This window comes from Mesoplasma entomophilum, from assembly GCF_002804125.1.
Lineage (GTDB): Bacteria > Bacillota_I > Bacilli_A > Mycoplasmatales > Mycoplasmataceae > Mesoplasma > Mesoplasma entomophilum.
This window is the reverse complement of sequence record NZ_CP024966.1, coordinates 807,401-847,966: the sequence shown is the minus strand read 5'-3', so window position 1 is coordinate 847,966 and position 40,566 is coordinate 807,401. Positions and strand designations below refer to the sequence as shown.

The window sequence follows — 40,566 nt, the reverse complement described above, 5'->3', positions numbered from 1 at the left end:
ACTAGTTCCCCTTCATAAAATAAATTAAAACACAGATTAGTTATAGTTTTCCACAATGTGTGGGTAAAAATTTAAATTAAAAAGAAATGAACATGCGTAATTAAGAAAAAAAACAATAGTATAGTGTTTATCTAACTTTTTTCCACTTTTCCACATAAGGTTAAAAAATACGTTGAAAAAATAGATTAAAAAATCAGATGGAAAAAATTTATTAAAAATAACAATAAATAACTATACTTTTTATGGCACTTATATTATAATTAACAAGAATTATCAACTTTAAAAGGGGGTTTGAATACAATGAAAAGAACTTGACAACCATCAAAAATTAAACACGCTCGTGTTCACGGTTTTAGAGCAAGAATGGCTACTAAAAATGGAAGAAAAGTTATTAAAGCTCGTAGAGCAAAAGGTAGAGCTAAATTAACTGCTTAATTTTTTTGTGAGATGAAAAATAAAAAAATTATAAAAAAGAATTTTGAATTTCAAGAAATAATAAGTAAACAAGAATTTTATAGAAATTCTTCGTTTGTTATTTATTACTCTAAAAATGATAAAGGATATTTTAGATATGGAATAAGTGTTGGCAAAAAATTAGGAAATGCTGTTACCAGAAATAAAATAAAGAGACAAATTAGAATGATGATTCAAGATCAAATTAAAACATCACCTGAATTTTCATACGATATTATTGTTATCGCAAGAAATAGATTGATGCAAAATTCTTTTGATCAAAATCAAAGAGAATTAAGAAAGTTAATCGTTAGATTTTTTAAATAGCAAGGAGGTGCTAGTTTTGTATAATGAAAATCAATTATTTATGTCAAACCCTAAGAAAAATGGGGTTATGTCATATATGAACTCAAATAGCACCACAAAAACAAAAAAAACTTTTTGGCAAAAAATGTCAGATAGTAATGATAGAAAAAGAATATTAAAACTTATTTGAAAATGAGTTAAAATTTTAGGATTTTTATTTATCATAATTTCAATGATATGAGGTTGTGTGCAAATGTATCAAGATCCATATTTAATTCAAGAAGTTACTGATATGACAGGTAGAAGAGTTTACATGCCAGGTGTTTCATTTGAAATTGTTATTTCTGCCTTAGGAGAGAAGCCTTCTCAAAACTGAGCAGTTATAGTAACTGGCTTAAATGGTCAACAATATGCCTATAACGTTATTAGTTCATGATCAGAAGCCTTTTCAAAGACTGGCTCACCTTTCTATGGGTTCTTCGTTTATCCAACAGCCCTGTTACTTAATTCATTAATTAAGGGTATGTCGGGAACATTAAATCCTGAATTAGGAAACACAAGTTATGGAGTATCAGTTATATTTGCAATTTTATTTACAGTTATTATTATTAAATCTATATCATTAGCATTTACTTGAAAATCCCAAGTAAATCAACATAAACAACAAGCATTTCAATTAAAGCAAGCAGACATTCAAGCTAAGTACAAAGGTGATAAATCACCACAAGCAAGACAAAAAATGTCGGCTGAAATGCAAGCATTGCAGAAAAAAGAAGGATTCTCACCATTTTCATCAATGGCTGGAGCTTTTGCATCAATGCCATTTCTATTTGCGATTTATGCAATTGTTAGATCAACAAAATCATTAAAAATTGCTAATGTAGGATTAATTGCATTAATTGAAAAACCGTGGTCACAAATGTTAAATGGAGAAGTGATTTATCTTTCATTACTTGCTGTTTATCTACCATTGCAAATCATATCAATGTTATTGCCATTAGTTTTACAATCAATTAAACAAAAATCAATAACATTAACTGAAGCACAAAGAAAAGCACGTAAAAAACAATATATTATGCAGGGTGTATTTGCATTTGTATTTATCTTCGTTGTTGCATCAGTAGCTTCAGGGGTTGCAATTTACTGAATATTCTCATCAACTTTCCAAATCATACAAACTTTAGGTTTCTTCTTCTGAAACCAACACAAAGCTAACCGTTCTGTGCAAGAAGTTCAACGTAGAAAACGTCAAGAAGAAAGAAGATTAACAAAATTAAATAAGTAATTTAATAACAGGAAACTGTTATTTTTTTATAAACAAAAACATTTTTAAACAATTACATTGAATGTATAATTTTTATAAGAAAACGATCGGAGAATAATATATGAAATGACTTTTTACAGATTTTGATGGAACTTTAAGAAACAGTAGAGATGAAAAAAACTTAATTACTAAAATTGATATGGACTTTATGATGAAATGACAAAAAAATGGAAATAAAATAATCATTGCTACAGGTAGACCTTTTGAACATATATCTGATCACTTAAAAGAAAATTACCCTAATTTTATACCTGATTATTATTTAACAAATGCAGGGGCAGCAATATATGATAATAATAGCAATGAATTATTTGCAAAATATTTGCCAACTAATTTAACAAATGAAATAATTAGTTTTGTTGAAAACAATAGAAGCGAAATATTTAGTTTAGTTTATTCATTTAAAGGAGAAGAGAATTTCTTTTATCATGATCATTGAGAAGAAGAAATGTCAAAAACTTTTATGGGTATGAGACCTCAAAATAAACCTTTTAATTACATTAAGGACAAAGAAATGATTTGCTTTAAAATGAGTTGCAAAACGTCAACATGAAATATGCTTATGAAAAATCTTAAAAATAAGAGAATAAGTTTTAGTTATGTTTCAAATAATTTAAAAGAAATTACTTTTAATGAAATTCACAATGCTGAAGTTTCAAAAGGAAATGCTATAAAAGAGATGGCAAAAATATTTAACATTGATAAAAAAGATATAATAGTTGCAGGTGATGATAATAATGATCTTTCAATGTTTAAAGAATTCTTTGAAAATTCTTATATGGTAATTCAAGAACATAATGTGAATATAAGAGATAAAGCTAAATATGTTATCAATAAATTAAGTGATATTAAAATGGATTAGTTTTAAAAAAGATATTTTAAATGTATAATAATATTGCCGTGATAAAGATTACGCCCGAATGAGTCAGGACCGGAAGGTAGCAGCTATAAGGGAATGTGTCTTGTATCACGGTTTTTTGTTTATAATTAAACTATGATGAATTTTGAAAAATATGTAAACAAGATTAAAGTAAAAAGTAACACAAAGGACGTACCCGTTTTTTCTTGTCTAATAAAGGACGAAAAAATAGCTTTTTTTTCATATAACAATAGTTACAAAAGAAAAAAAATAACAGGGCACGCAGAAATAAATGCAATTAATAAGGCAATAAGAAAAGTAAATAATGCAAATTTGTCTGATTTCACTCTTTTTACTACTTTAGAGCCTTGTTTAATGTGCTATGGAGCCATTAAACAAGCAAAGATCAATAATGTAGTTTATTTAACAGAAAACATTAAAATGAGTTTTAGAAATGATGTTAATATAGATGAAATTAAAATGAATATAACAAAACTTGAAGATTTAAAATTGGAATTAAAATATCAAAACATAATATCAGATTTTTTCAAACATAAAAGAAAATAAGACCGCAATTATTTGTGGTCTTATTTTATTGAAATAAAATTTTCTATTTCAAAAACATTTGAAATAATATGTTTAGCAGCCATATGAGCTTTCATTGTTCCATTTTTCATTGCAAAAGAATTTGTACATCCGCTTAGCATTTCAAAATCATTATCTCCATCTCCGCTAACAATAATATTATCGTCAGAAATATTATATTTTTCTTTTAAAAATTTTATGCCAGAGTATTTAGAAACATCTTTATGCATTACCTCTAAATTGCATGGAGAAGTTTGAATAATTTTTAAATTTTTGAATCCCTCAAATAAACTTAGAATGTATTCAAAATCTTGAGGGTGTGCAAAAAATGTTATGTTGTTTAGATCTTTATTATTTAAAATCTCATTTGCATACTCCTTAAAGTTATCTTCCATTTTAAATCACTTTTCATGTACAATAGTTTCTTTGTATCTTGGAATTTCTTCTTCAATACCAGAAAGAATTATGCAATTATTATGATCTGCTATTTTTATCCCGCAAAATTTGTATAGCATATTAACAGTTTCAAAAAGTTTTTTACGCCCTTCCATTTCTATAGATTGATTAAAAATTAATTCGTTACCTTTATATAAGGAAGCACCATTGTTTGCCATCTTATATTCAGACTTTAAATTATAGTGTTCAATTAAATAATTTATATAACTAACATCTCTGCCAGTGGCAATAATGAAATTATTTTCTTCAGTCCATCTTTCAATAAAGTTCATATCTTTTTCATCTATAGCTTCTGTTTTTGGGTTAAGTGTAAGCGTTCCGTCAAAGTCAGAAATTCATCATTTCATTTTTCTAATCTCCTTTATAAACAATCATATTCCTTTTTCATTTAAAAAAAGAATATTGTTACTTTTAATAAAGTACTTTTAAAATTAAAAATTTCTTTATTTTAAATCTTTGTAACAGGTTTATAAAAACAACCAAAAATGTTAAAATTAATAATAAATATATTTTTATTTACTGGAGGGTTTATGGAACAAAATAAAGCAATATATAGAAAATACAGGCCAAGTAATTTTGGAGACATAGCAGGACATCAAAATGTTGTTGAAATACTAAAAAATGAATTAAAAAATAATAAAATAAGTCATTCATTTTTATTTGCTGGACAAAGAGGAACTGGTAAAACATCTATAGCCAGAATATTAGCAAAAAGTGTTAACTGTTCAAACCTTTTAGATGGAGTTGCATGTGAAGTTTGTGAAAGTTGTGTTGCTTCTAATGAACAAAGAAATCCAGATATTATTGAAATGGATGCTGCGTCTAATAATGGTGTTGATGAAATCAGAGAAATAAAAAATAATATTAATTCTTTACCATTTATTGGTAAATATAAAATCTATATTATAGATGAAGTTCATATGCTAACAAAGGCTGCATTTAATGCACTTCTAAAAACTCTTGAAGAACCACCATTACATGCCATATTTATTTTGGCAACAACTGAATATGCAAAAATTCCAGCTACAATACTTTCAAGATGTCAAATATTTAATTTTAAAAAGATAGATAGAACATCACTTATGAATAGATTAAATTACATTTGTGAAAATGAAGGATATAAAATAGACAAAGATGTGCTAGAAGAAATAGCAATTATTTCTGAAGGATCATTGAGAGATGCTTCAAATGTTATTGAACAACTAATGACGGTTACTTCTGAACACATAACTATTGAAGATCTAAAAGCTGTTTTCTATGTAGCTACAAAAACTGAAAAAATTCAGATATTAGTGAATATATTAAATAACGAACCTGCAACAATAATAAATTATTTTGAAAAGGCAAATAAACAAGGGATGGATTTTGATGTATTTACATTAAGTTTAATTGAAATTGTAAAAGAAATAATTGAATACAAATTTACAAAAGATTCTAATGTTTTAAATATTTTAGAAGAATCAGATTTATCTAATTTTTCAAATACAGAAGTTAAATCACTTTTTGAAGTAGCTGATAACTTAAGCGAGGCCTATGCTAAAACTAAAGGAACAAACATTAACTTTAATTATTTATTAATTAGTGTATTAAAAACAATTGAAAACTCAGTTGAACACAAAATTAAAGTAAGTGAAACAATAAAACCAATTATTGAAGCAAAAGATGAAATAATTGCTGAAAAAATATCTGAAGAGCCTAATATAATTTCTGAACCATTTATAACAAATAATTTTGAAGAATCAAATAGTAATCAATTAGAAACATCCGCACAAGAAAGTGTTTTAGAAAGTAAATTAATTGTTGAAGAAAAAAATGAAGATGAAATAACTGAAGTAGTTGTTGAACCAAAGGTTAATGAAGAAAATTTTGAAATTAAAACATTGACAAATCTTAAAATACAATTAAACAAAAACCTAGTTGCTAACGAAGAAAAGAAAACATATAAAATTGAAATTTCTGAAGTAATAAATTTATTAGTTGGTGCAAGCAAAAATAAACGTGAAGAAATTGAAGCAAAACTTAATAGTTTTTTTGCTGCAGATGAAAGTGATAATTTAATAAACCCAGAGTTAGCAAAAAAATACATAAATTTCTTTAACTTTAAAGTTATAGCTGCATCACAAAATGAAATACTTTTAAGATCAGAGGATTTAGAAAATGTTAACAATTTATTAGTAACATTGCAGAATGAGGAACAAAGGGCGCTAATACAAAAAGAGTTTGATAAATTATTATTTTTACCAATTGATGAAGCCTTTTGAAATGAAATAAAAATAACATTTAAAAAATTAAAAGAAAATGGGCAATTGCCAACATATGAGCAAATAAGTTATGATCATTATTTTGATAGCAAAAAACAATCAGTGGTTTTAAGTCATTTTGATGATAAAACAATTGAAGCGGCATCAAGATTATTTAACATAGATGAATTAGAAATAGAGGATTAATTATGAATAAAGAATTGTTTGAAGAAATTATAAGTAACATTAATAAAAACAATGGTCTTACTAAGAAAACTAGTGAGAGATTAGTTAACAATTTAATAATTGATAAATTTGCTTTAGACAATTTTGTTAAACAACTTAATCTAATAAAAGAAAATATTTCTATTTGCTCAATCTGTAACTATTATGAAATTGAAAGCAAGTGCATAATTTGTTCTGATGAAAGTAGAAATCAAAATGTTATTTGTGTTGTTGCAAGTCAATTAGACGTTAATAACATTGAAAAAATTAATAAATATAAAGGTCTTTATCATGTTTTGGGATCTGAAATAAACTTAAATAAGAAAAAATCTCCATCGGAAATTAACTTTGAAAGTCTTTTGTCAAGAATCGACAAAAATAGCGAATTGATTTTAGCTTTAAACGCAACTTTTGAAGGTGAACTAACAACGAATTATATTTATCAATTAACAAAGAATTTAAATATAAATATAACAAGAATTGCAAAAGGTATTCCAATGGGTGGAAGCCTTGACTACATGGATGAAACAACTTTGGAAAGTGCATTCAAAAATAGAAAGAAATATGAGGTGTAGTATGTTCATAACAATTGAGGGAATGGACGGTAGCGGTAAAACAACTGCGTTATTGAGAGTTAAAAAACATTTAGAAGATTTAAACTACAAGGTTGTTATGACAAGAGAACCGGGTGGTTTACCAATTTCTGAAAAAATCAGAGATCTTATATTGAATAAAGATAGTCAAGGCATGGAGCCATGAACAGAAGCTTTACTTTTTATTGCAGCCAGAAAAGAACATCTTGAAAAAGTAATCAAACCTTATCTTAAACAAGGTTATATAGTTATTTCTGATAGATTTATGGATTCAACAACAGCATATCAAGGTGGAGCAAGAGGACTTGGCGTAGATTATTTAAATGAATTACAAAAAACTATTTTGGAAGGATTTTTGCCAGATTTAACTTTGTATTTTGAATTAAGTTTTGAAGATGCTGAAAAAAGACTTTCTGGGAGACATGATGAAAAAAATAGATTAGATGAAGAAGGAAGAAAATTTAAAGAATCTGTAAAACAAGCATTTGAGGACTTGTCAAAAAAAGAAACACAAAGAATAACTGTTATTGATGCGTCAAAAACACCTGATGAAGTTTTTGAACAAACTAAAAATGTTATTTTAGAAAAGATAGAATTATGAAAAAAAGAGAAGCACTAGAAAAATTTGTTGAGCAATTAAAAAATCAAAAAATGTTTAGCTCCATTTTAGTATCAAATGATAGTCAAGAAAGCCTAAACAATTTTGCAAATGAATTGTCGAAAATAATTTTTTGTGAAAATTTAAGTATTGAAAATGACCAATGTAATAATTGTAAAAGATTTGAAAGTAAAAGTTTGCCAAATTTTGTGTTTCTTGGTGATGGAAGCTTAGCTATAAACAAGGCAGATGTTATTGAACTTATGCAAAAATTTTCTTTAACAACAAATGAAGTTAATAAATTTAAAGTTTATGTTTTAGCTAATGCAGAAAATTTAAAAAATGAATCAGGTAACTCTTTGTTGAAATTCATAGAAGAACCACCAGAAAATACTATTGCTATTTTGCTAACTAAAAATAAAAGTCAGGTTCTGCCTACAATTAAATCAAGATGTAAATTAGTTGTCTTAGAAAATGAAAAAAAATCAGAAACTCCTAAAAACTTAATTGAGCAGATTTTAGAAAAAGATAAAAATTCTATTTTGCTTTCAAACTCTGAATTAAAGAAAATAGAAAAATCACAATTAATAGCTATGCTTGAAGAAGCTTATGGTAGAACAATAATTAAAAATCACTTAAATATAGCAGAAGCAACGCTGCAATTAATTAATGATTTAAAATTCACATTTCAAACCAATTTAGCGATAGACGTATTTTTAATACATGTAAGTGAGGTAATCTAATGAAAATTTTGAATGATTTACTAGGGTATGAAAATAGAAAAATTTATCAAGATTCTGAAATGTTTAACTTTACATTAGACAGCATTCTTATAGCAAGATTTGTAAATTTGAAGAGTGGAATAAATAAAATTGTTGATTTTGGCACTAATAATGCAGTTATACCTTTAATAGTTTCAAAATATACAAATGCAAAAATTGTTGGAGTTGAAATTCAAGAAAAGGCAGCAGCTTTAGCAGTTGAAAACATAAAATTAAATAATCTTGAGAATCAAGTTGAAATTGTTAATTCTGATATTAAAAACTATGCGAAAGAAATGGCCAACAAATTTGATGCAGTAATATGTAATCCGCCATTTTTTAAAAAACACGAGGAATCAAAAGTAAAAAAGATTAGCGAAGAAGTTGTTAACGCAAGACATGAGACTTTGATTACTCTTGAAGAGATAATAAAAAATGCAGGATTGATTTTAAAAAATGGCGGCTCTTTTACATTAGTTCATAGACCTGAAAGAACAGGCGAAATAATTAATTTACTTTATAAATATAAATTTGCACCTAAAAGAATGCAATTTGTACATTCAAAAGCTGGAGAAGAAGCTAAAACAATTTTATTGGATGCAATTTTAGAAGGAAATGAAGGAATGCAAATAATCAAGCCTTTAATTTCACATAAAGAAGATGAATCATATACTAACGAATTATTGAAATATTTTAAGGATTAAAAATTATGCAAAGATTTAAAATAAATACGTCTCTTTCATATTTAGTTGGAGTTTCTGGTGGGCCTGATAGCATGTTTATGTTGAACGAACTAATTAAAATGAATGTAAAAGATTTAGTTGTTTGTCATGTTAATTATAAATTTAGAAATGATTCAGATAATGATCAAAAAATAGTTGAAAAATTTTGTGAAAAAAATAATTTGAAATTAGAAAAACTTGTAATTGAGCAGGACTACTCTTTACTTAAAGAAAATTTTGAAAGTTGAGCTAGAAAAATTAGATATGATTTTTTTGTTGAAGTTTCCAAAAAACACAATATTAAAAATGTATTAATAGCCCACAATAGAAATGATTTAGTTGAAACTTTTTTATTACAGCAAGAAAGAAAAAGCTATGTTAAACATTATGGTTTAAATAAAACTTCTATGTATAAAGATTTAATTATTGTTAGACCAATGTTAAACATTTTAAAATCAGAAATTTTAGTTGCTTTAAAAGAAGAAAAAGTAGCGTATGCAGTTGATTCAACAAATGAAGATATCAAATATAAAAGAAATAAAATAAGAGCAGAGTTATCTGAAAACTCTTTCAATAAAATTGAAAAAGAAATAAATTTGCTAAACTCTGAACTCGAAAAAATAAGTTTGCAAGTTGATTGATATGTTAACAATAACATGTCAGCTGATGAACTTAAAATTAATAAAAATCTGCAAGAAAAAAATCTTGAGTTTATTCAGAGAACTATTTACAAATGATTAGAAATATTAAAAAAAGATTTTATTATTCAAAATAGAAGAAACAAAACAATTTTTGAAATAGCTAAAAATATAAAAGTATCTGAAAAAGTTTTTTGAGAAATAAACATAGGTGATTTTTCAATAATAAAAGATTATGAAAACTTGTTTTTAATTAAGACTGAAATAATACAACCAAAAACCTTTGTAATTAATTCAAAACAAGATTTATACCTTGCAGAAGAATTCATAAATTGATTAGACTTAGTTAATGCAATTAAACGTAATAAAGAAAATTATCCGTATGTTATTACAAACGATTTTCTAAAATATAAAATAGACACTTATACTTTTGGCAAAAAAACAAATAGATATTTAATTGATAAAAAAATTAGATACAAAAATAGGATGCTAAAAGCAGTTGTTTATAGTAAGAGAGCAATGAAAATCTTGAATACTATTAAGTAGAGTAATAATTTAAATAATGGTATCATTAAAATAGAATAAAAATCTTGAGACGGAGGAATAAAATGAAGACTAAAAAAAGTAAGTCAACTTTATGGTTTTGGTTAATAATCTTATTAGCTGTTATAGTTACAATAATAATTATTGCCGTTACTGTTAAAGGAACAACTCAGGTATGAAGTGATGCAACATTCACTAATTGGATCGGAAAGCATCAGCCAAATATTAACCCCAAAGCTGACCAATATTGAAAAAATGTAATGGTTTATTATGGAACAAATAATACAGCCGTTGTTAAAGGAACATTTTTCTTAGAAGAGACGGGTAAAAATGTTAATTTTGTTGTCTATTTAACACAAACTAGATTTAATGATATAATGGCCGGTAATCCTTATCCTTGACCAACACTTGTTTACCAAGGTTCAGTTGGAATGGCACTATTAGTTTCATTAGCACCATTATTAATTTATGTATTATTATTTGGTGGAATAATTTGATTCATGATGAAAGGTTCTGCTGGAGCAGGAGCTGGAGCAGGAAATATTTTTGGTATGGGTAAAAATAGAGCTCGTGCTGAAAAATCAGATGTTAAATTTGCTAACGTTGCAGGTATTGAAGAAGAAAAATCAGAATTAGTTGAATTAGTTGATTATCTAAAATTCCCTGCAAAATATGCAGAAGCTGGAGCTAGAGCACCAAAAGGTGTTTTAATGGAGGGTCCACCAGGAACTGGTAAGACTTTACTTGCAAAAGCTGTAGCTGGAGAAGCTGGAGTTTCATTCTTCTCAATAGCTGGTTCTGAATTTGAAGAAATGTTTGTTGGTGTTGGAGCAAGTCGTGTTCGTGAAATGTTCAATGATGCTAAAAAAGCAGCACCTGCAATTATATTCATTGATGAAATTGATGCAGTAGGTAGAAAAAGAAATAATGGAATGGGTTCAGGAGGAAATGAACAAACATTAAACCAATTATTGGTTGAAATGGATGGATTTGGAACTAACTCAGGAATCATTGTTATGGCTGCAACAAACCGTGCAGATGTATTAGACCCAGCTTTATTAAGACCAGGACGTTTTGATAGAGTTATTCAAGTTTCATTACCTGATATTAAAGAACGTAAAGCTATTTTAGAATTACATGCTAAAGGTAAAAAAATTGATAGTTCAGTTGATTGATATAGAGTTGCTGAAAGAACTCCAGGTTTCTCTGGTGCTCAATTAGAAAACGTTTTAAACGAAGCTGCAATTTTAATGGTTAGAGAAAAACGTGACATTATTACAATTACTGAAATTGATGAAGCGATTGATCGTGTAGTTGGTGGACCAGCTAAAAAATCACGTGCAATGACTAAACAAGATAAAGACATTGTTTCATATCATGAATCAGGACATGCATTAATTGGATTAAAACTTGATAGTGCATCAAAAGTTCAAAAAGTTACAATTATTCCGCGTGGTAATGCAGGTGGTTATACAATTATGACGCCAAAAGATGAAACTGTATTTTCTTCTAAAAAAGATTTATTTGCAACAATTGCTGGATATTTAGGTGGTAGAGCCGCTGAAGAAATTATGTTTGGAAAAGAAAACGTAACAACAGGTGCTCATGACGATTTAGATAAAGCAACAAACATTGCTAGAAGAATGGTTGTTCAATTTGGTATGTCAAGTTTAGGTATGACAAAATACTTAACAATGGCTGAAGAATCATACGGTAAAATGGAAGGTACATATTCTGATGAAACTGCAGCTAGAATTGATGCTGAAATTTCAAAAATTCTTGAAGAGTCTTATAAAATTGCTTTAAAAATAATTAAAGAAAATATGGAAACTTTAGAATTATTAGCAGAATCATTAAGAGTGCTTGAAACAATCACCGCAGAACAAATCGAATACATTAATAAAAATAAAAAATTACCAGAAGAAGTTTTAGAGCAAAAAAACAGAATGGCTAAAGAGGATGAAAAAATCAAAAAGGGTGAAATCATCGACATTAAAGTAGAAGATTTAGATATTGAGGAATAATTAAAATGGAGTTAGTCTCCATTTTTGTTTTAAAGTTTGTGCTTGTTTATGAAACAAAAAAGGCTAAAATTATATAGAAATAAAACAACTAGACAAGGAGAGTTAAGATGAAAAAACATTTTGATGTTATTGTAATTGGTGGTGGTCACGCTGGTGTTGAAGCTGCATTAGCTTCAGCAAGATTAAATAAAAAGACTGCACTTATTAATTTATACAAAGACAGAATAGCTGCTATGCCTTGTAATCCAAGTATTGGAGGACCTGCTAAAGGGATTGTAGTAAGAGAGATTGATGCTTTGGGTGGAGAAATGGCTAAAGCCGCTGATAAAACTGCTTTGCAAACCAAACTTCTTAATTCTTCTAGAGGTCCTGGAGTATGAGCTCTTAGAGTTCAATCAGATAAAGAAGAGTATTCAAAATATATGCAAAATATTGTTGAAGGAGAATCTAATTTAGAATTAATTGAAGCAATTGCGTCTGATCTTATTATTGAGGACAATTCAGTAAAAGGTGTAGTTTTAAATAATGGTGAAATTATTAATGCTTCTTGTGTTATTTTAACTACTGGAACATATCTTAAATCTGAAATATTAACGGGTCATGAAAAATATTCTTCAGGCCCAAATGAAGAACCAACATCAAATGGAATAAGTCTATCATTAAAAAAAGCGGGCGTTGAACTATTTAGATTCAAAACTGGAACACCTCCAAGAATTTTTAAAAACTCTGTAGATCTTTCTAAAGCTATTGAAGAGCCAGGAACCAATGCAAAATTAGCTTTCAGTTTTTCTACAGATCAATATACTCCAATTGAAAACCAGGAACTTTGTTATTTAATTCACTCAACACCAAAAACAAAAAAAATCATTGAAGATAACTTAACAAAGTCTGCTATGTACTCTGGAAAAGTTGAATCGATAGGGCCAAGATATTGTCCAAGTTTTGAAGATAAAATTGTAAGGTTTTCGTCAAAAGAAACTCATCAAATTTTTATTGAACCAGAATCACTAAAAGGAGATGCATGATATATTCAAGGTTTTTCAACATCAATGCCAACTGATGTTCAATTACTTATGATTAGATCTTTACCAGGATTCGAAAAGGCAGAAGTTAAAACTTGAGCTTATGCAATTGAGTATGATTGCATAAATCCAATTCAATTAAAACCGTCATTAGAATTGAAGAATATTAGTAACTTATTTACAGCTGGGCAAATAAATGGGACAAGTGGATATGAGGAAGCTGCAGGACAAGGTCTAATAGCAGGAATAAATGCATCAAGAAAAGTTGATAATTTAGAACCATTAATTTTAAGAAGAGATGAAGCATATATTGGTGTAATGATTGATGACTTAATTAATAAGGGGGTTTGAGAACCTTACAGACTTTTAACAAGTAGAGCAGAACATAGATTGCTTTTAAGAAATGATAATGCTGAACTTAGATTAAAAGAAAAAGGTTTTGAAATTGGATTAATTAAGGATCATGAATACAATAAATATTTAAAATACACGCAAGAAATAAATGAAGCAATTAAAGAGTTAGAAGAAATTAGATTTACGCCCAAATCAAAACTTGCTATTGAGTTAAAAGAACTAGGACAAGCTGATTTAAATCATGGATATAGTGGTATTGAGATCTTAAAAATACCAACTGTTGATATCAATGTTATGATTCCACACATTAAGTCTTTACAGAGTTTAAAAAATAATCAATTGCAATCAATTGTTATTGAAACTAGATTTGCAGGATATGTTAAAACTGAAAGAAAAACAGTTGAAAGATTAATTAAACTGGAAAAGAAAAAAATACCATCAAATATTGACTACGATAAGATTGAAAACTTGGCTACTGAAGCTAGACAAAAGTTAAAAAAAGTAATGCCTTTAAATATAGGGCAGGCATCTAGAATTACTGGGGTGAATCCTGCAGACATACAAATGCTGTTGTTTTACCTTAAAAATAACTATGCCAACGAACAAATGTAACACTAAAAGTTCACTTAGTCAAATATTTGTTTATAATTAATATAAAAAAGAAGGAGGCATAAATATGTCAATTGAAATGAAAAATAAAAAACATACAAGATCAATTGGTTTAATATTTGTTTTAGTTTTATTTATAGCTTTAGTAATTGCTTTTAAACTTATAAACCAAGTTACAAATGGAACATCAGATTGATTTAAAACAATCACTGAATCTGGTCTTGTTGAAAAAAAATACATTGATGCAGCATGATTTACAGGAAATGGAGGATTAAGTCATTTTTTCTCAGGACCTATGGGATTTAAATCATTAGCTCAGTTTAAATTGGCAGCAAAGTTGGGAACTGAAGGATATATCACATTCTTATTGCCAATTTTCTGAGACTTATTAATTAATTGAATTGCAATTGTAGGAATAATTTTCTTAGTTGTTTCAATAATTATGAGTTTTGTTAGAGAAAACAAAATTAACAAAATTCTTTCTGAAAAAGGATCTACAACAGCTATTGAAGAAGTTAAAGAAATTTCAAGAGAAGAAATCAAACAAGAAGCAATTAAATTAGAAGAAAAATTGGAAGAAGAAGTTATTGTTAAAAAACCGGTTAAAAAGAAAGTTAAAAAACCTACTGTTAAAAAAGCAACTGAAGTTAAAGTTGCTGAAGCAAAACCAGTAGCTAAAAAAGAAGCAACTAAAAAACCTGCTGGTAAAGATGAAGAAATTGAAGTTGTTGAAACAAAATTACCAGTTAAAAAAGAAACAACTAAAAAATCAGTAGCTGCAAAAAAAGTAGCTGAACCTAAAGCTGAAAAAGTTAAGGTTGGTAAAGAAAAAGTAGCTCCAGTAGTTATTTCTTCAAAAACTGAATCAATGTATGTAATTAAAAAACGTTATAACCAAGTTTCTAAAAAGGATATTTTAATTAAATTAGAAAAAGCTCATCCTGAATTTAGTAAAAAATCAGTTAAGGAAGTTGTTAATAGCGCTTTCGAAGTTATGACTACTGCAATTTTAAAAAATGAAGAAATTATTATCTCAAATTTTGGAAAACTTACAAAAGTTCATAAAGAAGCTAAAAAAGGTAAAAATCCATCAACAGGTGCTATCATTGACATTCCAGCTTCAAATACAGTTAAATTTAAAGCTAATAAACATTTAAAAGAGAATATGTCAAAAGGTAAATGAACAGGATTAACAAAAGTTAAAAAAGAAATAAAAAAATAATAATTTAAACACCAAAGGTGTTTTTTTTGTTTTTGCTTTTTTTCGATCAAAAAAAAGTTATAATAATTTAAACAATTAAATAGAAAAACTTATACATGACAACATAATGGGTTGTCGACCTGCCTTTGGACCTATCCTCAGACTATAAGCGCGGGGGTTTTTTAGTACTAAAAAACCTCTTTTTCTTTGTTTAGAAGGAGAAAAGATGAAAAAACTATTGTTATCACTGTTAAGCACAACAATAATAAGCACGAGTTTAACAACCGTTGTTTCTTGCGGAACTGAGAAGCATTTTGGTGAAATATATTTAGTGACTGATGCAGGTAAGATTGATGATAAATCATTTAATCAATCAGCATATGAAGCTGGAACAGAATTTGTTAAAGAAATTTTGGGTAAAGATCAAAAAATTGGTTATATCCAACCTGAGTCAACTGCACCAAAAACTATGAAAAGAGCTTACAAAACAGCTAAGAGTAATAAAGCAAAAACTTTATTACTTCCAGGGTTTCACCATGCTATGCCAGGAGAAGGTGACCATCAGGCTGCAAAAGTAATGGAAAATTCAGGTTCAACAATAATTTTAGATTCAAACAGCGCTGCTAATAATGAAATTGGTGTTGTTTTTAGAGGAGATGTTTCAGGATTTTATGCAGGGATGGCATCAATTATTTATTCTCTAAATAATGATAATTATACTAATAATACATTATCATTAGGAGCATTTGGAGGAATATCTAACCCTGCATCAGTTGATAACTTTATAGTGGGTTATTTGGCTTCAATAGATGTTTACAATCAATTAAAAACAAATGATCAATTTTTAGAAAATTTCAATATTGACAAAGATATAGCAACAAAAGTAACTGTTAGAAAAGCTCAAAATGGATGACCAAAATCAAAAGATGAAACAACGTGATTTTCAAATAGTTTTTTAATTGGACAATCAAAATTAGTACTAGATAACTTGAAAGATACATCTAAATCTGTAAAACCAAATGTTTTAATGCCAGTTGCTGGTTCTCAAACCTCAGATGCGATCAGTTATGACAATTCTTGAAAAGTTATAGGTGTTGATACTGACCAAGCAGAATCATATGGTAAAGATGCTGAAAATAGATTTATAACATCAGCAGAAAAGGATTTAAAAAATTCAACAATTGTTTCATTAGCTCATACACCAGAATGAATGAATAATAAAGAATACCCGGAAATTTTAGAAAAAGTAGCATTAAACTATTCAGATAAAATTCAATTGACAAAAGAAGTTAAAAAAGAAGATGGTACATCAACTTTTGAGGACATTGACATTAGAGCAAAAGAATCTTGAACAGGAATGGATGTTTGAGTAAATGGAACTATGTCATCAGGTGGTGCCAATTTATTAGACGATGCATTAGCAATCAAAATTAAAGAATACTTTACTCCACAAGCGCTAACGGAAGCATCAAAAATATTATTTTCTAAATATATAAATGGAGTAATACCTTCTTCAGGAACAATTATTGCTGTTGAACCAGTTGCTGATTATGCCAATACAATTATTGATAATTTAAAGACTCAGCCAGAATCAGGTAAAGAATAAAGGAGAATCATGAACAATATCAACGCTGTAGAAATGAAAAATATTTCAATGATTTTCAATAAAAAAATCGTTGCTAACAAGAACATTAATCTAGAAGTTAAAAAAGGTGAAGTTCACGCCTTAATGGGCGAGAATGGTGCAGGTAAATCAACATTAATGTCAATTCTTTTTGGTATATATGAACCAACGGAAGGAAATATATTTGTAAATGGGAAAGAAGAAATCATTTCATCACCAGTTAAAGCAACAAAACTTGGGATTGGTATGGTACACCAACATTTTAAATTAGTAGATATTTTTCCAGTTTGAAAAAATATAATATTAGGTTCAGAAGAAACTAAATATAAACAAATTATTAATAAGAAAAAGATAATTGAAGATTTAACTAAAATAATGACTGAGTACAATCTTGAAGTAGATTTAAATGCTAAGGTTAAAGATATTTCAGTTGGTATGAAGCAAAGAGTTGAGATATTAAAAACCCTTTATAGAAAAGCTGAAATTATGGTATTTGATGAGCCAACAGCAGTTTTAACACCCATTGAAATTGAGGGCCTTTTAAAAGTTATTAAAGAGTTAAAAGCAATGGGTAAAACTATAATTCTAATTACACATAAAATGGCGGAAATTAAAGAAGTTGCTGATAGAGCTACAATCATTAGAAAAGGTACATACGTAGGTACATACGATGTTAAAAAAACTTCAGCAAGTAAATTAGCAGAAGCAATGGTTGGAAGAAAAATAGTTGAAATAAAAAATAATCATAAACCAAATAATAACGAAAACTTAATTGTTATTGAAGATTTAAATGTAAAAAAACATAGTAATAATAAAGTCCTAGGTTTAAAAAATTTTTCAACATCAATTAAAGCAGGAGAAATTCTTGGTATAGCTGGTGTTGAAGGTAATGGTCAAATTGAATTAGCTGAGGCAATCAGCGGAATGGTAAAGGTTGAAAGTGGAAAAGTTTATGTTAAAGATAAGAACATAACTAATGAATCAATTAGCAAAAGATATAATGAACATAAAATGGGATTTATACCAGAAGATAGACATAAATTTGGATTAGTATTAGATGCTAATTTAATAACAAACGTGGCTCTTCAAGATATTTCAACAAAAAAATATAGTAAACGTGGTTTTATTAATAAAACAGCAATGCAAACAAAAACGCAACAAATAATAAGTAAATTTGATGTTAGAAATGCTGATGCAGGATTTGCGATAGCAAGGCAACTATCAGGTGGTAATCAACAAAAAATGATTATAGGTAGAGAACTATCAAGAGAAAATAATTTCATAATTATTTTCCAACCAACAAGAGGTTTAGATGTAGGATCAATTGAATTTATACATGCTGAGATTTTAAGAGCAAAAGAAGAAGGAAAAGCAATTTTGTTAATTTCGTATGAATTATCGGAGATATTACAGCTATCAGATCGTATTTTAGTTTTAAACTCAGGTCAAATAGTTGGTGAAGTTTCAGGTAAGGAAGCAACAAGAGAAATAGTGGGGAAAATGATGGTTTCATCAGTAATGGAGTAATTTATGAAAAAAATTAATCAATGAAAATTTAAAACAAAATCAATTGCTTACATAAAATCAACAACTTTTAAAACAAAAACAGCGTATGTTAAAGTCTCATTTATATCAATAATTCTTGGTTTATTATGTGGAATCATTTTCCTATATTGTTTTGGTATGAATGGTTTTGGATTTATTTTTAGCAGTATAATTAAACCATTCGCTTCACCAGTAGAGCCAGAAGGCACAATTATTTTACTAGCAGTGTTTATATTGTTAGGTCTAGGTTTGGCATTAGGTTTCAGAATTAAATTATTTAACATGGGAGGAAGCGGTCAAGCAATTGGTGGTTTACTGATTACTTATTTATTCCTTAATGCAATAACAGGAGGAGCAGATTTCTCTAAATTACCCGGTGGATATGGTATTTTACTGTTCTTAATATTTATAGTTTCAGGAGCTATAGTTTCTTCACTAACAGGTATATTAAAAGTTTTATTCAACATTCATGAGGTAGCAACTTCAATTGTCATCAACTGAATTTTATGATACTTACTTAAATATGTATTGTTCATTAAATTTGATACTCAATTGAATTCCCCTAACTTACCTGAAGTTTTTGGTTCTCAATTATGAGTATTTGCAATTGTATTTGCAATTGCTTCAATAATAATTGTTTTTGTAGTTTGTGAAACTACAACAGTTGGGTATAAATATAAAGTTGTTGGAATGCAATCAACAGCAGCTAAGTATGCAGGAATTAAAACAAATACATTTATCATAGGTGTTACTGCGTTACAAGGGGTGTTTATATCTGCTGCAGGGTTCTTCTACTACTTTGGTTTAAAAAGTAATATATCAGTAGCAAATGACATTATGCCATTATTAGGATTTGATGGTATACCAATAGCATTAGTTGCGTTTAATAATTTCTTAGGAATAATTCCAATTGCTATATTATGAGCAGTATTAAAAGATGGTATTCAATTAACAATGAACTCTCCACAATATATGGGTCTTCCGTCAGAAACTTCAGATTTATTGTTTGGAATTATAATTTTATTTTCAACAATGTATTTATTACTAATGAAAATAAATGTAACAAATTATATTTGCACAATAATTCACAAATTTAAAAATCCAAAATTTAAATCAGAGATTCAAATTTTAAATTCAGAAATAAGAGAACTTAAAAAAGAAAAATGGTCGATATTGTTGAATAAAGAATTTGCTTCAGAAAAAGCAAAAATAAAAGAATTAAAATCAAATTTAAAATCAACAACAGATGTTGAAAAATTGAAAGAAGAATTAAGTAATCTAAGCTACGAATATAATGAAGCAAAAACATTCAAAATTTCAAAAATTAAAAATAAAATAAAAGATTTAAAAATAGAAAAAAAATCATTGATTGACAAAACATTAGAAGAGTATAATAAAAACTCAATTAATGGATTAAAAAAAGTTTATGAAGGCAAATACAACTCTGCAACGTTTCCTATTTTAGATCAGGTAGTTTTAATAGAATCAGAAATTCAAAGCATAAATGAAGAATTGAAAAATACTAATACTGAAAATTTTGAAAAATTGTTAAAGGAAAAAAACAAATTAGAAAAAAAAGCCAATTCTTTAATTCAAAAACAAGAATTACAAATTAAAGAATTTAAAAATAATTTTGTTTTAACAAAACAAGAAGCAAAAAAATACTTACAAAATATTAAACAAAATTACAAAATCGAAATCAAAAAACTAGAAACGAAATCAGCTTCTAGAACTTTTAGAAAATTAAAAATAAGAAAATTAAAAATAGACTTATTAGAAAAACAAATGGAGGTAGTAAAACTTTATGGAAGCAATATTTAGTTTAGCAATAGGTTTCTTTGTTGTTTTTACATTGGGAGCTATCTCAGGAATGTTTTCAGAAAGATCAGGAGTTGTAAATTTAGGTATTGAAGGATTTATGACAATCGGTGCCTTAGCATACGTATCATTTTGCTTTATGATTAGAAAAACAACAAATAACTATGAAGATTTACATATCCTTTATTTATTAATTGGGGCTATATTTTCAATGGTTATTGCTGGGATATTTTCATTATTACAAACATTAATGGTATTAAAACTAAAAACGGATCAAATTATTTCAGGAACAGTAATTAATTTACTTGCTCAAGGAATTGCATTATTTATAGTTCATATTCAAGGATTTGGCACTGGTGGAACTGTTTTAGGTTCAATTAGCCCTAAGCTGATATCATTTAACTATTTTATATTTTATGCCGTATTTACATTATTTGTGACAGTTGGCATAGGTTTATATTTCACTTTTACAAAAGTTGGAACAAGACATATAGCTGCTGGTGAAAATCCACAAGCTTTAGATGCAGCTGGAGTTAAAGTTAATAAATATAGATTTATATGCATTTCTATTTCAGGCGCAATTTCAGGTTTAGCTGGAACAATGTTTGTTATTACACAATCATTACAAAACTTTAATGGAAGCGTTCAAGGATTAGGGTTCATTGCATTAGCAATTATGATAATTGGTCAATGAAGAGTGAGTTTAATTGTCATGTTTTCAATAATATTTTCAATTATGTTTAGTATTGGACAAAAAATAACAGGTCTAAACTCATTGCCAAGAGCACTACCGTTTATCATGTCAATTGTTGTTATGGTAGTAGCTTCAAAATGATCTTCACCGCCTCAGGCAAGTGGCATACCATTTGATAAAACTTTAAGATAAAATAATATTAGAAAAAAGAGGAATTAATATGACACCACACATTAGTGCAAAAAAAGAAGAAATTGCAAAAACAGTTTTAATGCCAGGGGATCCATTAAGAGCTAAAAAAATTGCTGAAACGTATTTAGAAAATGTTAAATTAGTTAATGAAGTTAGAAATATGTTCATGTACACCGGAACTTATAAAGGTATAGAAGTAACAATAGCCGGAAGTGGGATGGGTTGTCCAAGTATTGGAATCTATTCATATGAATTATTTAATTTTTATGATGTTGAAAACATTATTAGAATTGGATCAGCAGGAAGTTATAAAAAAGAAATAAAAGTTTACGATGTTTATAACGTAAAAGAAGCTTACGGTGATAGTAACTATGCTAAACTAGCAGCTAACATTGATGATAAAGTTATTAAAGCAGGAACTAAACTTTATTCATTAATTGAAAAAATAGCAGAAGAAAAAAATATTAAAACCTTAACAGGTAGAGCTCACTCAGCTGATGTATTTTATCGTCATGATGATATTACTGAATTTGTAAAAGAAAACAATTTAGATGTTGTTGAAATGGAATCTGTAGCTCTATTTGCAAATGCAATTAGGGCTAAAAAACAAGCTGCATGCTTGTTAACAATTTCTGATAACTTGGTAACAAAAGAAGTTACAACAGCCGAAGAAAGACAAAACAATTTTATGCAAATGGTTGAAATTGCACTTGAAGTTGCTGTTAAATCTAACTAAAAAATAATACTTTTAAAGGCACATTTATATGTGTCTTTTTACTTGGACTTGTTTTGCCTCTATTTTTTTGATATATTTTTTTATAACTAACTTTAAAAAAGAAAGAGAAAAAATCAATGTTTAAAAAAAGAGATAAAAGTTCTAAGGTTTATGAATTTTGATACTTATTTTTACTTATTGTAGGAATTTGTATTGGTTCAGGAATTTATGTTAAAAACCAAGAACTAATAAGCCAAACAAAGAGTCCTTGAATAGCTACTGTGTTATGACTAACAATTGGACTAGTATGTGTTATTTCAATTGTAGTTTTTATGGAAATAGCAAAATCAACCGAAAAAGAAGGTAATGGAACAGTAAGCAACTGATGTAAATTATTTATAAATAGAAAATTTGCGTCATTTGTTTCTGTATTATATACAACTATTTATATGCCAGCTTATCAATCAATATTTGTAAGCTTAACTATTGCCTACTTTTTTGCTTTCACAGGAATAACTCCAGATCCGAAAACCTTATTGAGTGTTTACATACTTGTGGGAGTTTCACTATTTGTACTATTTGCTTTTGTGAATGTGTATTCAGCAAATATTTCAAGAAAGATGCAATTTTTTGCAATGTTTATTAAATTTATACCTTTAATAATAGCTTTTTTTGCAGGATTTTTAATCGCAATATTAGGTTCAAATCACAAAGGTAATGGAATGGGAATGGAGAGTGGAACAGATTTACTTTTCATGAACTTTTTAGGGGGAATGGGAGCTATACTTTTTTCATTTGATGGCTATATTTTTACAGCCAATACTCAAAAGAGTGCTAAAAACAAACAAGTTGTACCAATCGCGATTATTTCAGGATTAACATTCATAACAATGTTTTATGTTTTAATGGCTATATCCTTATTTTTAGGTGGTGATGGAAGTGTTGAAACTGTTTTAATACAAGTATTTTCAGGTTTCAGTAAACATCCATCAAACACATCAATAAAAGCTGCAAGTACAGTTGTTTACTTAATAATGTTTTTAATATGCTTACTAAATATAAATATGTTTACACATTTTGGAACGTCTAATTTACTATCAGATTATAATATGAAATTAACATATTTAAGAAAAGGCGGTAACGGATTTAAAAAATCAGCTTTTACACAAATGGCTATATCAGCAACTTTTTATGTTGCGTTAATTTTAGTAGGTAGTCTTTCATCTCATGGAAAATGAACTGGTATGTCAACAAATGTAAACATAAATTTCCTTGATCCTGAAACTCAAAAAGTAATTTACATTGCTTATTTAACATCTCCTACGTTCTATGTAGGAATAATGTCATCAGTTTGTGTAGTTCTAATATTTATTGTTATATCAATGTTAATGATTGCAGCAATGTGAAATAGAAAAACTCAAAAAGTAAAAGTAAGTAAAGTTAAATTCTTTTGACCTTCAGCAATCATTTCAACAACATTATTCTTATTCTTTACAATATGTGGATTAATTGTTTTCTTAGCACCTCAATTAATTGATTCATCTGACATGAATTGAAAAACAAATGGTGGAATGATGTTTACAATTATTTTCATCGTTACTTTATTAGCGACAATTGTTATATGATTATTACAAGAAAGAATGTTCAAAATAAATCCATTTGAAAATGGATTTGAAGGCGAAATTGATAAAAACATGAAAGTTAATAACTGAATGGCAGCCAAAGAAGCCCAAGAACTTAGAGAATTAAACAATGAAACAAAAACAAAAATTAAATCTACCTAATTGATTAACTTTAATAAGATTACTTTTAGTTCCTATTGTTGTTATGCTTGTTATATCAAACATTTGTGATTGAGATAAAAGTTTTATAATTGGAACTGGCACTTCAACATTCCATATAACATTAACAATGCTATTAGCTGGTATTGTATTTATCGTAGCCAGTTTCACAGATTTTTTAGATGGATACTTAGCTAGAAAGAATAATCAAGTTACAGAATTTGGGAAATTCTTTGATCCAATAGCAGACAAATTACTTGTTAATGCAACTTTAATTTTATTTGCTTCAAGTATTTCTATAATACCTGTTTGAGTAACTTTAGTCTTAATTCTAAGAGATATATTTGTAGATTTTATTAGAATGATATTGAGTTCAAAAAACATAACTTTATCAGCAGGAATTTTTGGAAAATTAAAAACAGTTTTTCAAATGATTGGATTATCAATCTTATTCTTTTTTAGCTCATTTACTCTTAATATAGAAGTTTGACAAGAACAATTGATTTTAATTCCAATGTATATAGCTGTAGCATTCAGTTTATATAGTGGTTTGGATTATTTCTTAAAAGCAAGAAAAAATTTATTTTAGTAAACAAAGGAACTTATGTTCCTTTTTATTTAGCAATCAAAAAAGAAGGTATGTGCTATAATAATTTAAGTTAAAAGAAGAAAAGGAGATGTGAACAATGTTTAATAATTGAAAAATTTTTGAAGACAATTTAGGCTTTGTTCCATCAGAAGAAATAAAAGATAAATTAAATGAGTATTATAAAATACTTGTTGAAGAAAACTTAAAATATAATTTAACAAGAATAACAAATGAAGAAGATGTTTATGAAAAACATTTTTTAGATTCCTTATTATTTACAAAGGAAACAAAAATTGATAATCAAAAAATTATAGATATTGGAACAGGGCCTGGTTTCCCAGGAATAGTTTTAAAAATATTTTTTCCTGAAACAGACATTACTCTAATTGACTCAAATAATAAGAAGATAAATTTTCTTAACATTGTAATCAAAAAACTAAACCTAAAACAGATTGAAGCAAAACACGCAAGAGCAGAAGAATTGGCTAGAATTGAAAACGAAAAATATGATATAGCAATTTCTAGAGCTGTTGCATATTTGGATGTGATTTTAGAATTAGCCGTTAGATTCTTAAAGATTCAAGGAAAAATAATTTTGTTAAAAGGGCCAAGAGCTGATGAAGAAATAAAAAACTCAAAAAATATTGATCAAAAACTTAAAATAAAATTAACTAATAAACAGTCCCTTGCTGATACAGGTTTCGGAGAAAGAATAAATTTATTTTATGAAAAAGAAAAATCAACCCCAGAACTTTATCCAAGAGAATATGCGAAAATAGTTAAAGAGAGCGGTAAAAAATAATGCATACAGAATTACAAATTGGTAATTTAGTTGTCTTTAAAAAATCGCACCCAAGTGGAACTATAAAATGAGAACTGATTCGCATTGGTGCGCTATACAAATTTAAAAGTACTGACAAGTTTGATTTATTTATAGAATTAAGAAGAAGTGTTTTAGATAAACAAATAAAACAAATAATAAAAAAAGAAGGAGAATAATCATGAGTTTAAAAGTAGGAATAGTAGGATTACCAAATGTAGGTAAATCAACTTTATTTAATGCAATAACAAATTCAAATGTAGAAGCAGCGAATTATCCATTTGCAACAATAGAACCAAACGTAGGTGTTGTTGAAGTTCCAGACGAAAGATTAGATAAAATTAATGAAATATTTAATTCAAAGAAAAAAATAGCTACGACAATAGAATTTGTTGATATTGCAGGTTTAATTGCTGGAGCTTCAAAAGGTGAAGGTTTGGGTAATGCTTTTTTAGCTAACATTAGAGAGACTGATGCAATTTGTGAAGTTGTTAGATGTTTTGAAAATAAAGATATAACACACGTTGAGGGAAGTGTTGACCCTATTAGAGATATCGAAATCATTAATTTAGAGTTAATGTTATCTGATGAAGCAACCATTAAAAAACGTATTGAAAGAATAACTCCAAAAGTTCGTGGTGGAGATAAAACTTTTGCAGCTGAAATGGAAGTATTAAAAAAAGCCGAAGCTTGCTTAGAACAAAATAGGCTTTTAAACACTTTAGAATTAAACGAAGAAGAAAACAAAATTCTTAAAGGATTTCAATTTTTAACTGCTAAAACTTTTATTTACGTCGCTAATGTTAATGATGATGAATTAATGGATGACAATGATTATGTTAAACAGGTTAAAGAGTTTGCTTCTAAAAACAATGCTTCAGTAGTCAAAATATGTGCAAAAATTGAGGAAGATTTAAGTGAAGCAACTCCCGAAGAAAAAACAGAATTTTTAAATGATTTGGGTGTTAAATACTCAGGATTAGAACAAGTTATTAAGGCTGCTTATGAGGCTTTAGACTTAGAAACATATTTTACAGCTGGACCACAAGAAGCAAGAAGTTGACAGTACAAAAAAGGTTGAACTGCTCCTCAATGTGCAGGAGTTATCCATACAGATTTTGAAAGAGGATTCATCAAGGCTGACATTTATAATGTTAAAGATTTAATTGAATTAGGTGATGAAAAGAAAGTTAAAGAGTCTGGCAAAATGCGTCTTGAAGGTAAAGGCTACATTATGCAAGATGGTGATGTTTGCTTCTTTAAATTCAATGTCTAGTATAAAAATGAAAAAGACCTTGTCATATCAAGGCAATAATTTAAACTATACTATTACATATAAAGAACAAAAACACATCATTTTAAGGGTTGTGCAAGGTGAAGTGAGAATTAGTGCGCCACTTAACACAGCTGACTGAGAAGTTGAAAAAATTATTTATAAAAATATTTCAAAAATAGTTTCTGTTCAAAATCAACATATTATAGCCTCAGTATATGACCTAAATACATTGAAACCATGAGTTAAAATATTTGATGAGGAAATAGAAATTATAATAGATGAAACTTTAACTAGATCAAAAATTGAAAATAATAAAATTTATATGAAAAATTATTTTAATCACGAAGAACAAATTAAAAAACTTTACAGTATATTAGCTAAGCATTACAAAAACTGATTTATATCAAGAACAATAGATTGAAGTTTAAAAATGAATGTTCAATTTAGAAATGTTAATGTTAAATTAATGAAAGCTAAATGAGGATATTGTTTACCAAAAGAACTGAAGATTGCCTATAATACTAAATTACTACATTTTAATGATGAAATTATCAGTTATGTTATCATTCATGAATTAACTCATATCTTGCATCCAAATCATTCAAAAGAGTTTTGACACTTTGTTGAAAGATACTGTCCAAACTATAAGGAATTACAAACTCAATTAAATTCAACAGGAATATAGATTTTTTTATTTAAATAACCTATAATAAATTTTAGGATTTATTGGAGGTTATTATGAAGAAGTCAAATATAACAATTCACGATAAGCCGTCAATAATCATAAATAAGTTTTTAACAACCAAATAATCGTCTTTTATAGACGATTATTTTTTTTGTAAAAACAGAAAGAGGGGAAAAATGCAAGAAGTAAAACAAGAAGAAATTGGCTTGGCTTTAGAGCCTAGAGAAAAACCTAAAAGCTATTGTCAGTGATTTATATTTTCAATTCAACATGTATTTGCAATGTTTGGTTCAACAGTACTTGTGCCAATTATTATTAATGGTTTAGCGAATGAAGTTGTTATGACATCATCAATGGCCTTATTTTGCTCAGGAGTAGGTACATTAATTTATATTGCTCTGACTAAGGCAAAAGTTCCAATGTATTTAGGAAGCTCATTTGCTTATATGACTGCGATCGGAATGAATTATCAAGCTTATGGAAATTCAGTGTTTGTTGCTATTATGGTTGCAGGGCTAATTTATATTTTATTTGGAATATTAGTTTACTATTTGGGTACTGGTTTTATTGAAAAAATATTCCCAGTTATTGTTATAGGACCTTTAATCATGGTTATTGGACTAAGCGCTGCTCCATCAGCACTTGCTAACGCAGGAATTACAAGCGCAAAAAGTTGAGCTGAAGCAGCAAAGGGCTATAAACAATGAATTGCAGCTTTAATTGCGATATTCACTTTTATGGTAACAGTGATAGTTACATTAAAAGCTAAAGGTATAGCAAAAGTTATACCAGTAATGATTGGTATTTTGTCAGGTTTTGTCTTAAGTTTAATAATTCATTTTTCAATGAAGAATTCAACATTAATAGATACCACAAAAATAACCGATGTTTCGCAGTGAGAGTGATATCCTTCATTTAAACCGTTATGAAAACAAGAAGCAAAAAATATTTTGCCAGCTATATTAGCAATCTCACCATTAGCAATAATTGCAATGGCTGAACATATTGGTGATCATATAGCGATGGGTTATATAACTAAAAAGGATTTTGTAAAAGACCCAGGTATTCATAGGACATTAATTGCAGATGGTGTTTCAATTGTATTTGATGGATTAGTTGGTGGACCACCAAATACAACATATGGTGAAAATACAGCGGTTATTGGTATGACAAAAGTTGCATCTGTGTGGGTTACAGGTGGAGCTGCAGTTATAGCAATTATATTATCGTTTGTTGCACCAGTTAACCAAATAATATCAATGCTACCAGAACCAGTAATGGGTGGTGTTGGAATAATCATGTTTGGATTTATAAGTATAAATGGTGTAAGAATTATGGTTACAAGCAAAACTGACTTTATGAATATGCGAAATGTATTTATATCAGCAACTGTTTTAGTAATAGGAGTTGTTCTTAGTGTTCTTGGAGAAGAAATAAACATAAGCTCATTCAATCTTCCAGGATTAGGATTAGCAGCGTTTACAGGAATTATTTTAAATTTAGTATTACCAACTAATCTTAATGACGGCTTCTGAATAATAAACTGAATAAAATCAAAATTCAAAAAATAAAACGCAAAGCGTTTTATTTTAATCTTTTGCTATTATTGATTAGTAAATTAGTTAAATTTCTTATCACTCAAGTGTTAAATAAAACTTACTCTTTTTTTGTATAATAAGTTTTTAAGGTGGTATTCATGAAAAAAGTTGAAAAAATTTTAAAAAATAATGTATTTATTGATGAAAGAACGCATAAATATTATTTAAATGGAATAGAAGTAGAAAAACCAAGTGTCACTAAACTAATGGACTTATTGCCCCATCATGTTTTTGATACATCATTTGCGAAAACATCTGAAGGAAAGCAAATACTTGAATTTGGAATAATTAGAGGACTTCATTTGCATAAAATTGCCGAAAATTTCATAAATAACGGAGTTGAAAAAAGCTGTTGTCAAACCTATTCACATGCTGAAATGAAAGACTGATTGATATCAGTTTTAAATAAAATAACAATTGACTTTCCTGAGTCAGAAGGATGAGAAATAATAAGTGAATTATCGATGATAGGTAAAGAATATGTTGGTACATTGGATATATTAATAATTAATTCAAAACTGAAAAAATATGTGATTGGTGACATTAAAACAACAAAGCTACTTGCCAAAAATAAAGAAGCACTACAAGTTGTTTTATACAACGAATTATTAAAAGAAAGATTCAAAGAAGTTAAATTTTCAAATTTTGAATTACAAAGTTATTTTGTTATAAATTGTAATAATATTAATAAGCAAATTTATTTAATAGATGATGAAACATTAGAAAATGCATTAAAGGAAAAAGATGAAATTTTTTCAATTTTAAAATCCTTAAAATCGTAATAAAAAAGGACAAAGGATTAATTCTTTGTCTTTTCTTTTTCTTCTTTTGGTTTTGCTACATATTCTAATCACGAACCATCTTTTTGTTCATATTCACGATATCCACATTTTGTAGTAGTAAAGTTTGAGCAACCTCTTCCCCTACCAAATTTTGATTTAATAAAAACTAAGCTACCTTCATGACATCTTGGACATTTAATGTCACTAGTTTTTGCTTCCTGAATTTGTGCTTTAACAGATTCACTAAGTTCTTCATATATAGATTTAATTCAATCTTTATGATCAAAGCTACCTTCGGCAATTTCATCAAGGGTTTCTTCCATTTTAGCAGTGTAATTAAAATTAAAAAAATCCTCATATTTTTGGTATAAAAATTCTTCTGCTTGATAACCTTTTTCTGTTACTTCAAAAGGTTTACCTCTATGAGGTATAGCGTATTCACGTTCTTTTAGTTTTGAAAGAGTTGGAGTATAAGTAGAAGGTCTCCCAATCCCTAAATCTTTCAATTCTCTAACAAGACTAGCCTGGTTAAACATTCTTGGAGGAGAAGTTTTAGCATCCTCAGTAATGATTGCTTCTTTACCTATAGTAAAAACATAATTTTCTTTAAATTCAAAAGGTGGTTTAACTTCGTAATCATTTGAAATTTCATCGTCATTTTCATCAAGCTCGATATCCTCATCAGTTTCTGATTTATCTAATTTGTTGTATCCTAAATCTAAAACCTCTTTTCAACTTTGCTTAAATTCATAACCGTTATTTCAGAAAGTCCAGTTATGGTAGAAACCACTTGGTCCTTTCATTAATGATTTAACTGTATTTCATCAAATTAAATTGTAAAGTCTGATCATATTTTTGTCTTCAATTTGTGAAGAAATACTTTCAGGTCTTTGATTTAAATCAGTTGGTCTAATTGATTCATGTGCCTCCTGAGCATTTGCTTGTGTTTTAACTGTAACAGCTTCTTTGAAAAGATCACCTTTAAAATTTTTATTAATAAAGTTTTTAGCTTCAGCAACAAAATCACTTGAGTATCTGTTTGAGTCTGTTCTTATATAAGTAACAAGTCCAGCTTCATAAAGTTTTTGAGCTGCAACTGTAATTTGAGCAGCACTCATTCTTAATTTGCTAAATCCATCTTGCAACAAACTTGCTGTAGAGTAAGGTTTAAAACTTCTAACTTCAAACTCTTTAGATTTATATTTTGTGCACTTGTACTCAACACCTAAATTATTTTTAATAACTTTTGATTGCTCTTCAGAAATGTAATAATTTTTTGGATCGTTAACGACTAAGTTGTTGTCATCTTTATATAAAAATAACTTAACATTTTGTTTTTCGTCAACAACAAATATTTTTTTATAAACAATTTCAACGAAAGCTTTAATTATTTTGTCTCGATCAACTAGAATTTTTAAAGCAGGTGTTTGAACTCTACCAGCACTTAATAAACCTGTGCTCTTTTGCAATGAGTTAGAAACCATGTACCCAATAATTTTGTCTAACATTTGTCTAGATAATTGAGCATTAACTAAATCTAAATCAATTTCTCTCATTTCGCTAAAAGCCTTAACAATTGCGCTCTCAGTAATTTCATTAAATGCAATTCTTTTTATTTCTTTATTGTCTTTTGTAAATAAATTTGCAAGGTGTCAAGCAATGGCTTCTCCCTCACGGTCAGGATCGGAAGCAAGAATAATTTTGTCAGCATTTTTTCCAGCTTTAACAATTTCTGAAACATTTTTTCTTTTCGTTGCTTCAATTTTAAAAGTTGGTGTCATTGTTTGAAGGTCTATACCTAAACCTCAAGGGCCAGAGTCAGCAATTTTATTAATGTGCCCACCGCTAGCTAAAACCTCAAAAGAATCTTCTGAAAAGTTTTTTTCTAGATAATGCTTTATTTTTTCAACCTTTGACGGTGATTCAAGTAATACTAAATATTTTGTCATATTCACACTTCTTTCATTGAATAATTAAAACCTTTTCAGAAGAGAATTTCAACTAAAATTGTTTTTTTTAAATTTGTGCATATATATATTATTAAATTAAAACTATAGTTTTATGATAACTTTTTACTTTTTTAAAAATAGGACTATAATATAAATAATTTCAAAAAGGAGTAAAAATGAAAACAATTATTATTGGTGGTTCTGCAACTGGTATGGGTGTTGCGGCTAAACTTAAAAGATTAGATAAGAATAGTGAAATAATCGTTATTCAAGATAAGGATTATGTTTCCCTTGGAGCATGTGGAATCCCATATTTTGTAGGTCATAATTTTGAAAATCCTGAAACATTAATTGCAAGAAAAATTGAAAAGTTTGAAGAATCAGGAATTTCTGTATTAAGTAAAACTAAAGTTGAAAGTATTGATTTTGATAATAAAGTCATTTTATTTAAAAATGAAAAAATATCTTATGATAATTTGGTAATTGCTGTTGGAGCTAAACCTATAGTTCCGGATATTAAGAATATTGATGCTAAAAATATTTTTACTGTTAATTCTAAAGAGGACGGAATAATTATTAAAAACACTATTACTGATAATAGTAAAGTCCTAATAATAGGATCAGGACTTATAGGGCTTGAAATGGTTGAAAATATCAAGCATGCAACAAAAGCAAAAATATCAATTATTGAAAAAGCCGATCGTGTGCTTAAAAATTTATTTGATAAAGAGTTTACTGATTTAGTTGAAAATGAAATCATTAAACAAGGTATAAACTTATGTAAAGAAAATGAAGTAATCGAATTTATAAAAGATTCAAATAATAAAGTGTGTGCAGCTAAAACAATAAAAGGTGAAATTATTGAGTGTGATGTTGTAATTTTAAGTATTGGTGTTTTGCCAAATACACATTTTTTAAAAGATTCAAAATTGGAATTAGAAAAAAATGGAGCTATTAAAATTAATGAATATTGTGAAACTAACATTCCAAATGTGTATGCAGGCGGAGATTGTTGTAGTAGTTTAAGTTATTTATATAAAAACACAAGAACATTTTACCTAGCGACTGTTGCTAACAAACAAGCAAAAATTATAGCAAATAATATAAATCAAAATAAATCTAGTAAATTTGTTGGAGCATTAGGAACAACAATAATAAGGTTTTTTGATTTAGAGTTAGCAAGAACTGGCGAAAATAGAATGTTTATTGAAATGAACAATATACAAACAAAAGAAATACTAATAAAAGATAAAGATCATACTAATTATTTAAGTGGTCAGGAAGATTTATGATTAAGAATAATTATTGATTTGAAGACAAAAGAAATAATAAATGCACAAATGATAGGTAAAAATAAATCTGTTTTAAGAATTTACGGACTTGTTGGATTAATTTGAGCAAAGACTAAAGTGGATGAAGCTTTAGAGCAAATTGATTTACCATATTCTCCACCATTTTCACGTACAACAGATATTATTCATATTGCTCTAAGTAAGCTAACATAAAATAAATAAAGAAAAAGAGGACATAAAAATGTTATTAAGCAGTTTCAAAGAAACTTTTCTTCAAAACTTTTTAAGCATAAGCACATGGCAATCACTTTTAGCGATTGTATTGTTTTTTGGTTTAATGGGTGGGTTTTGATATGGATTAAAGCAAATAAAAATTAAGTTTGTATACAGAATTTTAATTGGAATGAGTATAGGATTAATATTTGGTATAGTTATTCAAGCTATTATAGGTTTTCCTGGGGGTTCATGATTTTCACATGATGGAAAATCAGCTTGGGCACTAGTGGATGGAAACTGATTGGATATTTCAGAATATTATATTAAAAAACCAAATCTTGAAGGAATGAAAGAAATAAAAGGTGATTATGTTCAAATAAAAACAATAATCGGAATAGAAGGATATGAAGCGGTAATAAATGGTCTAACAAAGATATCTTTATTTAAAGATGCAAAAGGTGAAAATGTTGCTTTTATTTCTGCAATTTCTTTTTCACCAGAAATCAAATCTGGGATTGATTGAATAATTGAATTTAACACATGAGCATCAATGTTAAGACAAATATTTATTAATGGTATTTTACTAATTACAATACCTGTTGTATTTATTGCAATTTTTAGAGTTGTTGCTAAACCTGGAAACAAAGGTTTGGGAAGAATATCAGGAAAAGCTATAGCTATATTATTAATTAACGTTGCTATAGCTTTCACAATAACTTTCTGAATAGGATATGCTTTAAAAATTGGAAAAGGATTAAATTTTGATCAACAAATACCTGGTGGTTCTGGAAGAACAGACTCTAAAGCTTTACCAGAAATAATTTGAGGGTATATACCATCTAATTTTGTTGCTACATTATCAGCAACAGCGATTATACCTGTTATTGTACTTGCTGCGTTAATTGGATACGCTACAACATTCGTAAGAAAAAAACATGCTGAGTCAATGGATAATTTAATGAACTTCATGGACAGAGCTTGGGATATAGTTATGTCTATATTAATGACATTTATGAAAATAATGCCATTAGCAGTAATGGCTATGTTAACAACATCAATCACGACTAGAGCAATAGGCGCATTGGCATCTATTGGTTTAATATTAGCTGTTGGATATTTAGGTTTAATAATTATGCTAGGATTTATGACATTAATTTTATTTTTATCAGGAATAAATGTAAAAGCATGATGAAAAAATGCATGAAAACCTTTAATTCAAGGTTTCTCAACACAATCATCAAATGCAACTTTACCAGTTACAATTGACACTTTAACAAATGAAATGAAAATTAAAGAAAAAGTAACAAGTATTGTTGCACCCCTATCAACATCTCTTGGATTAGTAGCTTGCGCAGGAGTTCAAGCCGGCTTGATAACATCTGTTTTATATACAGGATCAGCAACCGTTGCTGAGATGAATATTTTTGCATTCTTTATTTTAGGATTATTCACAACAATAGTAGCAAGTATTGGAATTGCTGGTGTGCCCGGTACAGCAACAGTCGTTACGTCAGCTGTTTTAAATGGAATTGGTTTTGGAACTTACTTTGCTCCTGTGTATGCAATTTTTGGAGCAATTGATGGTTTATTTGACATGGGTAGAACAGCAACTAATGTAACTGGAGGAGTTTTTGCGGCGACACTTGTAGCGAAAGATGAATTATTGTTTGATGAAGGAACCGAATTAATTTCTGAAAAAAAATTAAAAACATTAATTGAAAATAAAAATATAAAAGAAGAAAGTAAAAAGGCAAAGCAAGCTGATAAACCCGAAAAACAAAAGAATAAAGTTGAAAAGCAAAAAGTTCAAAAGAAAACAAAAAAATAAAAAAATTGGTAAAATAAATAAAGTTTGAGATTTTATAAAGGAGAACACATGACTAAGTTTAGATTAAGATATGCACCTTCACCAACAGGGTTTTTACATATTGGAAATACAAGAACAGCTTTAATGAATTATTTATTTGCTAAACACTATAATGGAGATTTCATTGTAAGAATAGAGGACACTGATTTAGAAAGAAATGTTGATGTCGCTATTGAGTCGCAATTTGAAAATTTAAGTTGATTAGGAATAAATGCAGATGAATCTTTTTTAAAACCTGGTGATTCTAAATACGGTAAATACATGCAATCACAAAAGTTTGAAAGATATGAACAATTAGCTAATGAACTTATATCTCAAAAAAAAGCATATCGTTGTTTTTGTACAACTGAAGAGTTAGAAAAAGATTATGAAGAACAAGTTGCTAAAGGAATCACAGCAACTAAATACTCAGGCAAATGTGCAAAACTAAGTGAACTTGAAATTGAATCAAACTTGAAATTAAATAAGGATTTTTCAATAAGATTCTTAGTCCCAGAAACTATTTTAAATATCAAGGACTTTATAAAAGGTGACATTACATTTGATTCAAAAGAATTAGGTGACTTTGTTATTTTAAAAACTAATAAAATTGCAACATATAACTTTGCTGTTGTAGTTGATGATTTTGATATGGAAATTTCTCACGTTTTAAGAGGTGAAGAACATATTTCAAATACACCAAGACAAATATTAATCTATCAAGCATTTGGTTGGGATACTCCAGAATTTGGTCACATGTCATTAATTGTTGACTCAACTGGTAAAAAATTATCAAAAAGAAGTGGTAACGCTTTATTCTTTATTGAACAGTACAAAAACCAAGGTTACTTACCAGAAGCAATGTTTAACTATATTTCATTACTAGGATGATCACCAGTTGGTGAAAAAGAATTATTAACTAAGCAAGAATTAATTTCTATGTTTGACGATAAACGTTTCAGTAAATCTCCATCAACATTTGATATGACAAAAATGAAATGAATAAATTCTCAATATATGAAAGCATTAACTGAAGAGCAATATTTAGAGTTTACAAAAAAATTTATTAACCAAAATGAATTTAATACATCTTTAAAAACAGCAGAATGATTAAATCAAGTTTTATTATTATTTAAAAAAGAATTAGAATTTGCGGAACAAATTAATAACCATTTATCAATTTTCTTTAAAGATATGGAAATATCAAATGATACTTTTGAAGTTCTAAGATCAATTGATGAGAGCATAAAAGTAATCGAAGAATTTAAAAATCAAATTAATGGTTTATCTACTTGAGAAGTTGAGTCTATCAAATTATTAATTAAATCAGTTAGTGAAGTAACAAACAAAAAAGGCAAAGAACTATTCATGCCAATCAGAATTGCTGCTTCAAATTCTGAACATGGTCCTTCGTTAGCAGATGTTATTTATTTATTGGGAAAAGAAAAGGTTTTAGCAAATATTGCTAAAATCAAATAGGTATGAATATGGAAAAAGTTTTTAGAGATAGTGTGCATGGTGATATTTTTATTCATGATGAAATTTTTATGGAAATAATTAATACTCCAGAAATGCAACGTTTAAGAAGAATACTTCAACTAGGTGGTGCTCAATTTGCTTATGCAGGAGCATCACATACAAGATTTACACATTGTATTGGTGTTTATCATATAATTTCGCAATTTCTTCAATCACCAGATTTTATTAAAATATCTGAAAAAGATAAAAAAAATGTTTTACTAGCTGGATTAATGCATGATATTGGTCATGGACCATTTTCTCATACATTTGAAAAAATAAGCAAAAGAAGCCATGAAGAGTATAGTGCTGATATAATTAGAAATCCAAAAGGAAATATTTCGAAAATATTAAAAAAACATAAAGTTGATCCAGAAGATATAGTTGCTATATTAGAAGGAAAACATTCAAATAAAATTTTAAATTCTTTAGTAAGTAGTCAATTAGATGCAGATAGAATTGACTACTTAATGAGAGATTCATACCACTGTGGTGTTAATTATGCTTCGTTAGACACGGAATTTTTAATTAGAAGTGTTAGAATTGTGGATGATAAGATTGTTTTCCCCAAAAAAACGATTCACGCAATTGAATCTTATTTACTTGGAAGATATCATATGTACAAACAAGTTTATGAGCATAAAATATCAACAGGGTTTGATGTAACTCTTATAAGTTGATTTGAAAGAATAGTTGATTTAAACAAAAAAGGATATGACTTTAAGGACCAAAGAATAAATAATTATTTTAGTTATATTTTTAATGGACAAAATATCCCAATAGATTTATACTTAATTTTAGATGATTTTACAATGTTTGATATCATGAAAAGTTGTCAGAAAGAAAACGATCACATTCTTAGTGATTTATCAGACAGATTAATAAATAGAAATTTCCTAAAACTAAAAGAAGCTGATGAATTTAAAATAAGGGAAATTAAAACTTTATTAAAAGAACAAGGCAAGGAAACTAAATACTACTTTATTGAACCAAAATTCAAAAAACCAAGTATTTATAGGGACGGCGAAATTGATGGCAAAGATCAGACTATTCATATAGTTGATAAAAACAATACTGTAAAATCATTAACTAAATTTAGTTTATTAGCTAATACAGTAAAATATATTGAAGATGAAAAAACAATTAAAAAATACTTTTTCCCAAAAGAAGTAATGTAAAAATAGAAAGTAAGGGTGAATAGAATGGAAAGTTTATCAAATATTGATTTAGTTTACGAAGTTTTAAAAAAACGCAAAAATCCAATGAAATTAATGGCTATTTGAGAAGCAATCAAAGATAAAGCAATTAATCACAAAAATGATGAAAATGAAGCTATTGCTGATTTATATAGTGATTTAGTTCTTGATGTTAGATTTGCTCTTTCTACTAAAGGTGAGTGAGCTTTAAGCGATGATTCAAAAATTGAAGATGTTAAGAAAAAGTTTGACTCAAAACCAATTAAAAAGAAAACAACTGAAACTGATGACGAGATAGAGGGTACATTATCAGAAGATGATGATGATGAAAATCCTGAAGTTTACGACGATCTTTTCGTTGAAGAAGAAGAAGACGATTCAACTTCAATTTATTATAATGAAGATGAAGACGAAAATATGTAATAATTAAAGGAAAGTTGCGACTTTTATGTTTTAGCAACTTTTTTTATTTTTTAGAAAATAGGGAGATAGATTTATGGCAAAATTTGTGTTTGTAACAGGTGGGGTAGTTTCAGGCTTAGGAAAAGGAATTACAGCTAGTTCATTAGGAAACTTATTAAAAGCAAGTGGATTAAAAGTGTTTATGCAAAAATTTGATCCATATTTAAATGTGGACCCAGGAACAATGAGCCCTTATCAACATGGAGAAGTTTTTGTTACTGATGATGGCGGAGAAACAGACTTAGATTTAGGACATTATGAAAGATTTATTGATGAGAAACTAACAAGGATGTCATCAACATCAGCGGGTAAAATTTACTTGGAAACAATTAATGCTGAAAGACGTGGAGATTGAGGAGGCCAAACTATACAAGTTGTTCCTCATATTACTGATTCAATTAAAAATAAAGTTTATCAGGCGGCTAAAACTTCTGGAGCTGATGTTATTATTTCTGAAATTGGTGGTACTGTTGGTGATATTGAATCTCAACCATTTATTGAAGCAATTAGACAAATAAGAATGGAACAAGGGAAAGAAAATGTTGTGTTTATTCATGTAGCATTGCTTTTATTTTTAAATGCGTCAAAAGAATACAAGACGAAACCTATTCAAATGTCTGTAAAAGAACTATTAAGTTTAGGAATTCAACCAGACATTATAGTTCAAAGAACTGATAAGCATTCTTCAAAAGAAATTAAAGAAAAAATATCATTATTTTGTAATATTCCTACAAGCAATGTTATTGATGCTATTGACAAAGAATCAATATATGAAGTTCCATTAGAAATGTATGAACAAAACTTACACGGATTAGTTCTAGAACAATTACAAATTAAAACTAAAAAAACAGATATGAAATCTTGAACAAAATTTTGTGAAAAAATTAAGGCATCAAACGAAGAGTTTGAAGTTACATTTGTAGGAAAATATATTGAATTGCAAGATGCCTATTTATCAGTTATCGAATCTTTAAAAATTGCAGGTTATGAGTTTAAAAGAAAATTAAAAATAAATTGAGTTCAAGCTGACAAATTAAATGAATCAAACTATAAAGAAGTTTTACAAAATGCAAAAGGTATTTTAGTTCCTGGTGGTTTTGGAGACAGAGGGATTGAAGGAATGATTTTAGCATCTAAGTTTGCTAGAGAAAATAATGTACCTTATTTAGGAATTTGTTTAGGAATGCAAATTGCAACTATTTCAATGGCCAGAGATTGGTTAAACTTGCCTGAAGCAAACTCAACTGAATTTGATCATTCAGGTGCTGTACCTATTTTTGATTTCATTAGGGGGATAGATGTTCAAAATTTAGGTGGTACACTGAGATTAGGAGCATTCTATAAAACAACAATTAAAGAAGGAACTATAGCAGAAAAGCTTTATGGAAGTAGAGAAGTTTTTGAAAGACATAGACATAGATATGAATTTAATAATGAATACAAAAAACCATTAGAAGAAAAAGGTTTAGTATTTTCAGGTATCTATGAAGAAAAACAATTAGTAGAAATTGTAGAATTACCAAATCACCCATTTTTTGTCGGAAGTCAATATCACCCAGAGTTTACTTCAAGACCAAATAAACCAAATCCGTTATTTAAAGGATTTGTTGAAGCTATAGTTAATAATAAATAATAAAAAAATCTCTCACGAGATTTTTTTATTTTATTCAAAACCTTTTAAGGGTCTTGTCTCCATTAGATCTGGAATCTTCATAAACTCCACCGTTGTTTAAAATAACTTTTTCAGAAGCAATATTAGATTCTAAACAAGTTATTAAAATTTCATTTATTCCTTCTTTTTTGGCTATTTTTATGGTTTGTTTTAGCATTTCTGTAGCATACCCTCTTTTTCTGAGAGAAGGAACTACACCATAACCTATATGCCCACCAAAATTTAAAAGATACTCATTAAGTTTAAGTCTTAAATTAATGAAACCTATAACTTTATTTTCATCATCTATAGCAATATACTGATAAAAAGGCATCCACCCAGGGTTTCCAACACCTTTTTGAACAAACTCTAATCAATCCTCAATTCTATAGAATGAAAGTATATCTGAAGAACCTTGAATGTTATCAATAATATCGTTTGGATACTTTTTAAAATCTTCTAAAGCTTTTAAAATTTCTTCTATATGCTCTCATTGAGGCCTAACAACTTTAAGTTTCATATTTGCTCCTTTTATTTGTATTAATTCTACACTAATTTTTTTTGAGTATTCCTATTTATCTTATTAGTGCTAATATTATATTTATATGTAAAGGAGACATTATGAAAAATATAATTGAAATAAGTAATTTGAGAAAAGCATTTAAAAATAAAGTTGTATTAGATAATTTGAACCTTGATATTAAAGAAGGCGAAAGAGTAGCAATTATGGGTGCAAATGGTTGTGGTAAAACAACTTTAGTGGAAATGATAGCTCAATTCAACAATCCGGATAAGGGAACAATA

Annotated in this window: 37 protein-coding genes, 1 other RNA gene and 1 riboswitch (1 of these 39 running past the window's edge); of the genes, 35 read left to right on the top strand and 3 right to left on the bottom strand. The window is 27.9% G+C overall.

Going from position 1 to position 40,566, the window contains the following annotated elements:
• Nucleotides 1-300 precede the first annotated feature (300 nt).
• The 6 genes from rpmH (at nucleotide 301) to MENTO_RS03755 (ending at nucleotide 3,509) form a co-directional block, all read left to right on the top strand.
• A complete protein-coding gene (gene rpmH / locus MENTO_RS03780) occupies nucleotides 301-435 on the top strand; it encodes a 50S ribosomal protein L34 (RefSeq protein ID WP_011183579.1) in 135 nt (44 codons plus the stop codon).
• Between the two features lie 12 nt (nucleotides 436-447).
• Nucleotides 448-780 carry a ribonuclease P protein component gene (gene rnpA, locus MENTO_RS03775; RefSeq protein ID WP_099651518.1) on the top strand — a complete coding sequence of 111 codons (333 nt, stop codon included), beginning with the start codon at nucleotides 448-450 and terminating at the stop codon, nucleotides 778-780.
• A 40-nt stretch (nucleotides 781-820) separates the two neighbouring features.
• Nucleotides 821-2,044, top strand: a complete 1,224-nt coding sequence (gene yidC / locus MENTO_RS03770; RefSeq protein ID WP_241033068.1) for a membrane protein insertase YidC — start codon at nucleotides 821-823, stop codon at nucleotides 2,042-2,044.
• A 100-nt stretch (nucleotides 2,045-2,144) separates the two neighbouring features.
• A complete protein-coding gene (locus MENTO_RS03765; protein ID WP_099651516.1) occupies nucleotides 2,145-2,945 on the top strand; it encodes a Cof-type HAD-IIB family hydrolase in 801 nt (266 codons plus the stop codon).
• 28 nt (nucleotides 2,946-2,973) lie between these two features.
• An RNA gene (gene ffs, locus MENTO_RS03760) (signal recognition particle sRNA small type) lies at nucleotides 2,974-3,069 on the top strand.
• Nucleotides 3,070-3,077: 8 nt separating this feature from the next.
• Entirely contained in the window at nucleotides 3,078-3,509 is a 432-nt protein-coding gene (locus tag MENTO_RS03755) for a nucleoside deaminase (RefSeq protein WP_099651515.1), read from the top strand.
• Between the two features lie 20 nt (nucleotides 3,510-3,529).
• Here MENTO_RS03755 and MENTO_RS03750 read toward each other — a convergent pair whose 3' ends face one another.
• Nucleotides 3,530-4,330, bottom strand: a complete 801-nt coding sequence (locus MENTO_RS03750; RefSeq protein WP_099651514.1) for an HAD-IIB family hydrolase — start codon at nucleotides 4,328-4,330, stop codon at nucleotides 3,530-3,532.
• Nucleotides 4,331-4,513: 183 nt separating this feature from the next.
• Here MENTO_RS03750 and dnaX point away from each other — a divergent pair, with 183 nt between their 5' ends.
• From dnaX to MENTO_RS03640, 22 genes are all read left to right on the top strand, one after another.
• On the top strand, nucleotides 4,514-6,430 hold the full coding sequence (gene dnaX, locus MENTO_RS03745; RefSeq protein WP_099651513.1) for a DNA polymerase III subunit gamma/tau: 1,917 nt from the start codon (nucleotides 4,514-4,516) through the stop codon (nucleotides 6,428-6,430).
• 2 nt (nucleotides 6,431-6,432) lie between these two features.
• The gene (recR, locus tag MENTO_RS03740) at nucleotides 6,433-7,023 is read left to right on the top strand and encodes a recombination mediator RecR (protein WP_099651512.1); all 591 of its coding nucleotides are present in this window, start codon (nucleotides 6,433-6,435) and stop codon (nucleotides 7,021-7,023) included.
• 1 nt (nucleotide 7,024) lies between these two features.
• Nucleotides 7,025-7,660 carry a dTMP kinase gene (tmk, locus tag MENTO_RS03735; protein ID WP_099651511.1) on the top strand — a complete coding sequence of 212 codons (636 nt, stop codon included), beginning with the start codon at nucleotides 7,025-7,027 and terminating at the stop codon, nucleotides 7,658-7,660.
• Nucleotides 7,639-8,382: a hypothetical protein gene (locus tag MENTO_RS03730; protein ID WP_099651510.1), complete on the top strand. Its 744-nt coding sequence runs from the start codon at nucleotides 7,639-7,641 to the stop codon at nucleotides 8,380-8,382. Before tmk ends, MENTO_RS03730 begins: the two co-directional genes overlap by 22 nt.
• Nucleotides 8,382-9,104, top strand: a complete 723-nt coding sequence (locus MENTO_RS03725; protein WP_099651509.1) for a tRNA1(Val) (adenine(37)-N6)-methyltransferase — start codon at nucleotides 8,382-8,384, stop codon at nucleotides 9,102-9,104. The genes MENTO_RS03730 and MENTO_RS03725 overlap by 1 nt, the downstream gene beginning before the upstream one ends.
• A 5-nt stretch (nucleotides 9,105-9,109) precedes the next feature.
• A complete protein-coding gene (gene tilS, locus MENTO_RS03720) occupies nucleotides 9,110-10,306 on the top strand; it encodes a tRNA lysidine(34) synthetase TilS (protein ID WP_099651508.1) in 1,197 nt (398 codons plus the stop codon).
• A 62-nt stretch (nucleotides 10,307-10,368) separates the two neighbouring features.
• A complete protein-coding gene (gene ftsH, locus MENTO_RS03715) occupies nucleotides 10,369-12,327 on the top strand; it encodes an ATP-dependent zinc metalloprotease FtsH (RefSeq protein WP_099651507.1) in 1,959 nt (652 codons plus the stop codon).
• Nucleotides 12,328-12,434: 107 nt separating this feature from the next.
• On the top strand, nucleotides 12,435-14,315 hold the full coding sequence (mnmG, locus tag MENTO_RS03710; RefSeq protein ID WP_099651506.1) for a tRNA uridine-5-carboxymethylaminomethyl(34) synthesis enzyme MnmG: 1,881 nt from the start codon (nucleotides 12,435-12,437) through the stop codon (nucleotides 14,313-14,315).
• A gap of 64 nt (nucleotides 14,316-14,379) precedes the next feature.
• Nucleotides 14,380-15,534, top strand: coding sequence for an HU family DNA-binding protein (locus MENTO_RS03705; RefSeq protein WP_099651505.1), 1,155 nt, complete (start codon nucleotides 14,380-14,382; stop codon nucleotides 15,532-15,534).
• 87 nt (nucleotides 15,535-15,621) lie between these two features.
• Nucleotides 15,622-15,684, top strand: a riboswitch (nucleoside riboswitch).
• A gap of 55 nt (nucleotides 15,685-15,739) precedes the next feature.
• Entirely contained in the window at nucleotides 15,740-17,119 is a 1,380-nt protein-coding gene (locus MENTO_RS03700) for a type 1 periplasmic-binding domain-containing protein (RefSeq protein WP_099651504.1), read from the top strand.
• A gap of 9 nt (nucleotides 17,120-17,128) precedes the next feature.
• Nucleotides 17,129-18,664: an ABC transporter ATP-binding protein gene (locus MENTO_RS03695; RefSeq protein ID WP_099651503.1), complete on the top strand. Its 1,536-nt coding sequence runs from the start codon at nucleotides 17,129-17,131 to the stop codon at nucleotides 18,662-18,664.
• Nucleotides 18,665-18,667: 3 nt separating this feature from the next.
• Nucleotides 18,668-20,503 (top strand): ABC transporter permease, encoded by a 1,836-nt coding sequence (locus MENTO_RS03690; protein WP_099651502.1) that lies wholly within the window; start codon nucleotides 18,668-18,670, stop codon nucleotides 20,501-20,503.
• The gene (locus MENTO_RS03685) at nucleotides 20,487-21,386 is read left to right on the top strand and encodes an ABC transporter permease (protein WP_099651501.1); all 900 of its coding nucleotides are present in this window, start codon (nucleotides 20,487-20,489) and stop codon (nucleotides 21,384-21,386) included. Before MENTO_RS03690 ends, MENTO_RS03685 begins: the two co-directional genes overlap by 17 nt.
• Before the next feature lie 28 nt (nucleotides 21,387-21,414).
• A complete protein-coding gene (gene deoD, locus MENTO_RS03680; RefSeq protein ID WP_099651500.1) occupies nucleotides 21,415-22,122 on the top strand; it encodes a purine-nucleoside phosphorylase in 708 nt (235 codons plus the stop codon).
• Between the two features lie 116 nt (nucleotides 22,123-22,238).
• On the top strand, nucleotides 22,239-23,885 hold the full coding sequence (locus MENTO_RS03675; RefSeq protein WP_167372698.1) for an APC family permease: 1,647 nt from the start codon (nucleotides 22,239-22,241) through the stop codon (nucleotides 23,883-23,885).
• Nucleotides 23,854-24,471, top strand: a complete 618-nt coding sequence (gene pgsA, locus MENTO_RS03670; protein WP_099651499.1) for a CDP-diacylglycerol--glycerol-3-phosphate 3-phosphatidyltransferase — start codon at nucleotides 23,854-23,856, stop codon at nucleotides 24,469-24,471. Before MENTO_RS03675 ends, pgsA begins: the two co-directional genes overlap by 32 nt.
• Before the next feature lie 97 nt (nucleotides 24,472-24,568).
• Nucleotides 24,569-25,273 (top strand): 16S rRNA (guanine(527)-N(7))-methyltransferase RsmG, encoded by a 705-nt coding sequence (gene rsmG, locus MENTO_RS03665; protein ID WP_167372697.1) that lies wholly within the window; start codon nucleotides 24,569-24,571, stop codon nucleotides 25,271-25,273.
• Entirely contained in the window at nucleotides 25,273-25,470 is a 198-nt protein-coding gene (locus MENTO_RS03660) for a DUF951 family protein (protein WP_099651497.1), read from the top strand. The genes rsmG and MENTO_RS03660 overlap by 1 nt, the downstream gene beginning before the upstream one ends.
• Nucleotides 25,471-25,472: 2 nt before the next feature.
• Nucleotides 25,473-26,567, top strand: a complete 1,095-nt coding sequence (ychF, locus tag MENTO_RS03655) for a redox-regulated ATPase YchF (protein ID WP_099651496.1) — start codon at nucleotides 25,473-25,475, stop codon at nucleotides 26,565-26,567.
• Between the two features lie 7 nt (nucleotides 26,568-26,574).
• A complete protein-coding gene (locus tag MENTO_RS03650) occupies nucleotides 26,575-27,252 on the top strand; it encodes a YgjP family zinc-dependent metalloprotease (RefSeq protein WP_244162688.1) in 678 nt (225 codons plus the stop codon).
• Between the two features lie 176 nt (nucleotides 27,253-27,428).
• Nucleotides 27,429-28,823, top strand: coding sequence for a uracil-xanthine permease family protein (locus MENTO_RS03645; RefSeq protein WP_099651495.1), 1,395 nt, complete (start codon nucleotides 27,429-27,431; stop codon nucleotides 28,821-28,823).
• Between the two features lie 125 nt (nucleotides 28,824-28,948).
• Complete coding sequence (locus tag MENTO_RS03640) at nucleotides 28,949-29,632, top strand: hypothetical protein (RefSeq protein WP_099651494.1); 684 nt, start codon at nucleotides 28,949-28,951, stop codon at nucleotides 29,630-29,632.
• 17 nt (nucleotides 29,633-29,649) lie between these two features.
• Here MENTO_RS03640 and MENTO_RS03635 read toward each other — a convergent pair whose 3' ends face one another.
• Nucleotides 29,650-31,581 carry a type IA DNA topoisomerase gene (locus MENTO_RS03635; protein ID WP_099651493.1) on the bottom strand — a complete coding sequence of 644 codons (1,932 nt, stop codon included), beginning with the start codon at nucleotides 31,579-31,581 and terminating at the stop codon, nucleotides 29,650-29,652.
• 176 nt (nucleotides 31,582-31,757) lie between these two features.
• On the opposite strand from MENTO_RS03635, the gene MENTO_RS03630 reads away from it, so the two are divergent.
• The 6 genes from MENTO_RS03630 to MENTO_RS03605 all read left to right on the top strand — a co-directional run bounded on the left by MENTO_RS03630 (nucleotide 31,758) and on the right by MENTO_RS03605 (nucleotide 39,744).
• Nucleotides 31,758-33,086: an FAD-dependent oxidoreductase gene (locus MENTO_RS03630; RefSeq protein WP_099651492.1), complete on the top strand. Its 1,329-nt coding sequence runs from the start codon at nucleotides 31,758-31,760 to the stop codon at nucleotides 33,084-33,086.
• 28 nt (nucleotides 33,087-33,114) lie between these two features.
• Nucleotides 33,115-34,917, top strand: a complete 1,803-nt coding sequence (locus MENTO_RS03625; RefSeq protein ID WP_099651491.1) for a dicarboxylate/amino acid:cation symporter — start codon at nucleotides 33,115-33,117, stop codon at nucleotides 34,915-34,917.
• A gap of 48 nt (nucleotides 34,918-34,965) precedes the next feature.
• Complete coding sequence (gene gltX / locus MENTO_RS03620; RefSeq protein WP_099651490.1) at nucleotides 34,966-36,414, top strand: glutamate--tRNA ligase; 1,449 nt, start codon at nucleotides 34,966-34,968, stop codon at nucleotides 36,412-36,414.
• An 8-nt stretch (nucleotides 36,415-36,422) separates the two neighbouring features.
• Nucleotides 36,423-37,631 (top strand): HD domain-containing protein, encoded by a 1,209-nt coding sequence (locus MENTO_RS03615; RefSeq protein WP_099651489.1) that lies wholly within the window; start codon nucleotides 36,423-36,425, stop codon nucleotides 37,629-37,631.
• Between the two features lie 24 nt (nucleotides 37,632-37,655).
• The gene (gene rpoE, locus MENTO_RS03610) at nucleotides 37,656-38,072 is read left to right on the top strand and encodes a DNA-directed RNA polymerase subunit delta (protein WP_167372696.1); all 417 of its coding nucleotides are present in this window, start codon (nucleotides 37,656-37,658) and stop codon (nucleotides 38,070-38,072) included.
• A 73-nt stretch (nucleotides 38,073-38,145) separates the two neighbouring features.
• Nucleotides 38,146-39,744, top strand: coding sequence for a CTP synthase (locus tag MENTO_RS03605; RefSeq protein WP_099651487.1), 1,599 nt, complete (start codon nucleotides 38,146-38,148; stop codon nucleotides 39,742-39,744).
• A gap of 25 nt (nucleotides 39,745-39,769) precedes the next feature.
• On the opposite strand, the gene MENTO_RS03600 is transcribed toward MENTO_RS03605, so the two are convergent.
• Nucleotides 39,770-40,282: a GNAT family N-acetyltransferase gene (locus MENTO_RS03600; protein WP_099651486.1), complete on the bottom strand. Its 513-nt coding sequence runs from the start codon at nucleotides 40,280-40,282 to the stop codon at nucleotides 39,770-39,772.
• A 101-nt stretch (nucleotides 40,283-40,383) separates the two neighbouring features.
• Here MENTO_RS03600 and MENTO_RS03595 point away from each other — a divergent pair, with 101 nt between their 5' ends.
• Nucleotides 40,384-40,566, top strand: the 5' end (the start) of a protein-coding gene (locus MENTO_RS03595) for an ABC transporter ATP-binding protein (protein WP_099651485.1). Its footprint extends 522 nt past the window's final position; only the first 183 of its 705 coding nucleotides appear in the window; the start codon lies at nucleotides 40,384-40,386; its stop codon lies off the right edge, out of view.